49 protein-coding genes, 4 tRNA genes and 1 pseudogene are annotated in these 52,468 nt (G+C 51.8%); 12 read left to right on the top strand and 42 right to left on the bottom strand.

The genetic code is table 11. The features are described from left to right. Positions 1-66: 66 nt before the first annotated feature. Together FHC52_RS19300 and FHC52_RS19295 are read right to left on the bottom strand one after the other, a co-directional pair. A pseudogene (locus FHC52_RS19300) lies at positions 67-2,082 on the bottom strand (TerB N-terminal domain-containing protein); the annotation flags it as partial. A 490-nt stretch (positions 2,083-2,572) separates the two neighbouring features. Beyond that, positions 2,573-2,684, bottom strand: a tRNA-Ser gene (locus tag FHC52_RS19295). A gap of 25 nt (positions 2,685-2,709) precedes the next feature. On the opposite strand from FHC52_RS19295, the gene FHC52_RS19290 reads away from it, so the two are divergent. Together FHC52_RS19290 and FHC52_RS19285 are read left to right on the top strand one after the other, a co-directional pair. Further along, complete coding sequence (locus tag FHC52_RS19290) at positions 2,710-3,783, top strand: site-specific integrase (protein ID WP_024046444.1); 1,074 nt, start codon at positions 2,710-2,712, stop codon at positions 3,781-3,783. A gap of 18 nt (positions 3,784-3,801) precedes the next feature. Continuing rightward, entirely contained in the window at positions 3,802-5,199 is a 1,398-nt protein-coding gene (locus FHC52_RS19285) for a hypothetical protein (protein WP_220420211.1), read from the top strand. Positions 5,200-5,428: 229 nt separating this feature from the next. Here the strand turns inward: FHC52_RS19285 and FHC52_RS19280 are convergent, their stop codons facing one another. The 6 genes from FHC52_RS19280 to FHC52_RS19255 form a co-directional block, all read right to left on the bottom strand. Next, the gene (locus FHC52_RS19280; RefSeq protein WP_024046447.1) at positions 5,429-5,641 is read right to left on the bottom strand and encodes a hypothetical protein; all 213 of its coding nucleotides are present in this window, start codon (positions 5,639-5,641) and stop codon (positions 5,429-5,431) included. A 69-nt stretch (positions 5,642-5,710) separates the two neighbouring features. Next, complete coding sequence (gene trbL, locus FHC52_RS19275) at positions 5,711-7,105, bottom strand: P-type conjugative transfer protein TrbL (RefSeq protein ID WP_220420210.1); 1,395 nt, start codon at positions 7,103-7,105, stop codon at positions 5,711-5,713. Between the two features lie 2 nt (positions 7,106-7,107). Further along, positions 7,108-7,281, bottom strand: a complete 174-nt coding sequence (locus FHC52_RS19270) for a hypothetical protein (RefSeq protein ID WP_220420209.1) — start codon at positions 7,279-7,281, stop codon at positions 7,108-7,110. 11 nt (positions 7,282-7,292) lie between these two features. Further along, complete coding sequence (trbJ, locus tag FHC52_RS19265) at positions 7,293-8,087, bottom strand: P-type conjugative transfer protein TrbJ (RefSeq protein ID WP_086631479.1); 795 nt, start codon at positions 8,085-8,087, stop codon at positions 7,293-7,295. A gap of 81 nt (positions 8,088-8,168) precedes the next feature. After that, entirely contained in the window at positions 8,169-8,522 is a 354-nt protein-coding gene (traJ, locus tag FHC52_RS19260) for a conjugal transfer transcriptional regulator TraJ (protein ID WP_220420208.1), read from the bottom strand. A gap of 283 nt (positions 8,523-8,805) precedes the next feature. Next, positions 8,806-9,087 (bottom strand): hypothetical protein, encoded by a 282-nt coding sequence (locus FHC52_RS19255; RefSeq protein ID WP_227659675.1) that lies wholly within the window; start codon positions 9,085-9,087, stop codon positions 8,806-8,808. A 740-nt stretch (positions 9,088-9,827) separates the two neighbouring features. On the opposite strand from FHC52_RS19255, the gene FHC52_RS19250 reads away from it, so the two are divergent. Further along, a complete protein-coding gene (locus tag FHC52_RS19250; protein ID WP_097734174.1) occupies positions 9,828-10,079 on the top strand; it encodes a HigA family addiction module antitoxin in 252 nt (83 codons plus the stop codon). Between the two features lie 159 nt (positions 10,080-10,238). On the opposite strand, the gene FHC52_RS19245 is transcribed toward FHC52_RS19250, so the two are convergent. From FHC52_RS19245 to proB, 6 genes are all read right to left on the bottom strand, one after another. Further along, positions 10,239-10,919, bottom strand: a complete 681-nt coding sequence (locus tag FHC52_RS19245) for a hypothetical protein (protein WP_117062028.1) — start codon at positions 10,917-10,919, stop codon at positions 10,239-10,241. Then, positions 10,916-12,028 carry a hypothetical protein gene (locus FHC52_RS19240; protein WP_117062029.1) on the bottom strand — a complete coding sequence of 371 codons (1,113 nt, stop codon included), beginning with the start codon at positions 12,026-12,028 and terminating at the stop codon, positions 10,916-10,918. Before FHC52_RS19240 ends, FHC52_RS19245 begins: the two co-directional genes overlap by 4 nt. Next, a complete protein-coding gene (locus FHC52_RS19235; protein ID WP_097734178.1) occupies positions 12,025-13,143 on the bottom strand; it encodes a hypothetical protein in 1,119 nt (372 codons plus the stop codon). The genes FHC52_RS19240 and FHC52_RS19235 overlap by 4 nt, the downstream gene beginning before the upstream one ends. A 283-nt stretch (positions 13,144-13,426) precedes the next feature. Continuing rightward, positions 13,427-13,502 (bottom strand) — tRNA-Thr (locus FHC52_RS19230). Positions 13,503-13,613: 111 nt separating this feature from the next. Beyond that, positions 13,614-14,867, bottom strand: a complete 1,254-nt coding sequence (gene proA, locus FHC52_RS19225; protein WP_032646979.1) for a glutamate-5-semialdehyde dehydrogenase — start codon at positions 14,865-14,867, stop codon at positions 13,614-13,616. A gap of 11 nt (positions 14,868-14,878) precedes the next feature. Continuing rightward, a complete protein-coding gene (gene proB / locus FHC52_RS19220) occupies positions 14,879-15,982 on the bottom strand; it encodes a glutamate 5-kinase (RefSeq protein WP_021242883.1) in 1,104 nt (367 codons plus the stop codon). A gap of 304 nt (positions 15,983-16,286) precedes the next feature. Between proB and phoE the strand changes: the two genes are divergently transcribed. Continuing rightward, on the top strand, positions 16,287-17,339 hold the full coding sequence (gene phoE / locus FHC52_RS19215) for a phosphoporin PhoE (RefSeq protein ID WP_008501878.1): 1,053 nt from the start codon (positions 16,287-16,289) through the stop codon (positions 17,337-17,339). Positions 17,340-17,475: 136 nt separating this feature from the next. Here the strand turns inward: phoE and crl are convergent, their stop codons facing one another. The 3 genes from crl to gpt all read right to left on the bottom strand — a co-directional run bounded on the left by crl (position 17,476) and on the right by gpt (position 19,742). Then, positions 17,476-17,877, bottom strand: coding sequence for a sigma factor-binding protein Crl (gene crl / locus FHC52_RS19210; protein ID WP_008500249.1), 402 nt, complete (start codon positions 17,875-17,877; stop codon positions 17,476-17,478). 57 nt (positions 17,878-17,934) lie between these two features. Continuing rightward, positions 17,935-19,179 carry an esterase FrsA gene (gene frsA / locus FHC52_RS19205; protein ID WP_032674213.1) on the bottom strand — a complete coding sequence of 415 codons (1,245 nt, stop codon included), beginning with the start codon at positions 19,177-19,179 and terminating at the stop codon, positions 17,935-17,937. Positions 19,180-19,283: 104 nt separating this feature from the next. After that, positions 19,284-19,742 (bottom strand): xanthine phosphoribosyltransferase, encoded by a 459-nt coding sequence (gpt, locus tag FHC52_RS19200; protein ID WP_003863205.1) that lies wholly within the window; start codon positions 19,740-19,742, stop codon positions 19,284-19,286. Between the two features lie 260 nt (positions 19,743-20,002). Between gpt and pepD the strand changes: the two genes are divergently transcribed. Then, on the top strand, positions 20,003-21,460 hold the full coding sequence (gene pepD, locus FHC52_RS19195) for a cytosol nonspecific dipeptidase (protein WP_008500251.1): 1,458 nt from the start codon (positions 20,003-20,005) through the stop codon (positions 21,458-21,460). 76 nt (positions 21,461-21,536) lie between these two features. Here pepD and dinB read toward each other — a convergent pair whose 3' ends face one another. The 8 genes from dinB to FHC52_RS19155 form a co-directional block, all read right to left on the bottom strand. Next, positions 21,537-22,595, bottom strand: a complete 1,059-nt coding sequence (dinB, locus tag FHC52_RS19190; protein ID WP_023293207.1) for a DNA polymerase IV — start codon at positions 22,593-22,595, stop codon at positions 21,537-21,539. Between the two features lie 108 nt (positions 22,596-22,703). After that, the gene (gene nqrM, locus FHC52_RS19185) at positions 22,704-22,907 is read right to left on the bottom strand and encodes a (Na+)-NQR maturation NqrM (RefSeq protein WP_023615899.1); all 204 of its coding nucleotides are present in this window, start codon (positions 22,905-22,907) and stop codon (positions 22,704-22,706) included. Beyond that, positions 22,907-24,130 carry an NADH:ubiquinone reductase (Na(+)-transporting) subunit F gene (gene nqrF, locus FHC52_RS19180; protein ID WP_008500254.1) on the bottom strand — a complete coding sequence of 408 codons (1,224 nt, stop codon included), beginning with the start codon at positions 24,128-24,130 and terminating at the stop codon, positions 22,907-22,909. The genes nqrM and nqrF overlap by 1 nt, the downstream gene beginning before the upstream one ends. A 10-nt stretch (positions 24,131-24,140) precedes the next feature. After that, the gene (nqrE, locus tag FHC52_RS19175; protein WP_008500255.1) at positions 24,141-24,737 is read right to left on the bottom strand and encodes an NADH:ubiquinone reductase (Na(+)-transporting) subunit E; all 597 of its coding nucleotides are present in this window, start codon (positions 24,735-24,737) and stop codon (positions 24,141-24,143) included. Between the two features lie 6 nt (positions 24,738-24,743). Further along, positions 24,744-25,382, bottom strand: a complete 639-nt coding sequence (locus FHC52_RS19170; RefSeq protein WP_008500256.1) for an NADH:ubiquinone reductase (Na(+)-transporting) subunit D — start codon at positions 25,380-25,382, stop codon at positions 24,744-24,746. Beyond that, the gene (locus FHC52_RS19165; protein ID WP_023293210.1) at positions 25,375-26,169 is read right to left on the bottom strand and encodes a Na(+)-translocating NADH-quinone reductase subunit C; all 795 of its coding nucleotides are present in this window, start codon (positions 26,167-26,169) and stop codon (positions 25,375-25,377) included. Before FHC52_RS19165 ends, FHC52_RS19170 begins: the two co-directional genes overlap by 8 nt. After that, positions 26,162-27,397 (bottom strand): NADH:ubiquinone reductase (Na(+)-transporting) subunit B, encoded by a 1,236-nt coding sequence (locus FHC52_RS19160; protein ID WP_008500258.1) that lies wholly within the window; start codon positions 27,395-27,397, stop codon positions 26,162-26,164. Before FHC52_RS19160 ends, FHC52_RS19165 begins: the two co-directional genes overlap by 8 nt. Positions 27,398-27,400: 3 nt before the next feature. Next, on the bottom strand, positions 27,401-28,744 hold the full coding sequence (locus FHC52_RS19155; protein ID WP_220420207.1) for a Na(+)-translocating NADH-quinone reductase subunit A: 1,344 nt from the start codon (positions 28,742-28,744) through the stop codon (positions 27,401-27,403). A 298-nt stretch (positions 28,745-29,042) separates the two neighbouring features. On the opposite strand from FHC52_RS19155, the gene dpaA reads away from it, so the two are divergent. Then, positions 29,043-29,783, top strand: coding sequence for a peptidoglycan meso-diaminopimelic acid protein amidase (gene dpaA, locus FHC52_RS19150; protein ID WP_008500261.1), 741 nt, complete (start codon positions 29,043-29,045; stop codon positions 29,781-29,783). Here dpaA and FHC52_RS19145 read toward each other — a convergent pair. Together FHC52_RS19145 and lpcA are read right to left on the bottom strand one after the other, a co-directional pair. Then, the gene (locus FHC52_RS19145) at positions 29,754-30,521 is read right to left on the bottom strand and encodes a class II glutamine amidotransferase (RefSeq protein ID WP_008500262.1); all 768 of its coding nucleotides are present in this window, start codon (positions 30,519-30,521) and stop codon (positions 29,754-29,756) included. The genes dpaA and FHC52_RS19145 overlap by 30 nt on opposite strands. Before the next feature lie 48 nt (positions 30,522-30,569). Next, positions 30,570-31,148, bottom strand: a complete 579-nt coding sequence (gene lpcA, locus FHC52_RS19140) for a D-sedoheptulose 7-phosphate isomerase (protein ID WP_008500263.1) — start codon at positions 31,146-31,148, stop codon at positions 30,570-30,572. Between the two features lie 239 nt (positions 31,149-31,387). Here lpcA and fadE point away from each other — a divergent pair, with 239 nt between their 5' ends. Both fadE and FHC52_RS19130 read left to right on the top strand, forming a co-directional pair. Beyond that, positions 31,388-33,832 carry an acyl-CoA dehydrogenase FadE gene (fadE, locus tag FHC52_RS19135; RefSeq protein ID WP_220420206.1) on the top strand — a complete coding sequence of 815 codons (2,445 nt, stop codon included), beginning with the start codon at positions 31,388-31,390 and terminating at the stop codon, positions 33,830-33,832. A gap of 108 nt (positions 33,833-33,940) precedes the next feature. Then, a complete protein-coding gene (locus tag FHC52_RS19130; protein WP_008500265.1) occupies positions 33,941-34,711 on the top strand; it encodes an amidohydrolase in 771 nt (256 codons plus the stop codon). Positions 34,712-34,768: 57 nt separating this feature from the next. Here FHC52_RS19130 and FHC52_RS19125 read toward each other — a convergent pair whose 3' ends face one another. From FHC52_RS19125 to dnaQ, 9 genes are all read right to left on the bottom strand, one after another. Next, positions 34,769-36,370: a gamma-glutamyltransferase family protein gene (locus FHC52_RS19125; protein ID WP_126289663.1), complete on the bottom strand. Its 1,602-nt coding sequence runs from the start codon at positions 36,368-36,370 to the stop codon at positions 34,769-34,771. Positions 36,371-36,379: 9 nt separating this feature from the next. Beyond that, on the bottom strand, positions 36,380-37,255 hold the full coding sequence (locus FHC52_RS19120; RefSeq protein WP_126289653.1) for an ABC transporter permease: 876 nt from the start codon (positions 37,253-37,255) through the stop codon (positions 36,380-36,382). A 2-nt stretch (positions 37,256-37,257) separates the two neighbouring features. After that, entirely contained in the window at positions 37,258-38,199 is a 942-nt protein-coding gene (locus FHC52_RS19115) for an ABC transporter permease (protein ID WP_008500268.1), read from the bottom strand. A gap of 18 nt (positions 38,200-38,217) precedes the next feature. After that, the gene (locus FHC52_RS19110; RefSeq protein WP_023343412.1) at positions 38,218-39,732 is read right to left on the bottom strand and encodes an ABC transporter substrate-binding protein; all 1,515 of its coding nucleotides are present in this window, start codon (positions 39,730-39,732) and stop codon (positions 38,218-38,220) included. A gap of 2 nt (positions 39,733-39,734) precedes the next feature. Further along, positions 39,735-40,817: an ABC transporter ATP-binding protein gene (locus FHC52_RS19105; protein ID WP_126289655.1), complete on the bottom strand. Its 1,083-nt coding sequence runs from the start codon at positions 40,815-40,817 to the stop codon at positions 39,735-39,737. After that, positions 40,814-41,827, bottom strand: coding sequence for an ABC transporter ATP-binding protein (locus FHC52_RS19100; RefSeq protein ID WP_126289657.1), 1,014 nt, complete (start codon positions 41,825-41,827; stop codon positions 40,814-40,816). The genes FHC52_RS19105 and FHC52_RS19100 overlap by 4 nt, the downstream gene beginning before the upstream one ends. Beyond that, positions 41,824-42,543: a FadR/GntR family transcriptional regulator gene (locus FHC52_RS19095; RefSeq protein WP_021242871.1), complete on the bottom strand. Its 720-nt coding sequence runs from the start codon at positions 42,541-42,543 to the stop codon at positions 41,824-41,826. Before FHC52_RS19095 ends, FHC52_RS19100 begins: the two co-directional genes overlap by 4 nt. Positions 42,544-42,929: 386 nt before the next feature. Then, positions 42,930-43,006: transfer RNA gene (locus tag FHC52_RS19090), tRNA-Asp, on the bottom strand. A gap of 132 nt (positions 43,007-43,138) precedes the next feature. Further along, complete coding sequence (dnaQ, locus tag FHC52_RS19085) at positions 43,139-43,870, bottom strand: DNA polymerase III subunit epsilon (protein ID WP_206805703.1); 732 nt, start codon at positions 43,868-43,870, stop codon at positions 43,139-43,141. Positions 43,871-43,934: 64 nt separating this feature from the next. Here dnaQ and rnhA point away from each other — a divergent pair, with 64 nt between their 5' ends. After that, a complete protein-coding gene (gene rnhA, locus FHC52_RS19080; protein ID WP_008500276.1) occupies positions 43,935-44,402 on the top strand; it encodes a ribonuclease HI in 468 nt (155 codons plus the stop codon). On the opposite strand, the gene FHC52_RS19075 is transcribed toward rnhA, so the two are convergent. Next, positions 44,403-45,119 carry a class I SAM-dependent methyltransferase gene (locus tag FHC52_RS19075; RefSeq protein ID WP_220420205.1) on the bottom strand — a complete coding sequence of 239 codons (717 nt, stop codon included), beginning with the start codon at positions 45,117-45,119 and terminating at the stop codon, positions 44,403-44,405. 32 nt (positions 45,120-45,151) lie between these two features. Here FHC52_RS19075 and gloB point away from each other — a divergent pair, with 32 nt between their 5' ends. Together gloB and mltD are read left to right on the top strand one after the other, a co-directional pair. Beyond that, on the top strand, positions 45,152-45,910 hold the full coding sequence (gene gloB, locus FHC52_RS19070; protein ID WP_065101699.1) for a hydroxyacylglutathione hydrolase: 759 nt from the start codon (positions 45,152-45,154) through the stop codon (positions 45,908-45,910). 68 nt (positions 45,911-45,978) lie between these two features. Next, on the top strand, positions 45,979-47,343 hold the full coding sequence (gene mltD / locus FHC52_RS19065; RefSeq protein ID WP_023293221.1) for a murein transglycosylase D: 1,365 nt from the start codon (positions 45,979-45,981) through the stop codon (positions 47,341-47,343). A gap of 52 nt (positions 47,344-47,395) precedes the next feature. Here the strand turns inward: mltD and FHC52_RS19060 are convergent, their stop codons facing one another. The 3 genes from FHC52_RS19060 to FHC52_RS19050 form a co-directional block, all read right to left on the bottom strand. Next, positions 47,396-48,169, bottom strand: a complete 774-nt coding sequence (locus tag FHC52_RS19060; protein WP_219369322.1) for a class I SAM-dependent methyltransferase — start codon at positions 48,167-48,169, stop codon at positions 47,396-47,398. A gap of 76 nt (positions 48,170-48,245) precedes the next feature. Continuing rightward, positions 48,246-49,046 carry an endonuclease/exonuclease/phosphatase family protein gene (locus FHC52_RS19055; RefSeq protein ID WP_025912579.1) on the bottom strand — a complete coding sequence of 267 codons (801 nt, stop codon included), beginning with the start codon at positions 49,044-49,046 and terminating at the stop codon, positions 48,246-48,248. Positions 49,047-49,182: 136 nt separating this feature from the next. Further along, entirely contained in the window at positions 49,183-50,358 is a 1,176-nt protein-coding gene (locus FHC52_RS19050; protein ID WP_063618721.1) for an MFS transporter, read from the bottom strand. A gap of 104 nt (positions 50,359-50,462) precedes the next feature. Between FHC52_RS19050 and yafC the strand changes: the two genes are divergently transcribed. Next, positions 50,463-51,368, top strand: coding sequence for a DNA-binding transcriptional regulator YafC (yafC, locus tag FHC52_RS19045; RefSeq protein WP_021242864.1), 906 nt, complete (start codon positions 50,463-50,465; stop codon positions 51,366-51,368). A gap of 29 nt (positions 51,369-51,397) precedes the next feature. Here the strand turns inward: yafC and dkgB are convergent, their stop codons facing one another. Further along, a complete protein-coding gene (gene dkgB, locus FHC52_RS19040; RefSeq protein WP_219369321.1) occupies positions 51,398-52,201 on the bottom strand; it encodes a 2,5-didehydrogluconate reductase DkgB in 804 nt (267 codons plus the stop codon). A 160-nt stretch (positions 52,202-52,361) separates the two neighbouring features. Further along, a tRNA-Asp gene (locus FHC52_RS19035) sits at positions 52,362-52,438 on the bottom strand. Positions 52,439-52,468: the final 30 nt, after the last annotated feature.

Here is a 52,468-nt window from a genome sequence, read left to right as displayed (position 1 = left end):
AATAGCCTAAATAGGCTGATTCGATGTGTTTGCGGGAAAAAAATCGGCCCAGATCCGCGAAATTTTAATCAGCGAGTCAGCTTGGGAAGAAATGACCTGCTTATTCGCACCTTCCTTAGCATCCAGTGTGAACCCAGCTGCTGTCTGATCAGTTGGTACAGACGAGACGAGATCATGTTCAATTGCGGAATGCTGATGGATATTGCTCGAGACAGATGAGGTATCCAGCCCCAAACTTGAATAAATCTTCTCAAGCTGTTTGATTTCGGCAGGCGCTATTGTCCCATCCGAACAGGCAACACTAACGATAACCTTACCCACAGCAGCTTTTTCCGCGGCCCCCATCAACTCAATCCTGCTTTTCATTCCTGTCATATTGGCTGGGGTATGAAGTTGCCACGTTAAATACGCATGTAGAGAGCGTTTTTCATCATCGGTGAAGCCAGGATTGTTGTTGATGGTATTCTCAAGCACTTTCTGTTCAGCTTGATCAAGAGAATCGTCAATCAAGGCGACCATCGCCCCTAATCTGAGCGTCATTACGGCTGAGATAAATTCAGGAGAAGGTGAGAAGCGTCCACCTTCGGCGGCAGGGAATAGAACAAGTGTCCCATCAACATCCGCCTTCACATGGTGATAATACGGGTCAGGTGCCAGACCGTAACCCATCTTCAGAGCAAAGGCCTGCATCAAATCGGCCTCTTTTTTATTGATCTTATTGGGGCAACTGGCATTCATATGTGCCCAAAAGTCAGCAACTGAGACTAACCCCTCCTTGACGAGGATCGCCTCATCAGCCCAGCGTTTGAATGAGCTTAATATTTTTTCTGTGCTTTCATTAATGATCTCTGAAGGGAGCAACATAATTGCAGCCGTATCATTGACTGACGTACCTTTCCTACCAAGGTAGCGACTATAAGCATCAAGTTCATCCGTACATATGTCGGCAAGAGCCATAATTTTCTGGACAGGGCTCTTCAACGCTCTTGGATCAGGCAGGTCGGGAACAGGAAGTCGAACACCTCGCAAACTAGGACTTGCTGGTGTGTAATCTAACCTTAGGCGCGTTTTATTCGCCTTAACGACCATCCCTTCACCATATTTGAGGGTGTAACGCCGTTTGAAAAGCGCAGCAAACTCTTTAGCACAGCGGCGAGCCGGGGTACGCAGCGAATACTCGGTGTGGTTTATTACCCAGTTCAACGCCAGTTCAGCTGATACAGGAACTCCTTCATGTACAGTTTTTGCCAGAGCCAGCTTAAATTGCATGCTGTTGCTGAAACCTGAATTGCTATCGAGCTCAGTGGCTAAGCCCATGTTCGGGCGCAGAATAGACATGGCTTCGAGTAATTGGGTCGAATATCCACGGAAGGAGCGGTTCTCAATGAATACCGATCTTAACCGAGCGACTTCATTGAACAGATTACGGAACTCAGCATCAGGGAATTTTGGGTCAGTTGAATCTACGAGCGCTTTTCTTTCCAGGCCGTAGAGGTAGATAAAAACATAGCCGATAGGACACGATGGATCAGACCTATCGCTGGCAAGCCAACTGACATACGCACCGCGTGCTTCTGGGGAAAGAGAGGAAAAACTGGGCCAGTATCCTAATGAACTGTCCTCGTAAAGATAAGAAGTAGGTTTTATCTTACATGTGTCATCAATTAATGATGCCTCACTTCCATCGTCATAATAGCCGCCTGATTCCTGACCGGAGGGCTTCATACGTTGCCCCACGTAAATGTGGCCACCGCTAATTGCTACACCAGCTACAGTTATCATCTCACCCGGAAGTACCCATCGAGCTAGTGCACCTGCTGACTTTGAGGTATTCCTGTAATGATTGGTTGTCACCTGAAGTTCAAGACCCCGGCCACCGCTCAATGTAAAAGTTGCAAGGTTATCGTCTTCACTATCATCGTTTCGCACAACCGCCTCCTTTTTCTTGATGTCAGCAATCCATTCTTTAGGCGGTGCTTTGACGGTCCTTGAAACAAGAGACTCGGTGGATCTATGCTTTTTCTTTTTGAAAAACAACAAATAAACAACATAAATCGCCGCTAAAAATATCCATAACTCCATGAGAAGCAACCTTAAAATAACTTTTCACATATACCGGGCCGATGTTTATGAAAAATATGGCAAGAGGATTAGTCTTAAAATAATACATCTAAATCGCATGGGTTAAAAACAAAATGCGTCAAAAATTAAAGCATTGATTGAATTGAAAATAATTATCGATTAAGCATTTCTAACAAGAAATGAATCTTAAAGGGAGTGAAGTTGTGCTTGGCTCTTAGCCGTATTCACACCAGCAGGAGGCGAAGATTCAGGTTCCAAGACCTCAAATATATAGGGGATAGTTGGCTTTTCAGGTTGGGATAGCTTTTTCGTTATAACAAAATGGATGTTTGAGAGACTATCTAAATATTTCTTAGATCGGTCCATTTATCCCCATAACATCTGACCAAACATACACTGCAAATTGACTCGATTTCCAAATTTTCTGTCCTAAATTTGTTCCACAGAAAAGTAAAGAAGGTAGGAGTGGTGTGTAATTACTTGATATGACTGGTGCCGATAATAGGAGTCGAACCTACGACCTTCGCATTACGAATGCGTAAAGTGATCTAATAAAATCAATACTTATCGAATTTAAATGGATTTTTTGCCACAATATCGCCACAGTTCGTTAGGAATCAGGTTGAAATGGCGACTATACGCAAACGTGGTAACTACCAATGGGAAGCTCAGATCCGTAAACGTGGTTTTCCCTCCCAAACCAAAACCTTTAACACTAAAGTGGAAGCAGAGGCATGGGCCAAAATGATCGAGTCAGAAATGGCGAGAGGTGTTTGGCTCAGCCGGAGCGAAGCGGAATCTACAACACTGTATGAAACCCTAACGCGCTATGAAAAAGAGATTGTTCCCGGCAAAAAAGGAGCAGTGCAAGATCATTCCTTAGTGCGGATACTAAAAGGTACTCAGCTGGCGAAAAACTATATGGCCAGCATCAGGAGCGCTGATGTCGCCAAACTCAGGGATGAATGGTTGAAAATCTATGCTCCTGCAACCGTTTTAAGGCGTTTGGCGTTACTTTCTCACGTATTCAACGTTTCGCGTAAAGAATGGGGCATGGAAAGCCTGCTTAACCCTGTAGAAGCCATTCGCAAACCCCAACCCAAGAACGCCAGAACTAGGCGCCTGGAAACGCAGCCAGTACTTTCAGAGAAAACCGGTGTTACGTCAGGAAAGGAAATAGCTAACGAGATCGAACATATTATCGCCGCAACACATTCCGTAGTATTGCCAGCAATCATTCTTCTGGCGTTAGAGACAGCCATGCGCCGTAGCGAGATCGCAGAACTACGCTGGCGCTTTATCGACCTTGAGAAGCGAGTTGCACATTTACCAGATACTAAGAATGGGAATGCCCGCGATGTCCCCTTATCAACGAAAGCAATAAAAATGCTCTCCAATCTCAAGGAACACGCTAAACTTGGGACTGACAAGGTTTTCAATATGCGTGCGGACGCGATAACTCAAGCTTTTGACCGAGCTGTAAAGCGAGCCCGAGAAAGGTATGTAGAAACTAATCCACACTGTGATGACACTTTCCTAAAAGATCTGAGATTTCATGACCTGCGGCATGAAGCCACTTCTCGACTTGCGGTAATCTTCCCCATGCATGAGTTGACAAAAATAACGGGACATAAAGACCCCAGGATGCTTATGCGCTATTATCATCCAAAGGCTGAAGATTTGGCAAAAAAATTAGACTAACAACCTAAGAGAAAAAAAATGCAATTTTTGAAAGATTTAATCTCTAGTATGTATAAACACATTGACACCAGAATAAATAGTCCAATCTTAGGTACATTGAGTGCTATATTTGTAATTTTATACTGGGATAAATTCACATTGCTATTTTGGGGAACTGGAACAATCGACTCCAGAGTCACTCAATTTAAATTATTCTTAACTGGGATTACCACTTCAGAATATTTATTGATAGCATTTCTGATACTAGCATATTTATTTTTATTACCCTTAATAAATTATCTTACTGGGTTAATTCAAGGTGAGATAGAACACATAAGATATTGTTCTAGCATTAATCAAAAAGTAAAAAAAGAGAAAGAAAGAGCAAGGCTTATTAACTCAAAATATAAGGCTGAGCATGAGAGTGAAATTGCAGCTCAAGAAATCATCGAAGAAATAGCATTTAGCAATGAAAGAATCGAACAACAAAAAACACTAACTGAAGATATAAAGGAACGCTCTAAAGCATCCTCGGTAATTATTAAAGCGATGTACGAAAAATCTCAGAAAATGAAAATTGAACTGGAGACTTCTATCAAAGAAAAACAAGCAACAGAAATCAAACTCTCACGAGAGGCTATGAGCAGAGAGAGAGAAAAAATGAGCTATGACAAACTGAAATATCAAATCGAGGAAAAAAAGAAAATATCACAACTTTCCTCAGCCTTCTATTTAATTAATAAACTTGACTTAATACTTACTGCTGATTCAATTAAAATCTCGCTTTCGGGTTTAGGCGCAGTAATCGCTAGTGTTTTTGGATACACATCTTTTACAAAATTACTCGAAGATGAAAATTTCAACACAGATTCTTTAGAGGCGATTGATTATATAATTTACTCAGAAAGTTTAATAGCGGATATTAAATCAATAATCGAAGACGAAAATATTGATGAAGATATTGACAGCTACACTTTATTTGAACATTTACAGAATATATTCGAAGAGGATCTCAATATAAAAATCCTTACAAAAGATGAGGTCAGTGAAAAAATACGTGACAATCTTGAGGAAAATGGTATGTACGACTTGATTCATTGTGATGAAGTAAGTGGTAGCATAGCAGAAACTAACGCTTACTTTGACTATGTAGAAAACCTGCAAATTATAGACAGCGAACTCACTGATGAATCGTTTAAAGTCAAGTTCGAGTGCATCCTTTCAGGAACCACTCATGAAGACAAGCCTTATTGCGGTGAAGAAATTGATGTCTCCTTTACAAATAAAAGTAAAATCATACTAGGCAAGTTTGCTATAGGAGAAGCAGAAATTGAAGAGATTGGGAGTTCTGTGAAAGACTATCATGAAGAAGATGATTACGAACCTCAAGAAATCAGTAGTACAGTTAATGAAAAAAAACACGATAATGAGTTTTGAATAAATGAATTCAATATATGATAAGCGTACTAAAGCTTTCAAGAAAGCGGAGGCGAGTTTATATTTATCAAACAAAGATCCGCGAGGGTTACCATACTATGAACTAATAAAGAGCAAGGTCATTAATGGAGAATTGACTTATGAAGAAGCTAGACTTGAGGTATTTAACTATTACACTGGAAAATCAAAATAAAAGAAAGGCTAACCTTTGTTAGCCTCTTTCTAATTACTAATAATTAAACCTATAATCATTTATTGCTTTCTTTAGCTTTTCAATTTGTTTGGACGCATCTTCTGAATCATAAATTCCGGTAGCAAAATAATAGTCTTCAATGCACAGAATATTTATCAAGGGATCATAGAGTTTTTTTACAAATTCATTATTTTTGTCGGAAAAAAGGATTTTTAGCCCTTCCAAAACTAAGCTATTATAATCAACCATTATCCACCTCCTTACAGGTGTTTAGTGGAAGCGTCAGTTAACGTTACCGCGCTAACTGACGCGCCTAAATCAAGATTTTTTACTGCCAGTAAAACTATCACCCTCAAACTCATCCTGTTCGTGGTTACTCTGACGATCGGCTGTGTGTTTACGTATTTGATTCGCTATTTCCCCACCAACAGTCTGTTGTGTTCGGATAGAATTAGCACTTCCCTTCATCATCTGATACTCCGAAGCTCCGTTAGACAGCCCGCTCGCCATGTGAGAAGCCATGCGGCCAGCTCGTGAGAATGATGAAGCAAACCCCTGGCTTCCTCCGCTGACGCTACCTGTATTACTCCCTGCAGAAGAACCACCGGAACCGCCTGATGGTTGTCCTCCAGAAGTATCTACGGAACCGGTATCTTCCCCTCCGCCAAATCCTCCACCTGAACCACCTTTATCACCAGAACCAGATTCTTCGGCCATCGCCGCTTGTGCAGATTCAAATGCTGCTTTTAGAGCGGAAGCACCACCACTGACTTGAGCTGTAGCACTCATTGCCATTGTCCCAGCGCCACTGATTGCAGTAGTAGCAGCGCCAGTAATCATACCTGCTCCAAAACCACCGTTCCCTTGTAAGGACGCTCCTCCAACAACGCCTGATAACAACAACGGTAATTTATTCGTCAATACTAAAAGAATAATTGACGCCAGAAGTAAAACAATAAGACTATTAAGATCAGGAATATCATTTTTAATAATAGAAAAATACTGATCTATAAATGATTGCCCAATCCCAATGATTAATGTCATCGTAAATAACTGGATACCAATCGATAATACTGTGCGTAAGTAATTTATTGCTATATCAGAAGTCCATTTCGAGCCACCAAACCCAAGCAAAATAACTCCTGCATAACACAACACCCATGCAGAAACTAACATTATTAGCATATTTATCGCGATAAGCGCCATTACTACTAATACTATTATCGCGACGGTTATCATAATGGTCGAAATCATTGGAGACCAAATTGATGCTGCTGAACTGACCTTTGTTAATATCACAAAAGCCATATCAACTATGCTGGAGGGTGAAATACCAGTACTTGTTCCTAAAGCATTTGCTGCAAGTTGTCTCATTGAGTTAATTATAGATTGTGATATGGCTGGGCCGTTGATTAAAAGATAATAAAAAAAACCAATCACGGCAAAAAAACGAACTATTTCTGCAAGTGCACTGATTAAACCTTCCCCTTGCATCGCCAACATACCAAATGTCCAAACCATACTTATTAATACCAGCCCCCAGAAGAGCCAATTTGCATAATCACCAATTACTAATGACCATGTGCTGGCTACTTGCTGAAACTTATCTAATAACGTATCAAGTAATCCGCTACTATCTAATTGACCAGCATAAGCATTTACAGAAAACAAAAAAACCATTCCTAAAAAAGTGAGCTTGCTTACTATTCTCATAATTACCATTCTCGCTTAGGGCTAGGATTGTTATTGCCACGCAGGGCACATTTATCGTAGTTATGTTCGTTCAATTTATTCTCTAGCGTCGATAAACAATCTTCATCTTTTTTATCGCAAGAGCATAGAATTAATGAAATTATTAGAATAAAAATGACCAAAAGTTTATCTTTCATTCAGCTCTCCCTCACCAAATTCGCTTCGGGCTTAGTGTGTTCTCGCCAGCTAACGCTTTTTCATCAGCGACTATTTGTTGGGCTTCTTTATCAGCCTCAGCCTGTGCCAGTGTTGCTGCAGCGTTTTGCTGGGATACCAGAAGCGAGCGGATTTGCAGCAACTGGTTCGTTTGAGCACTGGCAAGCTGGTTAGCGGCCTGAATAGCTTCCATTTGCCCTTGTGCGCCGGTTGCCTGCGTTTGCAAATCTGCAAGGTTGTCAGCATCGCTTTGCAGTGTTTCCTGCTGTTCGTCAAGAGCCTTAAATACAGCGTCATTGGCCTTTTTACGTGCCTCAGAGCTGTTCTGTTCAGCTTTGCGCAGTGCGCTAATTTCATCCGCAGTACATTCAACATTACTGTTAAAGCACGGTGATGAGCGGTAGTAATTCACGTCCTGATAACGTTTCAGATATGAATCAAGACTCCCGGCCTGGTTTTTGTAGTAATTAAGGGTGTCCTGCGCCTGCAACAATTTGTTGATGGTCGAATTGGCCTGATCCCAGATATAGGCTGCAGGTGCGACTGTATTTTTGAGCATGTTTTCATACTGCTGCAGCTGCGTCTGGTACTGCTGGATCTGTTTTGCCACAGCCTGAACGTTATTGACTGCGCTGATTGTGGTCTGCACCACATTAGTACCATCAATTACAGGGATACCGGCTGTCGCCGGTAATGCCATGATGGACGCCAGGAAGGAAGCTGCTAATGATTTTTTAGCTGCTAAAATCTCTCTCAGTGATGAAAATACTCGGAGCATTAACTTCATTTGCCCACCTCAAATTTAACTGATTATTAATATTGAAAACTCGTACTTTTAACAAATACAGATATTTAGGAAACCATAAATTTATTTATCCAAGATTCTATCCATAATATTTCTTAGTTCTTGTCTGGTTGATTCTATTTTAGAAAGCAACGTTTTTATCAATGAGGGTGAAAAATCAACTGTGCGTGGATCGTCAGCTAACCACAGTTTAAGTAACCCACCAAGTCGACCAAGATCAGCATTTACTCGGCTAAGCTCTACAACCTGTTCAATATCTACCATAGATTCAACCTGATAACCCATTGCTACTTTACGAATGAAACTCGCTACACTTAAGCCAGATGCTTCTGCATTTTCCTGGATTTGCGCTTTTTCATCTGGCAAACAATAAACTTTAATTGGTGTACTATTTTTTCTAGTCTGAGAAACGGTCATATCATTCTCCATACAGGCGGTAGCCGATCAGCCTCGCAGAGCAGGACTCCGTTGAGCAGCTCAGCTGCGAATAAGGGAAGGTAAAGTAGAAGCACCGTTTACGGTGGGCCTACTTTACATGTCCTGCCCCACTGTTGCCGTTGTATATCTGTGTACCCATTGTGTATTTCGGTGTAAGCAGTGTGTTTTCTTGATGTATTACTGCAGGTTTATTCATATATTAAGTGTGTAATGCATGTGTTTTCTGAAAGGAAACTGATTTAAATACCAAACTTTAAGATAATTATTCTCTCGGTTTTATCTTCGGTGGCCTACCTCGTTTCTTTTGAACCATTTCAGCACGCTGCATTGAAACGCGGTTTTCCAACTCTGATTCAACAGAATTATCTATCCACTCTTTAACATCTTCTCTACGCCACAAAAGCCGCTTATTGCCAGGAAGACGGCATCTGGGAGGGAGGCATTTAGGATTCCGAGTTGCATCACTACGGATACTTTTTACTGTTTTCTTCAAAGCAAAAGCTAACTCTTCGACGGTTATAAGTTCAGGCATAACTGGTTTCATAGCAGAACCTATCTCTCAGAAAATATTTTCAGGATTTTAGCCGCTAAAATTTTAGCCGCTAAATTTTGCAACCCAACGTTAAGAATTGAGAATACCCAAAAATTATCACCTGAAATATTTCTGTCAACACCTCAACAGCCAGAGGAAATAAAAAACCACTGGACCAGCTCTATTTTTTTGTTCATTTTTTGCACAGCAATAAGGTTTTAATAAGTCTTTTAGTATTTTGGTTATATATATGGTTAAAGATCTGGTTAGAGAACAATAAAACAATAGCTAATCCGTTGTTTTGTAATTAATTTAAAAAAAATGCCCTACCTCATATGTCAATAGTTTGCCCCTCATATGTCATGAAATCGCCCCTTATATGTCATAAACACACAGAATTAAATACAGGTTATGAACATACTTACTAACAGAATTTGTGGATAAATACACAGGATATACGTAAGAAATAATAATTGTTTAGCTAAACAAAATAGCAACAAATAAAATGAAACAAATTGTAAATAGACTAAAAATAAACGCTATTCGACCGTTAAATATAGATCGCCCTCTTAAAGATTAATCATTTATCACAACGGATATATCGAAATTGTGACGTATAAACAGCTACTGAACTGTTCAGTAAAACTGTTCTAAAGGAATGTTTAGCTAAACAATCATGGCAGAGATTTCTGGACTGAACACATCTGAGTGATAGAATAAATAAGTGGTGAACAAACTAATGAGTAACCGGGATGAAGACAGAAACTGCGGAACCAACAACCGTGGGAGAAATGCTTTTAGAAGAGTTTTTGAAACCAATGGGTATGTCTTCACGTGAGTTGGCAGATTTGATGAAGATCACGGATAAAAGAATTGAAGATATTTTGATGGATTATAAAAAAATAAATAAACGCGAAGGACTATTACTCGCGAAGATTTTTCAGACAGATAATGACTTTTGGACCAGGTTACAAAGAGCACATTTTAAATGGCTGAGAGGATAACAACAAAAAATAAATGCTTATTCGTATCATTTCAGCAAATCCTTCAAAATATCACGAGCGAAACATTATCCTCAAACTAGTTTAAGTTAGATAAGTGGAGGAGTGATTTTTACACAGTAATAGCCCGCCAATTATTAAAGACAATTAAACAGCCCTATCTCACTCGTCGTTTCTTATTAATTTCCTTTCTAAAAATTCAATTGCATCCTCACTATCAGATAAAATACTTGTAGTTTTAATATCTAACGAACAGGGTGAGCCATTGAAAATAGCTTGTACTTTCGCATAATCAAATTTAAACTCTCGCTTACCAAACTCTGAAAGAAAATTTTCCAAAGCATTATGAGAAGAAACAACTTCAATGCTAGCAGAAGTTGTAATATTAATACTAATACCAGAAGCTTTTACTTTCTTTATCTTCACATTTCTAAATTCAGAATTTAGAATAGAAAATATTGTATTCATTACATCTATTTTGATTGGTTCTATATAAAAATTTTCATTGAAAATCTTTTTCCAAAAACTAAAGAATTCGTTTAAAGCCCGCGGTGCATTTTCCACTCGCATGAGATATGTATCATTATCAAAAATCTTCATCTTAAATGACGTATAGATAAAGCGTTCAATTTTAATGTCATCCTCTGTACCATCTGGTCTATTAATTTTTTCATGTTGAATTACTCGCTCCACAAAGGTGGCACTTAATGATTCATTATCAATATTATTAATGATATAACCTTTACTCTCTTTATTGCTAAATTTATGTTTGTGCAAAATTTCCACAACATCATCCAATCTAGATGGTGTGTTAACTAATAGCCATTTGTAACGAGAAATCATATAGCGCCCCCCTCATCATCCTTGCTGTTTTCATCTAATTTTGAAAACTCCTCCAAAAGATCTTTGGCAGTTTTTAATACGAGTTTATTGAACTTCATCTCTTCACTTTTACTGAGGTTTACTCGGTTTTTATGGTGCGTATCAGTGATGTCTGTACTATCAACTTTCACAGGATAATAACCTTTAACCAAAAATGCAAAATCTGAACAGGTTTCAGGTTCTGAAAATAAAGCTTCAATCTCATAGATATCTGAATCGAGATATCTATCATCTGTAACTGTCCAAACAATTCGCCAAATATAAAAACCTTTTTTATATAATGAACCCAATTCTTGTGATAACGTTACACCAGTTCCTGATAGAGATGCTTTTTTAATATGAGAACCTGTTCCATCATCCTTATCTGGATTATATACATAAACATCGGTCACACTTACCAGGCTGTACCCTTCCATTGATGTAGTTAGTTTATCAAATAATTTACTAACCAAGCTTTTATCTATTACATCTTCAAGGTTTATTTCATCACGTATTAATGACGAATGTTTTTCTGCAAGTGCATCAAATATCAATGATGTAACAACTTCCATTTTTTTATTGTGTGGCCCAATCAAGCTAAATCCTTGCGCATTTTTCTCTATAATAATTTCGGCGTCTTTATCAACGACTTGTCTAAACTCAGACTTCGTAAAATCAGGTTCACTATATTCAATTTTCAAAGTATAGCTTTTTCCAACTATGTTATAATCAACAATATCATTGCTGGTAACCGATAAATGTTCTTTAACTTTATCTAATGCCTCTTCTATATCTTCACTAGTAATATCAGTGCTAATTAAATCAACGGATTTAACTCGCTCTCGTTGCGTTGAAACGCCTAATATCTTTGAGAGAAACTCATAATCCTCATAGCCATGAATATATTTTGAAAAATTATCTGCCAAAATTTCTTTAGATGTTTTATTGGAAATAATAACACCTCTCGTAAAATACAGTTCTTTTATATCATCCCTTGTTACTTTATATTGCTGCAGCGCGTCAAACATGGCTTTATCTGTTGCACTATAGATAGCACCAGTTCTGTTCCCATAATCTCCTTTATTACTCATTTCGTTCTCCTTGCCACTTCTTTTGTTTTATAACAAGTTTGCATTAGGGTAATTTCTTTGATTGAAATTCTGTCAAGAATATTCTTTTTATTATCATCATACCCCCAACTTCTTATATAAATATCTTTTGCTTTTTCAAAATGACTGATCACATCTGGGTCGGGTTCATAATGTGCCAAACGAAGCCTTATATTATGTTCTCCATTTAAAATTTGATATCTGGATAATGTATCAAAGAGATAAACAAACTCATAAGGATCATTCCCAGGACGATTGTAATAAATAACGAATCCTGCCTGAGTTGTTTTTAGTTGACCACTTCTATCTTTAGTTTCCACCATATCATGTTCAATAATTAAATAAGGTGCTGTTATAGCCTCTATAGTCGCCGGCCTTGAATATTTATCACCACTTATTGTTTTATTTCTTATCAGCTCTGGATAGTAGAATGAATATTCTTCGCGTGGAAATGTTCCTTCTCGATGAAGCCTATCAATATCAGCAATAATTGTTGTCATGTAGCTAATCATCAAAGGCTCTACGATATGAATTTGTTGATTGCTTTTTAATCCTATAGAAGCCAAATTGATGCCTAACTTTCTTCTTTCATTAACTTTTTCTGTTTTGAAAACTTTGTAGAAATCTCTATGATATTTTCCATCATGATTATAAATGAAAAGCATCCCTCGTATTTCATACTTAATAGAGTCGATTCCATACCTATTTTTCCATTCGGGACTTATTGAAGCGCAGTCAATAGTTTTAGCTATTGACTTGAGCATATCTCTTACATCGCTTGGTCTAATGCTTTTAGCAGCATAGCTTTTTAAATCAGTATTAAAAAGCACATCTTTGCCACTATATGGATCATTGTATTTAAATACAATGTCTACCGGATGAGTACACTTTTTTTCACTCTCAACTTCATTGGCCTGTTCCGATTCTACTTCATTATCACTTTCACTGCTATTCGCTATTTTTTTGGGAAAATGCTCTTCAGATTTACGGCACGAAAAGTTTTCATCGTAGAGATTGATTTCCTTCCATTTAAACCACGAAAATATATCGTTGGACACTTCATGGGCCAACTCACTTATATTGATAGTCTCAGCCATGTAAAATCACCTTTACTTATAGTTTTCTTCCTAAAATAATCCACATAGAATAATTGCTTATGGAATTATTTTTGCATTCATTCAAAGCAAAAATGCACCACGGAAGGAATCAGATAACTCTGTTATCTATTATATTTATAATGTGCATTGTTTAACAGTTGGATGCAAAATTTTTAATCTCTTTTGCCACAATTTTGCCACACCTACAACGCGCAAAATTGCACATTAGTGTTGAATAAAGCAAAACACTGCAATAGTATCTTGATGATTTTACGAGAAAAGATGGTGCCGATAATAGGAGTCGAACCTACGACCTTCGCATTACGAATGCGCTGCTCTACCAACTGAGCTATATCGGCCCTGAGAGGCCGGTTACGAGTGTAACCACGGGGCAAAAGGTTAGATCTATCCGGGTGATGCGTCAATGCCCTTTTGAATCAAACGGCTATTTTTGCATCACCCGTGATTATTTACGCACGAATCGTATCGTCGCCGAAGCCGATCCACTTGTACGTGGTCAGCGCTTCCAGCCCCATCGGACCGCGGGCGTGCAGTTTCTGCGTGCTGACCGCTACCTCAGCGCCGAGGCCGAACTGGCCGCCGTCGGTGAAGCGGGTGGAAGCATTCACATACACCGCAGAGGAATCCACTTCGTTCACGAAACGATCGGCATTGCGCAGCGTACGCGTCAGGATGGCGTCAGAATGCTGCGTGCCATGCTCACGGATGTGCGCAATCGCGTCGTCAAGATCGCTCACGATTTTCACGTTCAGATCCAGTGACAGGAACTCGTCGTCGTACTGCTCCGCGTTGACGGGAACGACGTTAGCCGGGCCATCCTGCAGCAGCGCGAGCGCACTGGCGTCAGCATGCAGCGTCACGCCGCTCTCTGCCATCTGTTTGCTCAGGGCCGGCAGGAAGGTGTTCGCTATGTCCTGATGCACCAGCAGCGTTTCAACGGTGTTACAGGTGCTAGGACGCTGGGTCTTCGCGTTCACGATAATCTTCAGCGCAGGAGCAATCTCAGCGCTGTCGTCTACCACGATATGACACACGCCAATACCGCCGGTGATCACCGGGATCGTCGACTGCTCGCGGCACAGCTTGTGCAGGCCCGCGCCGCCGCGTGGGATCAGCATGTCGATGTATTTGTCCATGCGCAGCATTTCGTTGACCAGCGCGCGGTCCGGGCTCTCAATTGCCTGCACGGCACCCGCCGGTAAGCCACACTCTTCCAGCGCCTGCTGAATGACTTTCACCGTCGCGGCGTTGGTGCGCCAGGTCTCTTTCCCACCGCGCAGAATCGCGGCGTTGCCGGTTTTCAGGCACAGGGAGGCGACATCCACCGTCACGTTTGGTCGGGCTTCATAAATAACGCCGATAACGCCCAGCGGCACGCGACGGCGCTCCAGGCGTAAACCGCTGTCGAGCAGCCCACCGTCAATCACCTGCCCTACCGGATCAGCCAGATTGCAGACCTGACGAACATCGTCGGCGATGCCTTTCAGGCGAGCCGGGGTCAACGCCAGACGGTCGAGCATCGCTTCGCTCAGACCGTTGCGGCGCGCTTCCAGTAAATCCTGCTCGTTGGCGAGCAAAATCTCCTGGGACTGAGATTCCAGATAATCAGCGATTTTTTCCAGCACGCGGTTTTTCTCGCGGCTGGAAAGGAGCGCAAGTTTGTAAGAGGCGGCCTTCGCGGCGGCGCCCATTTGTTCCAGCATGTTCTGGCTCCTTAACGAATAATCATGTCATCGCGATGCACGGCAACCGGGCCATATTCATAGCCCAGAATGGCGTCGATCTGCTGCGAATGGTGACCCGCGATGCGGCGCAGGGCATCGCTGTTATAGCGGCTTACGCCGTGGGCGATGTCGCGGCCTTCGAGGTTACGGATGCGGATCACTTCACCACGGGAGAAGTTGCCTGTCACGCTTTTAATTCCTTTAGGAAGTAATGAACTTCCTCGTTCCAGAATCGCGGCGGTCGCCCCTTCATCAACGACGAGTTCGCCCGCAGGCGGCGCGCCAAATATCCAGCGTTTACGGTTTTCCAGCGGAGATTCCTGGGCGTGGAAGCGGGTGCCAACGGAGATGCCTTCCATCACGTCGCCAATCACGCCAGGGCGGCTGCCCGCGGCAATGATGGTGTCGATACCGGCGCGGCACGCCACGTCGGCGGCCTGCAGCTTGGTCCCCATGCCGCCCGTTCCGAGGCCGGACACGCTGTCACCGGCGATGGCGCGCAGCGCATCGTCGATACCGTGAACGTCGGTAATCAGCTCGGCTTCCGGGTTAGCGCGCGGATCGGCAGTGAACAACCCCTGCTGATCGGTCAGAAGCAGTAATTTATCGGCGCCAGCCAGAATGGCGGCCAGCGCAGAGAGGTTATCGTTATCACCCACTTTGATTTCAGCGGTAGCAACGGCATCGTTCTCATTAATGACCGGAACGATATTGTTGTCCAGCAGCGCGCGCAGGGTATCGCGGGCGTTCAGGAAGCGCTCTCTGTCTTCCATATCCGCACGCGTCAGCAGCATCTGCCCGACGTGGATGCCATAGATAGAGAACAGCTGTTCCCAGAGTTGAATGAGTCGGCTTTGTCCCACGGCGGCCAGCAGCTGTTTAGAGGCGATCGTCGCGGGGAGTTCGGGGTAACCCAGGTGTTCACGCCCGGCGGCAATCGCCCCGGAGGTCACAATTACAATACGATGCCCTGCGGCATGTAACTGAGCGCACTGACGTACAAGCTCAACTATGTGGGCGCGATTTAGGCGGCGCGATCCGCCTGTTAACACACTGGTACCGAGTTTTACCACCAGCGTCTGGCTGTCACTCATGATTCTCTGCCGTTCAACGATAAGGGAAAGTAATGTCGAACGAACGTTTTAGCAGGAGTCAGCCCCGTTGCCAACTGCCTTAGCACATCGCGAAACACTTTGTTGCGCGGGATCAGGAAGCGTAGCGGGAGAATTTGACACTTTTATTACCGAAATAATAAATCACAGTTTTTTAAAATTATTCTTAGTTTGTCATAAAAGTTTCATTCCAGAACGATAAAACCCTTCCTGTTTTTTCACGGGACTTAAGCATGAGCTTATCGTCCAGCGAATTTTTTAGCGCGTTTATAAGACAGGATCGAAAATGAAAAAGAGCACTCTGGCATTAATGGTTATGGGCGTAGTGGCTTCTGCATCCGTTCACGCAGCTGAAGTTTATAATAAAGATGGTAATAAGCTGGACGTGTACGGCAAAGTGAAAGCCATGCACTACATCAGCGATGATGCCACCAAAGATGGCGATCAGACTTACGTTCGTTTCGGTTTTAAAGGCGAAACCCAGATTAACGATCAGCTGACGGGCTATGGTCGTTGGGAATCTGAATTTGCGGGTAACAAAGCCGAGAGCGACTCCTCTCAGAAAACCCGTCTGGCGTTCGCGGGCCTGAAGCTGAAAAACTTTGGCTCTCTGGATTACGGTCGTAACCTGGGTGCGCTGTATGACGTCGAAGCATGGACCGACATGTTCCCTGAGTTCGGCGGCGACTCTTCCGCGCAGACCGATAACTTCATGACCAAGCGTGCGACCGGTCTTGCCACCTACCGCAACACCGACTTCTTCGGCGCGGTTGACGGCCTGGACATGACCCTGCAGTACCAGGGTAAAAACGAAAACCGTGACGCCAAGAAGCAGAACGGTGACGGTTTTGGTACCTCTCTGAGCTATGACTTCGGCGGCAGCGATTTTGCCGTCAGCGGTGCTTACACTAACTCTGACCGCACCAACGCGCAGAACCTGCTGGCGCGTGGTCAGGGGCAGAAAGCCGAAGCCTGGGCTACCGGTCTGAAATATGACGCGAACGATATTTATCTGGCAGCGATGTATTCAGAAACCCGCAATATGACGCCAATTTCTGGCGGATTTGCCAATAAGGCACAGAACTTTGAAGTCGTCGCACAATATCAGTTCGACTTCGGTCTGCGTCCGTCCCTGGGTTATGTCCAGTCTAAAGGCAAAGATATCGAAGGTATTGGTGACGAAGATCTGGTGAAATATATTGACGTTGGCGCGACCTATTACTTCAACAAAAATATGTCCGCGTTTGTTGATTATAAAATTAACCAGATTGACGACGATAATAAACTGGGCGTGAGCAGCGATGATATCGTTGCCCTGGGTATGACCTACCAGTTCTAAGATTATCCGAATAAGAAAATCCCGGCAGATAAGCCGGGATTTTTTTTGCCCGGTGGCGCTGCGCTTACCGGGCCTACGGGATAGTGCATTTTGTAGGCCGGGTAAGGCGAAGCCGCTACCCGGCGCTGTGACGCTATCAGGCAGTCAGCTTCACCGCTTCGCTGGAAAAGTCATCCGCTGGCTCGAACTTAAGGTCCAGGGTGGCCAGCAGTGCGCTCGCTTTGTCGTGAAACTCTTTCAGGGTATATTCCAGGCGATCGATCACTTCCTGATCTTTAATGGTGGTGGCCTGCCAGTTACCGTCTTTATTAAACAGGCCAAACTGGTAGCTATACGTAAAGCGTTTTTCCTCTGCTTCCATTTCCATCCACCAGCCCCAGAATTCACGTTTTTCGGGTGCAGGCTTCACGTTGACGCATACAGCCAGGCAGTCGAAAAAAAAGCGATTCTCTTCACACTGCTCTTCTCGAATATACGGGCCAAGAGCCATGAACTTCTTAATCAATCTACTTTTCGGGTGTCCACTCGGTAACGTCATTGCGATCTCCTTTTGTGAAGCCACTGTTTTACCAAACCAGCGAAATTTAGCAATCTATTAACACAATCTCTGAGCGATCCAGCGCGTAATCTCCTTCAGAGCTTTATCGAAATTCTGATAGACCGGGCTGAACGGCACCTCAAGCAGTTTGCCATCCGCAGATGACGACGTGATTAAGCGCGACTCTTCTTCCGGACTGAACGGATCGTTTTTCCAGAACCCCGACAGCATCGGCGTCGGGCAGCGACGTCCCAACAACCCTTGCGTTTTTAACGAGTAGCGATTGAGCTCAACGCGCAGCGCTTCGTCTGATGCATCATGCATGCCAAGACGGCTGGCCAGCACATCAAGGTACATTTCGGGCACGCTCCCCTGGCGTGCGGGATCGCTGAGCAGGGCGTGAACGACCGGTCCAAGGCAGGCGACAGCTTTCAGGCGGGAGGATTCAAGGTAAGCCAGACGCACCGCGACGTTTGCGCCAAAGCGGAAGCCGAATGCCGCCACGCGGGTGTGGTCAACCCACGGAATGTTTTCCAGCGCTTTTAGCGCATGCTGGTGCAGCAGGCTGGAATCCTGAGTCAGTTTCCATTTGGAGGAGAAGCCAATTGAGGGCATATCCAGCGTCAGCATCGCGATCCCTTTTGGTGCGAAGTAGCGCTCATACAGGCTGTAATAGTCAATTTGCAGAGAGTCCAGCCCGCCGCACATCAGCACGGTCGGGAACGGGCCTTCACCTTCAGGCATATGCAGGAACCCGGTAACGGGCGCCCCGCCCGGAACAGCGAACTCAAGCTCGCGCATCTGGCCCGGCAGGCGTTGAGCCGCCTCTTCGTAGGCGCGATTGGCCAGCGCCTGCGCCTGTTCAGCCAGCTCATCGCCTTTCAGATGTGGATACGCGGCAATGGCATAGAGGTTGGCCGCATGCAGCCAGTGTTTGCCGCTGCACGTGGCATCCTCTTCCTGGCTGGCTTTTTGCTGCCAGAGCATCGCCTGTTTAGACCACTCGTAGATCCAGTTTCCGCCACGGTAGCCCACCACCGTATCATAGAGTTCGCTGTCGGTACGCTCGGCTTCACTCATCACGATACGTGCCTGCACATCAAGGATTTCACGGGGGTCGATACCGCGCCAGATCCACATCAGGCGGTTAATCATACGATACCAATGGGGCACGTTTTTACCGTCTAACGCGGACTGGACGGCAGGCTGGGTCCCCGGATTAAAGCGACGCACCAGCGTCGACGTTTCAGGGTGTTTGAAACGGGGTTTGAAAAGTGTCTCGGTGAGATTCGCCTGCGTCATTGCGTTGCCTCCATGAATACGTCATATGAAGACTATTGTAACGCGTGGCAGGCCAAAAAGAACAACGCCCGGCATAGCCGGGCGTGTAAAGTTACGTACTGGTATTAACGGCCTGAAATCGGCGGTACGAAGACCACGCCCATATCCCATGGTTGTTCAATCCAGGTATCCTGCGGAATATCAATCACGTAATCGTCAACCAGCGGGCGGCCAGCAGGCTTCGCGAAGATAGTGACGAAATGTGCTTTCGGATACATTTCACGGATAGCCACCGCGGTACCGCCGGTATCCACCAGGTCATCAATAACGATGAAGCCTTCACCGTCGCCTTCCGCGCGTTTCAGCACTTTCAGCTCGCGCTGGTTGTCATGGTCATAGCTGGAGATGCAAACGGTATCGACATGACGAATACCCAGCTCACGTGCCAGCAGCGCCCCCGGTACCAGACCGCCACGGCTGACGGCAATAATGCCTTTCCACTGTTCGGAAGGCATCAGACGCGCAGCCAGTTTGCGTGCGTGAATCTGCAACATGTCCCAGGTGACGACGTATTTTTCGCTCATGTGAAGTGTCCCAGCCTGTTTTTATACGGCTTAAAAAGTGTTCGAGGGGGAAATAGGTTGCGCGAGATTATAGAGATCTGACGCACTAAAAACCAGTGTTTAGCGCCCTCTGCCTGAGTTTTTACATGCTTTATGCTACCAGCCAGCAGAGAAAGTGGTATTCTCAGTTTCATCTCGCAAGCCTGACTTGTGGTAACTATTAACCTGCTAACCCTGTGACCTGCAACCCTGTTTGCAGCGCCTCGACAAGGAGACTTATCGTGTCTGAACTGTCTCAACTATCTCCGCAGCCGCTGTGGGATATTTTTGCCAAAATCTGCTCCATTCCACACCCTTCCTACCATGAAGAACAGCTTGCCGAACATATTATGGGTTGGGCGAAGGAAAAAGGTCTGCATGCGGAACGTGACCAGGTTGGCAACATTCTGATCCGCAAACCCGCCACCGCAGGCATGGAAAACCGTAAACCGGTTGTGCTGCAGGCGCACCTGGACATGGTGCCACAGAAGAACAACGACACCGTTCACGACTTCACCAAAGACCCGATTCAGCCGTACATCGACGGCGACTGGGTGAAAGCGCGCGGCACCACCCTGGGTGCGGATAACGGCATCGGTATGGCCTCTGCGCTGGCCGTGCTGGCTGACGACAGCGTTGAGCACGGTCCACTGGAAGTGCTGCTGACCATGACCGAAGAAGCGGGCATGGACGGGGCGTTCGGTCTGCAGGCGAACTGGCTGCAGGCGGATATCCTGATCAACACCGACTCCGAAGAAGAAGGCGAGATCTACATGGGCTGCGCGGGCGGGATTGATTTCATCTCTACCCTGCCGCTGTCACGCGAAGCGATTCCTGCCGGTTTCCAGACCTTCAAGCTGACGCTGAAAGGGCTGAAAGGCGGCCACTCCGGCGGTGATATTCATCTGGGTCTGGGTAACGCCAACAAGTTGCTGGCACGCTTCCTGGCAGGCCATGCGGCCGAGCTGGATCTGCGTCTGGTAGACTTCAACGGCGGTACCCTGCGCAACGCGATCCCGCGCGAAGCCTTCGCCACCGTAGCGGTACCAGCGGCAAAAGCCGACGAGCTGAAAAAACTCTCCACCGTGTACCTGGATATCCTGAAAAACGAACTGTCGGCGAAAGAGAAGAACCTGACCGTGGTGCTGGAATCCGTCTCCACGGATAAAGCCGCGCTGACCGTGCAGTCTCGTGACACCTTCGTTCAGCTGCTGAACGCGACGCCAAACGGCGTAATCCGCAACTCTGACGTGGCGAAAGGCGTAGTGGAAACCTCACTGAACGTGGGCGTGGTGACCATGAGCGACGACAGCGCGGAGATCATCTGCCTGATCCGCTCCCTTATCGACAGCGGTAAAGAGTATGTGGTGAGCATGCTGGAATCTCTGGGCACGCTGGCGGGCGCAAAAACCTCCGCCAAAGGCAGCTACCCGGGCTGGCAGCCGGATGCGAGCTCTCCGGTGATGGCACTGGTGCGTGAAACCTACCAGCGTCTGTTCAACAGCACGCCGAATATTCAGGTGATCCACGCGGGTCTGGAATGCGGTCTGTTCAAGAAACCGTATCCGAATATGGACATGGTATCTATCGGGCCGACTATTACCGGTCCGCACTCGCCGGATGAGCAGGTTCATATCGAAAGCGTCGGTCACTACTGGACGCTGCTGACTGAGCTGCTTAAGGCGATCCCAGTTAAGTAATACCCTCATCCCAGCCCTCTCCCACAGCGAGAGGGTGAAAAACCCAGGCCCGGTAAGCGTAGCGCACCGGGCTTTTTTACAATCCTAATACCAGCTGTCGCTCTAACTGCGGATCCAGCAGCGTGACGTGCAATCCCACCAGCCTCACCCCTCGCCCTCCTCGTCGCTCTTCCCATGCCTTTTTTGCCGTCGCGATAAGATCGTCTTTATTCAGACGCGGCCAGACATGTTCCTGCGTGGTCTGCTGAAAATCGTTGAATTTGAGCTTGATGCCCTGACGGGCAATCAGCAGGTCCGGTTTTAGCTTGCTTAAGCGTCGTTCCAGCTCAGGATAAAGCTGTTCCGTGATAATGGTTTCGCATTCGGACCAGTCATGAATATCTTCAATGAGGGTTCGCTCGACGCCGACGGATTTCCGCAGCCGTTCGCTGTTCACATCGCGATCGTCAATCCCCTGGCTGCGCTCCCACAGCACGCGGCCAAACTTCCCGAAGCGCTTGAGCAGCATGGCGAGGTCGCTTCGCTGCACGTCTTCGCAGGTGCGTAACCCCATGCTTTCCAGCTTTGCGGCGGAGACTTTCCCGACGCCGGGGATTTTGCCGAGCGGCAGCGTTTTTAAAAATGCAGGCACCTCTTCCGGCGTAATGACGTACTGGCCGTTGGGCTTATTTAAATCCGAAGCGATTTTGGCAAGGAATTTAACGGGCGCAACCCCCGCAGATGCCGTCAGATTCAGCTCGTTGAAAATCGTCTGGCGGATCTCCTGCGCCATCAGCGTGGCGGAGCCGTGGCAATGCACACTGTCGGTCACATCCAGATAGGCTTCGTCCAGCGACAGCGGTTCTATCAAAGAGGTATAGCGGGAGAAGATTTCCCGAATATGAAGGGAAGCCTCTTTATAGGCGTCGAACCGCCCGGGCAGAAGCGTGAGATGAGGGCAAAGCTTTAAGGCCATCGCCGTCGGCATGGCGCTACGCACGCCAAATTTGCGCGCAGGGTAGTTGGCGGTGCTGATAACACCACGCTGAACGCGGCTGCCGCCAATGGCGATGGGAATATCCCGCAGCGCCGGGTTGTCTCGCATCTCCACTGCGGCAAAAAAGCAGTCCATATCAACATGGATTATTTTGCGCATAGTAAGCCCTCACTCATAACTGGATAAGTATACAGTAAATAAATGAGGGTTGAGAAGCAGATGTAAGAATGCCGGGTGGCGGCGTTGCCTTACCCGGCCGACAAAAACTTAAATAATGCGCTGCTGCTCGCGCGCCATGCGTTTTTTGCGGGCGTCGCACGGTTCCGGGCAGTCGCAGACCTTCTCCATGCCAATGGAGGAAATACCGCCGCAGCTGCCCTGAATGCTTTTCCGCTTAACGATCCAGCCTAAAGACATGCCAAAGATGACAAGTACAAAAACCACAAAGGTTGCCAGAAACGTCAGCATCATCAGCCTCCAAAGTCATCGAGCATGATGTTCTCATCTTCGACGCCGAGATCTTTCAGCATCTTAATCACGGCGGCGTTCATCATCGGCGGACCACACATATAGAACTCGCAGTCCTCGGGAGCCGGGTGCTGTTTAAGGTAGTTTTCATACAGCACGTTGTGGATGAACCCCGTATAGCCCGTCCAGTTATCTTCCGGCTGCGGATCGGAGAGCGCCACGTGGAAGGTAAAGTTCGGGTTTTCACGCGCCAGCTGTTCAAACTCATCATCGTAGAACATCTCACGCAGCGAACGCGCCCCGTACCAGAAGCTGATTTTACGCTTGCTGCCGAGCCGCTTGAGCTGGTCAAAGATGTGCGAGCGCATCGGGGCCATGCCGGCACCGCCGCCGATAAAGACCATTTCCGCGTCGGTATCTTTCGCGAAGAACTCCCCGAACGGGCCGGAGATGGTCACCTTATCGCCCGGCTTCAGGGACCAGATGTATGATGACATCACGCCCGGCGGCGCATCCGGCACATTCGGTGGCGGCGTGGCGATACGCACGTTGAGCATGATAATGCCCTTCTCTTCCGGGTAGTTGGCCATCGAGTAGGCGCGCAGCGTCGGCTCTTTCACCTCTGATACAAAGCGGAAGAGATTGAATTTGTCCCAGTCGGCGCGGTACGCCTGCGGAACGTCAAAGTCCGCATACGCCACGGTATGCTCAGGGCACTCAATCTGAATGTATCCTCCGGCGCGGAACGGGACATCTTCCCCTTCCGGCACCCGCAGCTTCAGCTCTTTGATAAAGGTAGCTTTGTTATCATTAGAGATAACCTCACATTCCCATTTTTTGACGCCAAAAATCTCTTCCGGCAGTTCAATCTTCATGTTCTGACGCACTGCGACCTGACAGGCCAGACGGCAGCCCTCTTTTGCCTCACGCTTTGTGATATGCGACAGCTCGGTGGGCAGAATATCGCCGCCACCCTCTTTTACCGTCACGCGGCACTGTCCGCAGGAGCCGCCGCCGCCGCAGGCCGAGGAGACAAAAATTCCGTTACCGGAGAGCGTGTTGAGCAGTTTATCTCCCGCAGGCGTGCGGATCTGATTCTGCGGATCGTCGTTAATATCAATCACCACGTCGCCGGAATTCACCAGCTTCGCCCGCGCCGCCAGAATGAGCCCTGACAGCACCAGTACAATCAGCGTGAACATCACCACGCCAAGAATAATTTCCATCTGTAAGCCCTTATAGCTGCACGCCGGAGAAGGACATAAAGCCCAGTGCCATCAACCCGGTGGTAATAAAGGTGATCCCTAAGCCACGCAGGCCTGCAGGCACGTTGGCATATTTCATTTTTTCGCGGATCCCCGCCATGGTGACAATCGCCAGCATCCACCCGATGCCGGAGCCGAAACCGTACACCACGGATTCACTGAAGTTGTAATCACGCTGAACCATAAACGAGACGCCGCCGAAGATGGCGCAGTTCACCGCGATCAGCGGCAGGAAGATCCCCAGCGCGTTGTAGAGCGACGGGAAGTACTTATCGAGGATCATCTCCAGGATTTGCACCAGCGCGGCAATCACGCCAATAAAGGTGATGAAGTTCAGGAAGCTGAGGTCAACCCCTTCCACCAGCGCGCCGTCCCGCAGCACAAAGTTGTAGACCAGATTGTTAATCGGTACAGATAAGCCAAGCACCACGGTGACCGCGATACCCAGCCCAAATGCCGTCGACACTTTTTTGGACACCGCAAGGAACGTACACATGCCGAGGAAAAACGCGAGCGCCATGTTTTCAACAAACACCGCGCGCACAAACAAACTCAGGTAATGAGCCATCGTCGGTTACTCCTTTTCCTGCTGTTCTGGTCTCAAGGTACGAATCAGCCAGATCAACAAACCGATAATGAAAAATGCGCTGGGAGCCAGCAGGAACAGGCCGTTTGGCAGATACCATCCACCGTTTTGCACCGTGTCCAGCACCGTGATGCCAAACAGCTTACCGCTGCCAATGAGCTCACGCAGGAAGCCAACGGTCAGCAGGATCACACCGTAGCCGAGGCCGTTACCGATACCGTCCATAAAACTCGCCAGCGGCGGCATTTTCATGGCGTAGGCTTCCGCACGCCCCATCACAATACAGTTGGTGATGATCAGCCCGACAAACACCGAGAGCTGTTTGGAGGTTTCATAGGCGAAGGCGCGCAGCAGCTGATCGACCACGATCACCAGCGAGGCGATGATCGCCATCTGCACGATGATCCTCACGCTGTTGGGAATGTGGTGGCGGATCATCGAGATAAACATGCTCGAAAATGCCGTGACCAGCGTGACCGCCAGCGTCATCACCACCGCCGTTTCCAGCTTGGTCGTCACCGCCAGGGCTGAACAGACGCCCAGCACCTGCAGCGTAATCGGGTTATTGGCCAGCAGTGGGCCAATGAGCACCTTTTTGACTTCTTTCAGTTCACCGGTATCAGCCATTGTTCAGCGCTCCTTCACGTACGTTTTTCAGGAAAGGACCAAAACCCAGCTCGCCCATCCAGAAATCAAAACTGTGCTGCACGCCTTTGGAGGTGAGCGTGGCGCCGGACAGCCCGTCGACGGCGTAGTCGTCACCGGGACGTGCCGCCCCTTTCATCACCTTCAGCGCAGGCAGACCGTTATCGTCGAGCACTTTCTTACCGATAAACTGTGCCCGCCAGTTCGGGTTTTCGACTTCGCCACCCAGCCCCGGCGTTTCGCCCTGGTCGTAATACGTAATGCCTTTTACGGTACGGCCATCCGTATCAAGCGCCACAAAGGCATACATCATTGACCACAGGCCGTTGCCGTAGACAGGAAGCACCACTTCCTGAATGCGTTTTTGGGGGTCACGCACCAGATAAATTTCGGCGAGATTGCTGCGGCGCTTAATCCCGGCGGGATCTTGCGATGCCTCGAGCGTCAGGCTCATCTGCGGATCTTTCAGCGCCAGCGCCTGGTTATACTTCGCCGGATCTTTATCCAACAGCTGGCCGGTTTTCAAATCCACCAGACGCGGTGAAATACGCTCCGCAAATACCGCCGAGACGTCGTCTGCACTCATCCCTTCCTGCATCAACCCGGCCACGGCCAGTATGTTGCGCTGTTTATCCAGCGCACGTTGCGCCTGCTGCAGGGGTTTTAACCCCACGGCAGAGCCGGCCACGACAATCGAACAGACCAGACAGAGCACCAGCACCACCAGCAGCGTTTTGCTGATACTGTCGTTATTTTTAACTTCAGCCACGCGCCTTCCTCCGCTTAATGTTGGCCCGCACCACCAGGTAATCGAAGAGTGGCGCAAACAGGTTGGCAAACAGAATGGCCAGCATCATTCCTTCCGGGTACGCCGGGTTGACCACGCGGATCAGGACACACATCGCGCCAATGAGCACGCCATAGCTCCATTTACCTTTGTCCGTAAACGAGGCAGAGACGGGGTCGGTTGCCATGAACATCATGCCAAACGCGAAGCCACCCAGTACCAGATGCCAGTACCAGGGCATGGAGAACATTGGGTTGGTGGTCGAACCGATAACGTTGAACATCGTGGCGGTCAGCACCATGCCGATCATCACGCCCGCCACAATTCGCCAGGAGGCCACGCGCCCAAACAGGATGATCGCCCCACCAATCAAAATCATCAGCGTTGAAACTTCACCAATGGAACCCGGAATGTTGCCAATAAAGGCATCAAACCAGGTCACAGGCTGACCCGTCGCGTTGTTCACCAGCGTTTCGCCGCCGTGTGCCGCCCACTGTGAAAGCGGCGTCGCGCCGGAAAAACCGTCAGCCGCCGTCCAGACCAGGTCGCCGGAGATTTGCGCCGGATAGGCAAAGAAGAGGAACGCACGCCCCGCCAGCGCCGGGTTAAGGAAGTTCCGCCCGGTGCCGCCGAAGATCTCTTTGGCAATGACCACGCCAAAGCTGATGCCCAGCGCTGCCTGCCAGAGCGGTAGCGTCGGGGGAACAATCAGGGCAAACAGAATAGAGGTCACGAAGAAGCCTTCGTTGATCTCATGTTTACGGATGATGGCAAACAGCACTTCCCAGAAGCCGCCCACGATAAAGACCGTGATGTAAATCGGCAGGAAGAATACCGCCCCCAGCGTCATCATGCTCACCCAGCCCGCGTCTGGCGCAAAGCTCACCCCTAACGACTGGGCCAGACGGTAGTGCCAGTCAGACTGAAGCACCTGCGCCAGCTGCTGTGCATCGTACATGTGGTGCAGCGCCGGAATGGTCTGCAGACCGACGTTGTACATCCCCCAGAACATCGCCGGGAAGACCGCAAACCACACCAGGATCATCATCCGCTTAAGGTCGATGGCGTCACGGACGTGCGCCGCTCCTTTCGTCACCAGCCCCGGCGTGTAGAAAATGGTCGCCGTGGCTTCATACAGCGGGTAGTACTTTTTGAGCTTCCCTTCGGTAAAGTGCGGCTCAATTTTTTCAAAGAGGTGTTTTAAGCCCATCGGTTATCCTTCCTGCTCAATGCGGGTTAACACCTCGCGCAATACCGGTCCATATTCGTATTTTCCCGGACAGACATAGGTACAGAGCGCCAGATCTTCTTCGTCCAGTTCCAGACAGCCCAGCGCCTGCGCGCTGTCGGTATCGCCAGCGAGCAGATCGCGCAACAGCATGGTCGGCAGAATATCCAGCGGCATGACGCGCTCGTAGTTGCCAATCGGGACCATAGCGCGCTCGCCGCCGTGCGTACTGGTCGAGAAGCTAAACAGCTTATTACGCAGGAAGTGCCCCAGCGTGGTACGGGTGACGGAGTATTTTTCCGCACCGGGCAGCACCCAGCCGAACAGCTCTTTCTCGCGGCCTTCCTGCACAATGCTGACCTGCAAATGGAAACGTCCCAGATAGGCGTGCGCCTGCACGGCATGGCGGCCACTGAGGACCGAACCGGAAATCAGCCGGTTTTCGCCTGCCTTGGTTTCTTCGTTCAGCAGTTCATTGATATCCGCGCCAATCAGCGTCTTCACCAGACGCGGGTTTGCAGCCTGCGGCCCACCGATGGCGATGATGCGTTCCGCGCACAGCTCTCCTGAGGTGAAGAGCGTACCGATGGCGATGACGTCCTGATAATTAAGATGCCAGACCTGTTTCGCCAGGCTCACCGGCTCAAGGAAATGGATGTGCGTCCCGACCAGACCCGCCGGATGCGGGCCAGCAAACTCATTAAACGTGACCTGCCCCTGAGGATGACCGCCAAGCTTGCCGCCACCGGCCTGGCAAACGTGGACTTTTCCCGACGTCAGACGGGTTAAAACGGTAAGCCCGGCATCAAAGGCTTTGCGCTGTGCCAGAATAACCGGCTGCGGATCCACGCTGAGCGGGTTGGTATCCATTGCGGTGACGAAAATCGCGGCCGGTTCCGTGCCGGGAACCGGGGATTTACTGAAGGGACGCGTGCGAAGCGCGGTCCATAAACCGGACGCCAGAAGCTGAGCCTGAACAGCCTCACGGCTCAGCGACGCGAGGTCTGCGGCATCGTAACGGGCGAATTCACGCTGTTCATCGCCTTCAATGCGGATCACCACCGACTGCAGAACGCGCCGTTCGCCACGGTTGATCGCCACAACGGTGCCGCTCGCGGGGGCTGTAAACACCACGCCGGGATTTTTTTTGTCCTCAAAGAGCGCCTGGCCTTTGATCACGCGATCGCCTTCCTGTACCAACATCGAAGGACGCATTCCCAGGTAGTCGTCGCCCACAATGGCGACATGACGGACACTTGCGCCTGTCGAAACGTGCTGCGCGGGCACGCCTGCAATCGGCAGATCAAGTCCTTTTTTGATTTTAAACATGTGGTTAGCAGGTTTCCATGAACAACAATCCAGTGGCCGCGAAGTGTAACATTTTCCCCTTCTCGCGGGCAGCGAATCCGCCGTCGCGCGCGCCAAATTGCGAGCTAATGCGCAAAGTTCCTGGAGCCATCGCGATTTTGATGGTTTATAAAGTAAAACTAATTTGTAAACTCACCGCCCGGCTCTTGCGAAAATCTATAGCGGTGCTAATGTGAGCGCTCCTAACAGAATAATCTGATTTCGGGTCTCTTTTGCCGTCCTGGCAAGTTGGTCATGGTTTTATCAAGGAACTAGTAGTATGCGTAAAATCGCATTGTTCATTGCGATGCTTCTGATTCCGTGCATGTCGTTTGCCGGACTGCTCAGCAGTAATAGCTCAACGACGCCGATCAGCAAAGAATATAAACAGCAGTTAATGGGATCGCCGGTTTATATTCAGATCTTCAAGGAAGAACGCACTCTCGATCTGTTTGTAAAAATGGGTGAGACGTATCAGCTGCTTGATAGCTACAAAATCTGTAACTACTCCGGTGGATTAGGGCCAAAACAGCGTCAGGGCGATTTCAAAAGTCCGGAAGGGTTCTACAACGTTCAGCGTAGCCAGCTCAAACCAGACAGCCGTTTCTATAAAGCCATCAATATCGGTTTCCCGAATGCCTATGACCGTGCACACGGTTATGAAGGTAAATACCTGATGATCCACGGTGCCTGCGTGTCTATCGGCTGCTACGCGATGACCGATTCCGGCATTGATGAGATTTTCCAGTTTGTCACCGGCGCGTTGGTCTTTGGTCAGCCAAACGTTCAGGTCAGCATCTATCCGTTCCGCATGACGGATGCCAACATGGCGCGTCACAAGTATTCGTACTACGCGGATTTCTGGAAACAGCTGAAACCCGGCTATGACTACTTCGAGCAGACTCACAAGCCGCCTGTTGTCTCGGTTGTGGATGGCCGTTACGTGGTCAGCAAGCCGCTGAGCCACGAAGTTGTCCATCCACAGCTGGCGTCAAATTACACGGTCCCCGAGACAAAATAGCACCCACTCGCCTGGCATAATCTTTTGCCAGGTTTCGTTGCCCGTCAGCGGCTGCGTTGCAATAACAGTGACCACATCGTTCGGTGTGGTCTCCTTCTGAAAGTCTATCTCCACATCCTGATCGAGCAGCGTTGCCACGCCAAACGGCGCACGGCGGGTGATCCAGAACAAATTCGTCGAGCAGAACGCCATCACATAGCGGCCGTCTGAGAGCAGCATGTTGAACACGCCTTTTTCGCGTAGCTCGGTCGCCAGCGTCGCGATGTATTTAAACACGGCAGCCATGTTGCCTGGCGTGCGGGGATAGCGCTCCGTCAGCTTGTGCAGCAGCCAGCAAAAGGCTTTTTCGCTGTCGGTTTCGCCTACCGGGCGGAAATTGCCCGTCTCCAGCGACTTATAGCCCGTGAGTTGCCCGTTGTGCGCGTAGGTCCAGTTACGCCCCCACAGCTCACGGGTAAACGGATGGGTATTTTCCAGCGCCACTTCGCCACGGTTGGCCTGGCGAATGTGGGCAATCACCGAGCGGGACTTGATGGGATAGTCCTGCACCAGTTTGGCAATCGGTGAGTTAAAGCTGGGCTGTGGATCTTTGAACGTGCGACACCCTTTGCCTTCGTAGAAGGTGATGCCCCAGCCGTCTTTATGCGGCCCGGTTCCCCCACCGCGCTGAACCAGCCCGGTGAAGCTAAAGCAGATATCGGTTGGCACATTGGCGCTCATCCCGAGCAGTTCGCACATACATCACCTCCACAACAGCGGGGGGCACCGGCGCCCCCCAGCGAAGTCTTACTTAGCCATCTCTTTTTCGATCAGCTGGATCAGGATGTGGATCACTTTGATGTGAATTTCCTGAATGCGGTCAGCATAACCGAAGTGCGGAACGCGAATTTCAACATCCGCCGTACCGTCCATCTTACCGCCATCTTTGCCCGTCAGGGTGATGACTTTCATCCCTTTTTCACGTGCAGCAGTAATCGCTTTGATCACGTTGCCGGAGTTGCCGGAGGTAGAGATCCCCAGCAGCACGTCGCCTTCACGGCCTACCGCTTCAACGTAGCGGGAGAAGATGTGGTCGTAACCGAAGTCGTTGCCTACGCAGGAGATGTGGCTCACGTCGGAAATCGCAATCGCCGGGTAGCCAGGACGGTTTTCGCGATAGCGTCCGGTCAGCTCTTCTGCGAAGTGCATCGCGTCACAGTGAGAGCCGCCGTTACCGCAGGAGAGCACTTTGCCACCCGCTTTGAAGCTGTCGGCCAGCAGGACCGCCGCGCGCTGAATAGCGTGAATATTGGCATCATCTTTCAGAAAGTTCGCCAGCGTTTCCGCCGCTTCGTTCAGTTCGTTACGAATAAGATCCTGGTACATGAGGATAATCCTTCAGTATTGATGAAATAACACAGTGGAGTGTACCGGATAGCGGGAAAAGCGAGAAGCTAAAGCCATGCGAAACGTCCGGCGTTTTGCTTTTTCGTGCCGGGTAAAACGCGAACAATGTGAACCAGGTTGTAATTATTTTGTAAACACATTGCTAAAGGAAATAACATCAACTACAACCATATCATCACAAGTGGTCAGACCTCCTACAAGCAAGGGAGCTTTTCTTTATGATGATTTTGAGCATTCTCGCAACCGTTGTTCTGCTCGGTGTGTTGTTCTATCACCGCGTCAGTTTATTCCTGAGCAGCCTGATTCTTCTGGCCTGGACGGCTGCGCTTGGCGTCGCAGGTCTCTGGACTATCTGGCTTTTAGTCCCTCTTGCCATCATCCTTCTGCCGTTTAACTTTGCCCCGATGCGTAAATCAATGATTTCTGCACCGGTGTTCAAAGGCTTCCGCAAGGTGATGCCGCCCATGTCGCGTACTGAAAAAGAAGCGATTGATGCGGGCACCACCTGGTGGGAAGGCGACCTGTTCCAGGGCAATCCGGACTGGAAAAAGCTGCATAACTACCCGCAGCCGCGTCTGACCGCGGAAGAGCAGGCGTTTATTGACGGCCCGGTAGAAGAAGCCTGCCGTATGGCGAACGACTTTGCCATCACCCATGAAATGGCCGACCTGCCGCCAGAGCTGTGGGCCTACCTGAAAGAGCATCGCTTCTTCGCGATGATCATTAAGAAAGAGTACGGCGGTCTGGAATTCTCCGCTTACGCTCAGGCTCGCGTGCTGCAAAAGCTGGCAGGCGTTTCCGGGATCCTGGCGATCACCGTTGGCGTACCGAACTCCTTAGGCCCAGGCGAACTGCTGCAGCATTACGGTACGGAAGAGCAGAAAGATCATTACCTGCCGCGTCTGGCTCGCGGTCAGGAAATTCCTTGCTTCGCGCTGACCAGCCCGGAAGCAGGCTCCGATGCGGGCGCGATTCCGGATACCGGCGTGGTCTGCATGGGCGAGTGGCAGGGCGAGCAGGTGCTGGGCATGCGCCTGACCTGGAACAAGCGTTATATCACGCTGGCCCCTATCGCCACCGTGCTGGGTCTGGCCTTTAAGCTCTCTGACCCGGAAAGACTGCTGGGCGGCGAAGAAGATCTGGGCATTACCTGTGCGCTGATCCCAACCTCCACCCCGGGCGTTGAGATTGGTCGTCGTCACTTCCCGCTGAACGTGCCGTTCCAGAACGGTCCAACCCGCGGCCAGGATATCTTTGTGCCGATTGATTACATCATCGGTGGTCCAAAAATGGCCGGTCAGGGCTGGCGTATGCTGGTGGAATGTCTGTCGGTGGGCCGCGGCATTACCCTGCCGTCGAACTCAACCGGCGGTCTGAAGTCGGTGGCGATGGGGATTGGTGCCTACGCGCACATCCGCCGTCAGTTCAAAATCTCCATCGGCAAGATGGAAGGTATCGAAGAGCCGCTGGCGCGTATCGCGGGCAACGCCTACGTAATGGACGCTGCCGCCACGCTGATTACCTACGGCATTATGCTGGGCGAAAAACCAGCCGTACTGTCGGCCATTGTGAAGTACCACTGTACCCACCGCGCGCAGCAGTCAATTATTGACGCGATGGATATCGCGGGCGGTAAAGGCATTATGCTCGGCGAAGGCAACTTCCTGGCGCGCGGCTATCAGGGCGCACCGATTGCCATCACCGTGGAAGGGGCAAACATCCTGACCCGCAGCATGATGATCTTCGGTCAGGGCGCAATTCGCTGCCATCCATACGTGCTGGAAGAGATGGCCGCGGCGCAGAACAACGACGTGGATGCCTTCGATAAGCTGCTGTTCAAACATATCGGTCACGTGGGCAGCAACAAGGTGCGCAGCTTCTGGCTGGGCCTGACGCGCGGCCTTACCAGCGCCACGCCGACCGGCGATGCAACTAAACGTTATTATCAGCATCTGAACCGTCTGAGCGCCAACCTGGCCCTGCTGTCTGACGTTTCCATGGCGGTGCTGGGCGGCAGCCTGAAGCGTCGCGAACGTATCTCTGCCCGTCTGGGCGATGTGCTGAGCCAGATCTTCCTGGCCTCTGCGGTCCTGAAACGTTACGACGACGAAGGCCGTCAGGAAGCGGATCTGCCGCTGGTGCACTGGGGCGTGCAGGATGCGTTGTATCAGGCTGAACAGGCGATTGACGATCTGCTGGCGAACTTCCCGAACCGCTTCGTGGCAGGCGCCCTGCGCGTGGTGATCTTCCCGACCGGTCGTCACCATCTGGCACCGTCCGACAAGCTGGACCACAAACTGGCGAAGATCCTGCAGGTTCCGAGCGCAACCCGTTCCCGCATCGGCCGCGGTCAGTACCTGGCACCGACGCCGCATAACCCGGTGGGTCTGCTGGAAGAGGCGCTGCTTGACGTGATGGCCGCCGATCCGATTCACCAGAAGATCTGTAAACAGCTGGGCAAAAACCTGCCGTTTACCCGTCTGGACGAACTGGCAAAACAGGCGCTGGCCGGTGGCATTATCAATAAAGATGAGGCCGCTCTGCTGGTGAAAGCCGAAGAGAGCCGTCTGCGCAGCATTAACGTGGATGATTTCGAACCGGACGAGCTGGCGACGCAGCCGGTAAAGCTGCCGGAGAAGCACCGTAAACCTGAAGCGGCATAACGCGTTTCGCTTACCTAAACCCCGCCTCGCGCGGGGTTTTTTATTGCCACATTTTCTCGTTATGTCGTGCTACAGTGTCAAAAAGTGGTCGTTTGAGGAGCCTGTATCGTGCCTGGTCTGAAGATTTCTATTTTGCAGCAACCTTTAGTGTGGATGGATGGCCCCGCCAACCTGCGCCACTTCGATCGTCAACTCGAAGACATTACCGGGCGTGATGTGATTGTCCTGCCGGAAATGTTCACCACCGGCTTCGCCATGGAAGCGGCAAAACAGTCAATGCCGCAGGAGGAGGTGGTCGCCTGGATGCATGCCAAAGCGCAGCAGACCAACGCGCTGATTGCCGGTAGCGCCGCGCTGCAAACGGAGCGCGGCCCGGTGAACCGCTTCCTGCTGGTCGAGCCGGAAGGAAAGGTGCATTTCTACGACAAGCGTCACCTGTTCCGTATGGCGGATGAGCACCATCACTATGAAGCCGGTAACGAACGCGTGGTGTTCGAGTGGCGCGGCTGGCGTATTCTGCCGCTGGTCTGCTACGACCTGCGCTTCCCGGTGTGGTCGCGCAACCGCAACGATTACGACCTGGCGCTATATGTGGCCAACTGGCCTGCACCGCGCTCCCTGCACTGGCAGTCGCTGCTCGTGGCGCGCGCGATTGAAAACCAGGCGTACGTGGTGGGCTGCAACCGCGTGGGGACGGACGGCAACGGGCATCACTATCGCGGCGACAGCCGGGTGGTGAATCCGCAGGGCGAGATTATCGCCACCGCCGAGCCGCATCAGGCGACGCGTATTGATGCGGAGCTGTCCTTGACGGCGCTGAAGGAGTACCGGGAGAAGTTTCCGGCGTGGCAGGATGCGGATCCTTTTAGCATTGAGTGAAAAAAAAGCCGGGTGGCGGCTACGCCTTACCCGGCCTACCAATGTTGCTCGCTTCTTTTAACTCACCAACGCCTGCCCGTCTTTGCGGCTTTCCGTCGCGGCCACGTAGTGTCCTTCCGGCAGGCGGTAAATCACCTGCGCACCACCGAAGTTGTAATCCTGAAGGGGATCTTCCACCACAATCTGATGCCCGCGCTCGCGCAGCGCGGCAATCGTGTTGCGATCGAACGTCGATTCAACGATCACCTCCCTGCCCTGCACCACGCGCCAGCGCGGCGCATCGATTGCCGCCTGCGGGTTTTGCCCGTGCAGCATGATGCGCAGCGCCATCTGCATGTGCCCCTGCGCCTGCATCGGGCCGCCCATCACGCCGAAGGACATCAGCGGCTGGCCGTTGCCGTCCATCGCAAAGCCCGGAATGATGGTGTGGAACGGGCGCTTGCTGCCCGCCAGCGCGTTCGGGTGCTTCGGATCCAGCACAAAGCCGCAGCCCCGGTTTTGCAGGCTGATCCCGGTATCCGGCACCACAATGCCTGAACCGAAGCCCATATAGTTGGACTGAATAAACGAGACCATCATCCCGCTGGCGTCCGCGGTGCTGATGTAGACCGTGCCGCTCTGCGTCGGGGAACCGTAGACAAAATCAGAGGCATAGTCGTGGTTGATCAGCGCCGCGCGCGACTTCAGATAATGGTCGCTCAGCAGCTCTTTTGCCGCGAAGGCCATGTGTTCTTCGTCCGCCACGTAGCGGTCGAGATCCGCCAGCGCCAGCTTCATCGCCTCGATGGACAGATGCAGAGACTGCACGGAATCCGGATGATGCTTCTCAATGCCGCACTGCTCAAGGATGCCGAGCGCAATCAGCGTGGCGATCCCCTGACCGTTAGGCGGGAGCTCCTGCACCGAACCGCCCGCGAAGTCGCGCGACAGCAGCTTTACCCAGTCCACGCGATGGTTGGCCAGATCCTCAGCCGTCAGGTGCGCGCCATGTTCTTTGGCGAAAGCGGCAATTTTCTGCGCCAGCTCGCCGCGGTAAAAGGCGTCGCCGTTAGTTTTCGCAATCAGCTCCAGCGAGTTCGCCTGCGCCGGGTTACGGAAGATCTCCCCCACGCGCGGGGCGCGGCCTTCCGGCGCGAAGCAGGCGCTGAAGCCCGGCTGATCTTTCAGCTTGTGATAGCCGCGCTGCCAGAGATGCCCAATCAGTGGGGAGACCGGGAAGCCGTTGCGCGCGTAGTCAATGGCGGGCTGCGCCAGGGTGGTCAGCGGCAGCGTGCCGAAGCGTTCCGCCAGGGCGACCCAGCCGGATACCGCCCCCGGCACGGTCACCGCGTCCCAGCCGATTTCGGGCACCGCGGTTTTTCCGGCAAACAGATCCGCGTGCCAGCTCGCAGGCGAACGACCGGAGGCGTTCAGGCCGTGCAGCTTTTCACCGTCCCAGACGATAGCAAAGGCGTCGCTGCCGATGCCGTTGCCGGTCGGCTCGACCACCGTCAGCGCCATGGCGGCGGCTATGGCCGCATCCACGGCATTCCCGCCCAGCTGCAGCATCTTCATTCCCGCCTGCGCCGCCAGCGGCTGCGAAGTGGCAACAGCGTTATGGCCCAGCATCGGCGGACGGCGTGAAGCGTAACCGGACGTAAAATCTAGCGCTTTGGTCATCATGACTCCTTAGTCGTGGCGCGGATCGAGCGCATCGCGCAGCCCGTCGCCGAGTAAATTGAAGCCCTGCACGGCAAGGAAAATCGCCACGCCGGGGAAAATGGACATCCACGGAGCCTGTTCAAGAAAACCTTTGGCGGTGTTGAGCATGGAGCCCCAGGACGGATTGGGCGGCTGCTGTCCCAGCCCCAAAAACGACAGGCTGGCTTCAGCGATTATCGCCGAGGCAATCGCCAGCGTGGCCTGCACCAGAATCGGCGACATCACGTTGGGCAGAACGTATTTGATGATGATCCAGCGATCCGGCAGGCCAATTGCCCGCGCGCCGTCGATGTACTCTTCGTTGCGAATGGCGATCACCTGGCCGCGCGTCAGGCGGGCGAAGATCGGCATCGCGGAAAGGCCGATGGCGATCATCGCGTTCGTCAGGCTCGGGCCCAAAAACGCCCCCAGCGCGATCGCCATGATCAGGAACGGGCAGGCCAGCAGCGCCTCGATCACGCGCGAGATGACGCCGTCCCACATCTTCTGGAAGTAACCCGCCACCAGCCCCAGCGGTACGCCGATAACCACGGCAATCACCACAGACATACAGCCCGCCATCAGCGAGGTGCGTGCCCCCCAGATAATGCGGGATAGGATGTCTCGCCCCAGCTCGTCGGTGCCGAACCAGTACATCGCCGACGGCGCTTTGCGCACCGCCAGGAAGTTGGCTTTGACCGGGTCGAACGGGGCGATCCACGGCGCCAGCAGCGCCACCAGCACAAACAACCCCACCACTGCCGCGCCAATGAGCGCGCTTTTATTGGCGAGGAATTTTTTCAATACCCGGTTTTGCGCCCGCGGCAGTGCGGGCACAACGGTTTGGGTCGTCATTTCCGCCATCGTTAGCCTCGCATTTTCGGGTTGATAAGGACGTAAAGCACGTCGGCCAGCAGGTTGAGCATCAGGAAGCCGATGGCGACGATCAGCACCACGCCCTGCACCACCGCGTAATCACGGTTAAATACCGAATCGACGATCATCTTGCCGAAGCCCGGAATGGTGAACACCTGCTCGGTCAGCACCGCGCCGCCCAGCAGTTCGCCAAACAGCAGCGTGGTGAGGGTAATCACCGGCACCAGCGCGTTGCGAAAGGCGTGCTTTAAGATCACCGCCTTCGGCAGCAGCCCTTTCGCCCGCGCGGTACGGATGTAATCCGCTTTCAGCACGGCAATCATCGAGGCGCGGGTGTGGCGCATCAGCGTTGCCGCCAGGCCAGTTCCGAGCACGGACGCGGGCAGCAGCAGCGTGCGCAGGTTCTGGAGCGGGTCTTCACTGAACGGCACGTAGCCGGACGCGGGTAGCCACTGCAGGTTTACCGAAAAGACCAGAATCAGCAGGATCCCCAGCCAGAAGTGCGGGATCGAGATCCCCGAGATCGCCACGAAGTTCGCCCCGTGATCGACCCAGCTGTTTTTGTTCACCGCCGCGAGGATCCCCATGCTGATGCCAAACACCAGTGCGATAATCATCGCCAGCAGCGACAGCTCAAGCGTCACCGGTAGCTTGCTGGCAATCAGCTGCGTCACCGGTTCGTGCGTGCGTAAGGAGACGCCCAGATCGCCCTGCAGCGCCCGCGTCAGCCAGTGGAAATACTGCACCGGGATCGGCGCATCGAGGTTCAGCTCCGCGCGCAGCTGGGCGATGACCGCCGGGTCGCGCTCCTCCCCGGCCATGGCGATCAGCGGGTCGCCGGGCAGCAGCTTTTGCAGCCCAAACACCATCATGCTCACCAGCAACAGCGTCGGGACGGCCAGCAGCAGACGTTTGCAAATCAGTTCCAGCATGGGCTCTCCTCAGGACACTTATTTCGCAAGCGTTAAGCCAGCCAGACGCACGATGCCGTCCGGGTACGGCTTAAAGCCCTGCACGCTTTTGTTCAGGCCAAAAATACGCGGCTCGAAGTAGAGGTAGGCAATCGGCATGTCGGTTTGCAGCTGCTTCACCACCTTGTCGTACAGCGGCTGGCGCGCGGCCTGGTCGGTACTCTGGCGCGCCTGGGTCAGCCACTCATCGACCTGCGCGTTGCTGTAGCGGCCGTCGTTCAGGGTGCCTTTGCTGTTGATAAAGCCGTAGATGCTGCCGTCCGGATCCGGGCGCCCCGACCAGCCGGAGAAGCTCAGCTGATAGTCCCCGCTCTGCTGGCGGTCCAGCAGCGTGGCGAATTCGGTCATCTGCAGGTTCAGGTTAAAGCCCGCCTCGGCGACCATCGCCTGCAGCACCTGCCCCACCTGCTGCGAGGTTGGGTTGTTCGGCACCAGCAGGTTGACGGTCAGCGGCGCGGTGACGCCTGCCGCTTTGAGCAGGGCTTTGGCTTTATCGACGTCACGCGGCGGGACCGGCAGGTTGACGTGATACGGACTCACCGTGGAAAACGCCTGGTTGGCTGGCGTATACAACCCTTCAAAGACCACCTGATTTAGCGCATCGCGGTCGATGGCCTGAGAAAACGCTTCGCGTACTCGAGCGTCCTTGAACGGATCGTTGGCGGGCACCTTGCCGTTATTGATGTTGAAAGTGATGCCCTGATAGCCCAGACCGGTCACCTTCGCCAGCGCCAGCTTGCTGTCGGCTTCGACGGTTTTAACGTCGCTGGCGGCGATGCCTTCGGTCAGATCAAGATCGCCCGCGCGCAGGTTCGCGAGGCGCACGGAGGCATCCGGGATCGGCAGATAGATGATTTTGTCGAAGTGGTAGGCGTCTTTGTTCCAGTAGTTGTCGAAGCGGGTCAGAACGATGCGGTCCTGGGAGACGCGGCTGTCGAATTTATACGGGCCGGAACAGACCGGATGGGCGGCAAAGTCAGGCTTTTTTGCCGCTTCAGGGGCCATCATGGCGCCCGCACGGTCGGTGAGCTGCATCAGCAGTGCCGCATCCGGCGTTTTCAGGTGCAGGGCAATCTGCATCGGACCGGTGACCTCGACCGATTCAACGGAGGAGATCTCGCTTTTACGCAGGGAGCCTTTTAAGGTCAGGGCGCGGTCGAGGTTGTATTTTGCCGCGGCGGCATCGAATTTCTCACCGTCGTGGAAGGTCACGCCTTCGCGCAGGTTGAGCGTCAGGGTTTTACCGTCGTCACTCCACGCCCAGTCTTTGGCCAGACCGGGGACGACCTTCAGGTTTTCATCCACATCCACCAGCCTGTCGCACAGGGAGGCAAAGACGAAGCGGCCATAGTAGGTGCGCGCCAGATGCGGGTCGAGCATGTCCGGGTCAGCCCCCAGGCCAATACGCAGCACGCTTTCAGAATGGGCGGGCAGCGCCGCGCCAAGCAACATAACACTTCCCAGTACGGTCAAAAGAGAATTACGCATTGTCATTATCATGAGTTCCTTGAAGGAAGGGACGGGTGGGTGGCCGCGTGTTCAAACAGCGCGCGGCGGCGCAGAAAAGCAGCGGATGGCGGTGCGATCTGGATAACGCTGCGATCGCGGTTGATCTCCTGCCAGCGATGACAGGCAACCTGACGCCCGCCGTCGAGCACCTGACTAATCGGCTCGACCTGACGGCATTCGTCGGTGACGTACGGGCAGCGGGTGTGGAAACGGCAGCCGGACGGCGGACTGGCCGGGTTCGGTAAGTCCCCCTGCAGCAGCGGCGCGTCGCGTTCAGCGCCCGGCTGCATCTGCGGTGCCGAGGCGATCAGCGCCTGGGTATAGGGGTGCAGCGGTGCGTCAAAGATCTCATCGACGCTGGCAAGCTCAACGATTTGCCCGAGGTACATGACCGCCACACGGTCGCTCATATGGCGAATAACAGCCAGACCGTGGGCGACAATCACCATCGTCAGCCCCAACTGGTGCTTCAGGCTTTCCAGTAAATTGACCACCTGCGCCTGCACCGACACATCCAGCGCGGATACCGGCTCATCGCCCAGCAGCAGCTTTGGTCCTGAGGCCAGCGCGCGCGCAATGCCGATACGCTGGCGCTGCCCGCCGGAAAACTCGTGCGGGTAGCGCCCGGCCCAGGCGGCGGGCAGGCCCACGGTCTTAAGCAGTTCGGCAACGCGGTACTGCCGGTCCCCTTTCTTCATGTTCTGGTGCAGCCACAGCGGCTCACCGACGATCTGCTCCACCGTCATGCGCGGGTTCAGGGAGGCGAAGGGATCCTGAAAGATGATCTGCAGCTCGCGGCGGAGCTGATTGAGGCGCGCGCCCGAGGCGTGGGTGATCTCTTCCCCCTGATAAAACACGCGCCCTTCGCTGGCGGCCAGCAGGCGCAGCAGCAGGCGGCCAAGCGTGGATTTTCCGGAACCGGACTCGCCGACAATCGCCAGCGTTTCGCCCGGCATCACGGCAAGCGACACGCGATCGACCGCCGTGACGAACCGGGCCGGGGTAAAGAGTTTTTTCGGGCCGGGGAACAGCTTGCTGAGGTCCCGAGCTTCCAGAATGGGCGTGGTCATGCGGTCTCTCCCAGGGCGATGTGGTGTTCGAGCGGCACGCGGAAGCAGGCAACCCGATGGCCCGCGCCGAGCGTGGTGAGCGGCGGTTTTTCATCATGGCAGCGCGACTGCGCAAACGGGCAGCGCGTTGCGAAACGGCAGCCTTGCGGCATGGATTCCGGCAGCGGGACCGATCCGGGAATAGTGGAAAGCGGGCCCTTGCGTGCGCCAAGGGAGGGGATCGAGCCCATCAGGCCGATGGTGTACGGGTGCTGCGGGTCGGCAAATATCGCCTCGACGCTCCCCTGCTCTACCACCTGTCCGGCATACATCACCGCCACCTGCTGCGCCACTTCGGCCACCACGCCTAAATCGTGGGTGATCATCAGCACCGCCGTGCCGGTTTCCTCTTTCAAGGTGTTGAGCAAGGTGAGGATTTGCGCCTGGATAGTGACGTCGAGCGCGGTGGTCGGCTCGTCGGCAATCAATAATTTAGGATGATTGATCAGCGCCATGGCAATCATCACGCGCTGGCGCATGCCGCCGGAAAGCTGGTGGGGATAGGCCTTCAATCGCATCTCTGCTGCCGGAATCTGCACTTTCTCGAGGATCTGCAGCGCGATCTTCATCGCCTCTGCGCGCGAGACGTCCTGATGACGCATAACCGCCTCGCTCAGCTGATCGCCCAGCGTAAACGCCGGATTGAGCGAGGTCATCGGCTCCTGGAAAATCATCGCCAGCTCGCTACCGCGCAGATCGGCATATTCCCGCGGCGAGAGCTTGCGCAGATCGTGGCGACGAAACTGCATCTCCCCGCTGACGATCCGTGCGCTGGCGGGCAGTAACCCCATCAGCGCCAGGGAGGTGATACTTTTCCCACAGCCGGATTCTCCCACCAGCACCAGCGTTTCGCCCGCCCTGACGGTCAACGAGATACCGTCAAGCACGCTTACCGGCGAGCCCGCGAACGTAACGTTGAGGTTTTTTACTTGCAATACGGGCGTGGCGTCCTTGAAGGGGATTGTCGTCATGGCGTGAAGTCGTCCTCGAGGTGGATCGCCTGAATCAGGGCGGTTTGCAGGCTGAGCAGGTGTTCGCGCATCGCGGTCGCGGCCTCGTTAGGCTGGCGATGGATAATGGCAGCCATGATCTTGTGATGGTGGTCGTTATAGCTATCGACACGCTCGGGGGTGCGTGCCAGCTCGCGCAGATGCTGCCAGCCCGGTTCACGCCGCACGGCATCAATGGCATCAAACAGGCCGAGCATCAGGCGGTTGCCAGCCGCTTCCGCAATGGCGCGGTGAAAGGCGCTATCCCACAGTTCGTTGAGATCGCGGTCATCCGGGCTGACCTTGTCGATGCGTTCCAGCATGCGCTGCATGAGCGCAAGGTTTTCCCTGGTGGCACGCAGTGCCGCAAGCCGGGCTAAGCCGGGTTCCAGCTGCAGACGAGCTTCCATCACTTCCAGAAGGTTGGTTTGCTGAACCAATCCCTGAAGGGCCAGCGGTTCAACGGGTGCAGCCGGGCCGATAAAGGTCCCTTTGCCCTGCTTACGCCAGATGCGCCCCTCTTCTTCCAGCACGTCCAGCGCGCGACGCACTTCACGTCGTCCTACGCCGAGTGTGTCCGACAGCTCACGTTCCGTGGGCAGCGGAGTGCCTGGTGTTGACTCGTGCTGGTTGATTAGCCCGCGCAGCTGTTCAAGCGCGGTGCTGGAATTTGCCAGAAACCGTGACGGTTTTTCCATATTGGTTCGCTCGCTTTCATCATTGCTTTATTTTTATTAACGATAAGTTATTGATATGGAATGACGCTTATCGTGCTAATGATTAAGCAATAACCAAACCAATCTGCAATTGGTTCAGTAATTTTTTGCATAGCGGGTTATAAGCAGATGATTCTGTATGAATTCTTTTTTACAGAGAGACACAATCTGACTCGAGCCTGAATAGCTGACGGTGGAAAAATGCACAACAACAGTGCAAAGAATGCACTAATGATGTGCAATTGTTAATTAATTGCACTATTGATATTAACTTTTTGTTAACTACAAGTCAGAAGAGAGGGAATGGAATCACAGCTGGCTGAAACGACGAAGGCCTGAATCATTTCTGATTCAGGCCTTCTGAATAGTGGCGGAACGGACGGGACTCGAACCCGCGACCCCCTGCGTGACAGGCAGGTATTCTAACCGACTGAACTACCGCTCCACTGTTCCCGTTTGGGGAACGAGGCGCATATTACGGTGCGCCTCCGATCTCGTCAACGCTTTTTCTCGCGTTTTGAATCGTTTGCTGCAAAAATCGCCCAAACGATGTTTTTACAGGCATTCCGGCGTTTTTTCAGGCACGCCAGAGACAGCTGCCGCCCTTCTTCTGCACCAGATCAAGACGGGATTCGTGATTAAGCAGCTCTTCATCACTGGCTAAAACAACCCGCAGCCGGCTTGCCTGACGGACGACACGCTGAATACCCGCTTCGCCCTGCGTTTGCTGCGACTCATTTTCCATACTGAACTTCATAGACGTCTGCCCACCGGTCATCGTCAGATAGACATCGGCGAGGATCTGGGCATCGAGCAACGCCCCGTGGAGCGTTCGTTTGGTATTATCTATCTCGTAGCGCGAACACAGTGCATCCAGGCTGTTACGCTTGCCGGGGAACATTTTCCTCGCCAGCGCCAGACTGTCTGTCACCTTACAGAAGGTATTCGTCTTCGGGATACCACGGTTAAGCTTGCTGAATTCATAATCCATAAAGCCGATATCGAACGAGGCGTTATGGATAACAAGCTCAGCGCCCCTGATGTATTCCAGGAATTCGTCAGCCACGTCCGCAAACGTCGGCTTATCCAGCAAGAACTCATCGGCAATACCGTGAACGCCGAACGCTTCGGGATCCACCAGCCGATCGGGCTTGAGATAGACGTGGAAGTTGTTCCCCGTAAGACGACGGTTCACCACTTCAACGGCGCCGATCTCAATGATCTTATGCCCTTCGTAGTGCGCGCCGATCTGGTTCATACCGGTGGTTTCGGTATCGAGGACGATCTGGCGAGTAATTGCAGTGCTCATAGCGGTCATTTATGTCAGACTTATCGTTTAACTGAACGTTTCAAATACAGGAAGTCTACCAGAGATGCGTAAACAGGTAGAAATTTTCACCGATGGATCTTGTCTCGGCAACCCGGGTCCCGGCGGCTACGGCGCGATTATGCGTTATCGCCAGCATGAAAAAACTTTTAGCGAAGGCTATTTTCTGACCACCAACAACCGGATGGAGCTCATGGCGGCCATCGTGGCGCTGGAGGCATTAAAAGAACATTGTGACGTGGTGTTAAGTACCGACAGCCAGTACGTTCGTCAGGGAATTACCCAGTGGATCCATAACTGGAAAAAACGCGGCTGGAAGACTGCCGATAAGAAACCGGTCAAGAACGTCGATCTCTGGAAACGGCTTGATGCCGCCCTGGGCCAGCACCAGATCAAGTGGGAGTGGGTTAAAGGGCACGCCGGTCATCCGGAAAACGAACGCTGTGACGAACTGGCGCGTGCGGCAGCCGCTAACCCTGCGCATGAGGACGCGGGCTATCAGCCTGAATCCTGATCAGGGCTTTCTGTACTGCCGCGTGGCGCCAACGGTCTGGCGGATCGGCGTTTTCGATTTGCTCTGCTTCATGGGATTAAGCGTAAGGGGAATGGTTCGCTTACGCGCGACGATAAACTGCATGCAGCCTAAGGCAGGCAAATGCGTGCTCAACAAGACGCCCCCCTGCCGTGCCCAGGGCAGCACCTGAAAGCCGCAGTAGCAGAGCACTTCGAAGTTAAGCAGTGACAGCCAGTCGAGCTGGCGCATCATGGTGAACATCCGGCTGTTGTAAGGCGGCGTCCGGCGCAGCACCGGTACCAGCTTTCGCAGGCCCATCAGGCTCAGCGGGTTGAATCCGCTCAGCACCAGCCAGCCGTCATCAATCAGCACGCGATCGGCTTCGCGAAGCAGACGGTGCGGATCGCTGCACCAGGGTAACGTATGTGCGAGCAAACACGCATCAACGGATTTTTCCGCAAACGGCAGATGTAACGGGTCTGCTTTCACCTGAACCGGCGATCCGCCGAGAGAGACGTTCACCTGATGCGAGATAGCGCAGCTTTCGGTATTGATTTCCGCGCTGAGATTGCCAATCTTAAGCAGGTGAAAGCCATACATTTTCGCGAGCCAGGGCTTCAGCTGTTGCTCTAACGCCTCGCGATAGTATTCACCCCAGGGCAGTTCCGCCCAACGTTCCGGTGCTGCGACAGTCTGAGGTATCCTTGCCGGTTTCATCAACACACCCGCCACGCTATAAGAGGTAATGTATGAATCTTATCAGTATTTCTGCTTTTGAGGACAATTACATCTGGGTTTTGGTTGACGATGAACGTCGATGCGTCATTGTCGATCCCGGAGAATCCGCCCCCGTACTGCGCGCAATAGAAGAGAACGGCTGGCAGCCGGAAGCCATTCTGTTGACGCATCACCATAACGATCATACGGGCGGTGTACCTGAACTGCGTACCCATTTTCCGCATGTTGTGGTTTACGGACCGTCAGAGGCACAAGATAAGGGTGTCACGCAAGTAGTCGAAGAAGGCGAAAAAATCCTCATACGCGAGTGGGAGTTTTCCGTATTTGCCACACCGGGTCACACTTTGGGACATCTGTGTTTCTACAGTAAGCCTTATCTTTTTTGCGGTGACACGCTGTTCTCAGGGGGCTGCGGAAGGCTGTTTGAAGGAACACCAGCGCAAATGTATCAGTCTTTACAGAAGATTAACGCATTACCCGATGACACCGTTATTTGTTGCGCGCATGAGTATACATTAGGGAATATGAAGTTTGCCGTCAGCCTGTTGCCTGAGGATCGGGCGATTCAGGATTATTATCACAAAGTGAAGGAGTTACGTGCAAAAAACCAAAACACACTCCCCGTAATTCTGAAAAACGAGCGCCAAATTAATTTATTTTTGCGAACATATGATATTGATTTAATTAGCAAAATTAACCAAGAAACAAATTTGCAACAACCAGAACAGCGATTTGCATGGTTAAGGTCAAAGAAAGATAACTTCAGATAATTGCTGGTTGCCTTTTCAAAAATTCGCCGTTATCATCGCTCGTCTTTTAAGCAACTATTGACACACACATGAAGGCAAAAGCGATATTACTCGCCTCTGTCCTGCTTGTAGGTTGCCAGTCGCAGAACGGCAGCAACGTACAACAGCACGCACAGAGCCTTTCTGCAGCTGGTCAAGGGGAAGCAGGGAAGTTTACAAGTTCGGCGCGCTGGATGGACGATGGGACATCTTTCGCGCAGGAGCAAGACTTGTGGACCTCTATTGGCGACGAGCTAAAGATGGGAATTCCGGAAAACAGCCGGATTCGCGAACAGAAACAGAAGTATTTAAGTAATAAGAGCTATCTCCACGATGTAACGTTACGGGCAGAGCCGTATATGTACTGGATAGCCGGGCAAGTTAAGAAACGTAACATGCCTATGGAGCTGGTACTCCTACCCATAGTGGAGAGCGCTTTTGACCCACACGCGACGTCTGGCGCCAATGCCGCAGGCATTTGGCAGATCATTCCGAGCACCGGGCGAAACTATGGTCTGAAACAGACCCGCAACTATGATGCGCGTCGCGATGTTGTCGCTTCAACGACAGCCGCTCTCGACATGATGCAACGTCTGAACAAGATGTTTGACGGCGACTGGCTGTTAACGGTCGCAGCGTACAATAGCGGCGAAGGTCGTGTACTGAAGGCAATGAAAGCGAATAAAGCACGGGGTAAATCCACCGATTTTTGGTCGCTCTCACTGCCACAGGAAACAAAGATTTACGTACCGAAAATGCTGGCTTTGAGCGATATTCTCAAGAACAGCAAGCGTTACGGTGTACAACTGCCAACACCAGACGAAAGTCGTGCACTGGCGCGCGTTCGCCTCAGCAATCCGGTTGATATTCAACAGGTTGCTGATATGACGGGTATGTCGGTAAGTAAATTGAAAACCTTTAATGCTGGCGTTAAAGGCTCAACGCTGGGGGCGAGTGGCCCGCAGTATGTAATGGTTCCGCAGAAACATGCTGAGCAGTTACGTGAGTCTTTAGCTTCGGGTGAAATCGCCGCCGTTCAGTCAACGCTGATCGCGGATGCATCATCAGTTAACAGCCGCAGCTATAAGGTTCGTTCAGGTGATACGCTTTCGGGCATTGCGTCACGTCTTGGCGTGAATGCGAAAGATCTGCAGCAGTGGAATAACCTGCGCAGTTCAGGCCTGAAAGTGGGTCAAACTCTGACGGTGGGTGCAGGTAGCAGCGCACAGCGTCTCGCCAGCAACAGCGATAGCATTACCTATCGCGTGCGTAAGGGTGATTCGCTGTCCAGTATCGCAAAACGTCACGGCGTGAACATCAAAGATGTGATGCGCTGGAACAATGATACTGACAATCTGAAACCGGGCGACCAGCTGACGCTGTTTGTGAAGAACAGCGCAACGCCAGACTCCTGATAACACGACCGAAAGATAAAAAGGCACCGATTCCCCTCGGTGCCTTTTTTGTTTATCCCGCTTTTTGCGCTTCCGCCATGATGGTATCGCTGGTAAATGAACCATCGTCCTGCAGTTCAAAGTACGCCTTCACCTCTGCCGACGCACTCTCCTGATACAGCCTGATAGCCTGGCTTAATGCTTCCGGGGTGCGCATACGCGCAATCCACGAGCTAAACTCCAGCGGTAAACGGTCTGTGATTAACGATCGCGCGATCAGCCCCGCTTCCGTGATAAGCGATAACCACTCTCCGCTGGCGTAGTTTTGCACATGGGAGGTGTCGCGCAGCGCTTCCACCGTCTGCAGCCAGATATTACGTACCGGATGCCCAGGTGACATGACATCCATAATAATGAAGATGCCACCCGGCTTCAGAACGCGTTTGGCTTCGCGTAATGCCTGGCCAACATCATGCCAGTGGTGCGCGGAATAACGGCTGATCACCACCTCAAACGAGGCATCATCAAAAGGTAAGGATTCGGCATAGCCCTGGCGCGTATCGATGTTGCCCAGTCCCTTCGCTTTCGCCGCTTCAGCAACCACCTCCAGCATCTGGCTGGATAAGTCATATGCGGTTACGTGCGCCACCTGCTGCGCAGCCGTGAAGCTGGCATGCCCTGCCCCACAGCCTAAATCCAGCACGTGCGCCTGCGGGAATGCCGACAGGCGCTCACCGAGGCGTACCAGATCGCGACCTGAAGCGTGCACGGCGCTGCTCAGATAGGCATTTGCCTGAGAACCAAACTGTTTTTCTACGTTGGCATGATGGGAGTGTGTTGTTGTCATCGTACTGTCCTTTGTGGGTTAAAAATAGAAGGGCAGCACCCGCGCAGGTCTGCCCCACGGCAGACCTGACACACCATTATTTATCAGGTTTGCCGGGACTGAATTCGACTAGTAGAGGGTTATGATCGGAGGCGCGCGTCACCAGCACAGAGGCGTCGTGCACGCTTAAACCACGGTAGAAGACAAAATCGAGAGGACGACCAAAGGCTTTTTTGCGCTGGTCATCGCTAAAACGGACTTCACGCAGCGACATTTCGCGCGCAAAGCGGTACAGCGCATTCATGCGCGGGCGACTCCAGGCATTGAAATCACCGGCCATAATGATCGGCCCACTGTGATGCGCAATCTGATCGCCGATCGGAAGTAACTGCTTGCTATAAACATCCACGCCCAGGCTGAAGTTTACCGCGTGGATATTCACGACCATCAGCATACGGGTATCCGGCAGTGGATAGACCGTCACCAGTGCCGATTTCGCCAGACGCAGGATAGGCTCGCGTTCGCGCAGTGGACAACAATAGACCGGATGTGCTGCTGAAAGCGTCATCACCCCCGAGGGGTGCTGAGGCAGAACAAAGGCCGGTACCTGGTCGGCGGCAAGATAGTGAGTGGTGGCAAACCGGACCAGCTCAGGGGTGGTTTGCGCCTCCTGGAGCAGAACCAGATGGGCATCTTTGCCAAAATTCTTGAGTACCGATAACCACTCCGCACGCTGCTGCTTAAAGATATTCCACACCAGTACGCGGATTTTTTCATCGCTGCTTAACGGTGTGCCGGCGGGTAATGCCTGACTGATGCTCGCAAACGACCCCGGAGGCAAGATCCTCTCCGCGGGCATTCCGGCAACATAACGCATGGCATAGGTATTTTTTCGCACTTTTGGAAACAGCCTCTGTAACATGAACCAGTCCGGAAAACGGACTGGTTCTAATGTTATAGGGACTTTAGGTCACACTTTCAACGCAATTTCTGAGAAACCGCTTTCCAGTTTTGTAAGCCAGCGCTTACTGATGTTACCCCAGCGCAACGCGGGCTGGCTTATCCAGACGTCCGCTCATGCCAATCAGCAGGAAGGCGATCAGGACAATCACCGCGCCAATCCACGGGGTCTGGGTCAATCCGAAGTGCTCGACGGTTTGTCCGCCAATAATTGAACCCAGCGCAATACCAATATTAAATGCGGCAATGTTCAGCCCCGATGCCACGTCCACCGCATTTGGCGTATAAAGCTCGGCTTTCTGTACAACGTAGACCTGAAGCCCTGGCACATTACCAAAAGCGAAGATCCCCATGACCAGTACCGTAACCAGCGCGGCGTACTGTATCGAGGCGGTGAACTGGAAAATCATCAGCAGAACAACCAGCGCGGCGAAGATGAATTTCAGCGCCGGCACCGCACCATGCTTATCCGCAAGCTTGCCGCCCCAGATATTGCCAATCGCAACGGAAATACCGTACCCCAGCAAGATCCAGCTCACGGCGTTGGGAGAGAAGCCCGCCAGGTCCTGCATCATCGGTGCCAGGAAGGTAAAAGCAGTGAATACGCCACCATAGCCCAGTGCCGTAACCGCGTAGATGATCAGCAAACGCGGATGCGTAAGTACCTTCAGCTGATCGCTCAAGCTAGCGCTGGCCCGGCCTGGAATATTCGACGGCACCAGCAGCAGGCTGGTCACCAGGGCAATGACGCCCAGTAGGGAGACGGCCAGGAACGTTTCACGCCAGCCGAAGTGTTGTCCGATAAACGTGCCCAACGGTACGCCCGTAACGAGTGCAACGGTCAACCCACCGAACATGATCGCAATGGCGGATGCCGCTTTCTCTTTGGGTACCAGGCTGGTTGCAATAGTAGAACCAATCGAGAAGAACACCCCGTGAGCAAGGCCGGTCAACAGCCGAGCGATGACCAGCGTGGTGTAGTCCGGCGCCTGCCAGGCCAGAATGTTGCCGGCGGTGAACAGCACCATCAGTGCAACTAACAGCTGCTTACGCGGAAAGCGTCCGGTCAGGGCCGTCAGGACTGGCGCACCGACAGCAACGCCCAGGGCGTAGATGGACACCAGCAATCCGGCGGAGGGCAGCGAGATCGCAAGCTGGTTAGCAATGGTGGGAACCAGTCCCACGATAACAAATTCGGTCGTGCCAATTGCGAAGGCACTGATCGTCAGGGCAAGTAGCGCCAGTGGCATAAAATACTCCGTATCATCAGGATTAAGATGACAGGCAGTATGCGCCAGTGCTTAAATAACAAAAATGGTCAAAATCTCAATAGAATTTTGCGGGTGGTGCAACAATGAAAGCAACGTCAGAAGAGCTGACAATCTTTGTCGCCGTGGTTGAAAGCGGCAGCTTTAGCCGCGCGGCCGAACAGCTGGGACAGGCTAACTCAGCCATCAGCCGCTCGGTAAAAAAGCTGGAGATGAAGCTTGGGGTGAGTCTGCTCAACCGAACGACGCGGCAGCTGAGCCTGACGGAGGAAGGTGAGCGTTATTTTCGCCGCGTGCAGTCGGTACTGCAGGAGATGGCCGCAGCAGAGACCGAGATTATGGAGACCCGCAGCACGCCGCGTGGGTTACTGCGCATTGATGCAGCCACGCCGGTTGTGCTGCACTTTCTGATGCCGCTAATCAAACCTTTCCGTGAACGCTATCCGGAGATGACGCTCTCTCTGGTCTCGTCCGAGACGTTTATTAACCTCATCGAGCGAAAGGTAGATGTGGCGATCCGGGCCGGAACGCTGACCGATTCCAGCCTGCGCGCCCGCCCGCTGTTTGCCAGCTACCGTAAAATTATCGCGTCGCCACAGTATATTGCTGAACATGGCAAACCGGAGACGGTTGAGGAGTTGAAACAGCATTTGTGCCTGGGCTTCACGGAACCCGTTTCGCTAAATACCTGGCCCGTCGCCTGCCCTGACGGTCAGTTGCATGAGATCACCTGCGGGTTGTCGTCCAACAGCGGGGAGACGCTGAAGCAATTGTGTCTTGAAGGCAACGGTATCGCCTGTTTGTCTGACTATATGATTGATAAGGAGATTGCGCGGGGTGAACTGGTGGAATTGATGGCCGATAAACGCCTGCCAGTGGAAATGCCTTTTAGCGCGGTGTATTACAGCGACAGAGCGGTGAGTACGCGCATTCGTGCCTTTATCGATTTTCTGAGTGAACATATAAAAACAGCTCCCGGAGGAGCTGTGTGAGGGTTCAGGTTACAGAGGGTGGGTCAAACTTAATCCCAGTTTGGCGCTAAGCCTTCCGGGCTGACCAGGCGATCGTTGCACTCCAGGGCTGCGATCGCTTTTTTATCGTCAGCATCCAGATGAAGATCCGTTGCTAACAGGTTGCTCGCCAGGTTTTCACGCTTAGTGGATGATGGGATCACGGCATACCCTTCACCCATTGCCCAAGCCAGTATTACCTGCGCAGCCGTCGCATTATGCTTCTCGGCGATACGGATAATCACCTCATCTTTCAGCGCCTTACCGTAGGCCAGCGTCATGTATGAGGAGATGTGGATCCCATGCTGTTTTGCCCAGTCCACCACTTTGCGGTTTTGCAGATATGGAGAGAGCTCAATCTGGTTGGTTGCAATATTTTCTGCGCCAACAGCAGCAATGGCTTTTTCCATCAGCGGGATCGTGAAGTTGGAGATCCCAATTTCGCGGGTTAAGCCCTGCTTTTTCGCTTCCAGCAGCGCCTGCATGAATTCTTCCACAGAGACGGCATCGTTCGGTGATGGCCAGTGGACCAGCGTCAGATCCACGTAGTCAGTACGCAGTTTTTTCAGGCTTTCTTTCAGGCTTGGGATCAGCTTGTCTTTGCTGAGATTCTCAATCCAGATTTTCGTGGTAATAAATAGCTCATTACGCGGCACATCGCTCTCTTCGAGAGCTTGTCCAACGGCAGCTTCGTTTTCATAGATCTGCGCCGTATCAACAGCACGGTAGCCCAGTTCGAGTGCGGTTTTAACTGATGCGATAACTACGTCGTCTTTCAGGCGGAAAGTGCCCAAACCAAATGCAGGGAGAGTCATACTATTCCTCAATCATTATGTTCGTAAACTGAGGACGATTATCGCTGGCGGTGTTATAGAGAAAAAGATCGCAAAATGCAGAGGATTTTTGCTGATTTCGCAATAATTAAACGTCAGATAAGAAAAAAGCCCTGAGCGTTAGCTCAGGGCTTTTAATAAGTGGCGGAACGGACGGGACTCGAACCCGCGACCCCCTGCGTGACAGGCAGGTATTCTAACCGACTGAACTACCGCTCCACCGAAGACTGCTTGTAACCACCGGATTAA

Origin of the sequence: Enterobacter sp. EC_64, assembly GCF_019584165.1 — a bacterium.
Classification (GTDB): Bacteria; Pseudomonadota; Gammaproteobacteria; order Enterobacterales; family Enterobacteriaceae; genus Enterobacter; species Enterobacter roggenkampii.
The sequence above is the reverse complement of the archived record's forward strand: the minus strand, read 5'-3'. Positions and strand labels throughout refer to the sequence as shown.

What these genes read in the sequence shown, in the direction of transcription:
- FHC52_RS19290 (WP_024046444.1), top strand. Translation starts at nt 2,710, where the DNA reads ATGGCGACTATACGCAAACGTGGTAACTACCAATGGGAAGCTCAGATC.
- FHC52_RS19285 (WP_220420211.1), top strand. Translation starts at nt 3,802, where the DNA reads ATGCAATTTTTGAAAGATTTAATCTCTAGTATGTATAAACACATTGAC.
- FHC52_RS19280 (WP_024046447.1), bottom strand. Translation starts at nt 5,641, where the DNA reads ATGGTTGATTATAATAGCTTAGTTTTGGAAGGGCTAAAAATCCTTTTT.
- trbL (WP_220420210.1), bottom strand. Translation starts at nt 7,105, where the DNA reads ATGAGAATAGTAAGCAAGCTCACTTTTTTAGGAATGGTTTTTTTGTTT.
- FHC52_RS19270 (WP_220420209.1), bottom strand. Translation starts at nt 7,281, where the DNA reads ATGAAAGATAAACTTTTGGTCATTTTTATTCTAATAATTTCATTAATT.
- trbJ (WP_086631479.1), bottom strand. Translation starts at nt 8,087, where the DNA reads ATGAAGTTAATGCTCCGAGTATTTTCATCACTGAGAGAGATTTTAGCA.
- traJ (WP_220420208.1), bottom strand. Translation starts at nt 8,522, where the DNA reads ATGACCGTTTCTCAGACTAGAAAAAATAGTACACCAATTAAAGTTTAT.
- FHC52_RS19255 (WP_227659675.1), bottom strand. Translation starts at nt 9,087, where the DNA reads ATGAAACCAGTTATGCCTGAACTTATAACCGTCGAAGAGTTAGCTTTT.
- FHC52_RS19250 (WP_097734174.1), top strand. Translation starts at nt 9,828, where the DNA reads ATGAAGACAGAAACTGCGGAACCAACAACCGTGGGAGAAATGCTTTTA.
- FHC52_RS19245 (WP_117062028.1), bottom strand. Translation starts at nt 10,919, where the DNA reads ATGATTTCTCGTTACAAATGGCTATTAGTTAACACACCATCTAGATTG.
- FHC52_RS19240 (WP_117062029.1), bottom strand. Translation starts at nt 12,028, where the DNA reads ATGAGTAATAAAGGAGATTATGGGAACAGAACTGGTGCTATCTATAGT.
- FHC52_RS19235 (WP_097734178.1), bottom strand. Translation starts at nt 13,143, where the DNA reads ATGGCTGAGACTATCAATATAAGTGAGTTGGCCCATGAAGTGTCCAAC.
- proA (WP_032646979.1), bottom strand. Translation starts at nt 14,867, where the DNA reads ATGCTGGAACAAATGGGCGCCGCCGCGAAGGCCGCCTCTTACAAACTT.
- proB (WP_021242883.1), bottom strand. Translation starts at nt 15,982, where the DNA reads ATGAGTGACAGCCAGACGCTGGTGGTAAAACTCGGTACCAGTGTGTTA.
- phoE (WP_008501878.1), top strand. Translation starts at nt 16,287, where the DNA reads ATGAAAAAGAGCACTCTGGCATTAATGGTTATGGGCGTAGTGGCTTCT.
- crl (WP_008500249.1), bottom strand. Translation starts at nt 17,877, where the DNA reads ATGACGTTACCGAGTGGACACCCGAAAAGTAGATTGATTAAGAAGTTC.
- frsA (WP_032674213.1), bottom strand. Translation starts at nt 19,179, where the DNA reads ATGACGCAGGCGAATCTCACCGAGACACTTTTCAAACCCCGTTTCAAA.
- gpt (WP_003863205.1), bottom strand. Translation starts at nt 19,742, where the DNA reads ATGAGCGAAAAATACGTCGTCACCTGGGACATGTTGCAGATTCACGCA.
- dinB (WP_023293207.1), bottom strand. Translation starts at nt 22,595, where the DNA reads ATGCGCAAAATAATCCATGTTGATATGGACTGCTTTTTTGCCGCAGTG.
- nqrM (WP_023615899.1), bottom strand. Translation starts at nt 22,907, where the DNA reads ATGATGCTGACGTTTCTGGCAACCTTTGTGGTTTTTGTACTTGTCATC.
- nqrF (WP_008500254.1), bottom strand. Translation starts at nt 24,130, where the DNA reads ATGGAAATTATTCTTGGCGTGGTGATGTTCACGCTGATTGTACTGGTG.
- nqrE (WP_008500255.1), bottom strand. Translation starts at nt 24,737, where the DNA reads ATGGCTCATTACCTGAGTTTGTTTGTGCGCGCGGTGTTTGTTGAAAAC.
- FHC52_RS19170 (WP_008500256.1), bottom strand. Translation starts at nt 25,382, where the DNA reads ATGGCTGATACCGGTGAACTGAAAGAAGTCAAAAAGGTGCTCATTGGC.
- FHC52_RS19160 (WP_008500258.1), bottom strand. Translation starts at nt 27,397, where the DNA reads ATGGGCTTAAAACACCTCTTTGAAAAAATTGAGCCGCACTTTACCGAA.
- FHC52_RS19155 (WP_220420207.1), bottom strand. Translation starts at nt 28,744, where the DNA reads ATGTTTAAAATCAAAAAAGGACTTGATCTGCCGATTGCAGGCGTGCCC.
- dpaA (WP_008500261.1), top strand. Translation starts at nt 29,043, where the DNA reads ATGCGTAAAATCGCATTGTTCATTGCGATGCTTCTGATTCCGTGCATG.
- FHC52_RS19145 (WP_008500262.1), bottom strand. Translation starts at nt 30,521, where the DNA reads ATGTGCGAACTGCTCGGGATGAGCGCCAATGTGCCAACCGATATCTGC.
- lpcA (WP_008500263.1), bottom strand. Translation starts at nt 31,148, where the DNA reads ATGTACCAGGATCTTATTCGTAACGAACTGAACGAAGCGGCGGAAACG.
- fadE (WP_220420206.1), top strand. Translation starts at nt 31,388, where the DNA reads ATGATGATTTTGAGCATTCTCGCAACCGTTGTTCTGCTCGGTGTGTTG.
- FHC52_RS19125 (WP_126289663.1), bottom strand. Translation starts at nt 36,370, where the DNA reads ATGACCAAAGCGCTAGATTTTACGTCCGGTTACGCTTCACGCCGTCCG.
- FHC52_RS19120 (WP_126289653.1), bottom strand. Translation starts at nt 37,255, where the DNA reads ATGGCGGAAATGACGACCCAAACCGTTGTGCCCGCACTGCCGCGGGCG.
- FHC52_RS19115 (WP_008500268.1), bottom strand. Translation starts at nt 38,199, where the DNA reads ATGCTGGAACTGATTTGCAAACGTCTGCTGCTGGCCGTCCCGACGCTG.
- FHC52_RS19110 (WP_023343412.1), bottom strand. Translation starts at nt 39,732, where the DNA reads ATGACAATGCGTAATTCTCTTTTGACCGTACTGGGAAGTGTTATGTTG.
- FHC52_RS19105 (WP_126289655.1), bottom strand. Translation starts at nt 40,817, where the DNA reads ATGACCACGCCCATTCTGGAAGCTCGGGACCTCAGCAAGCTGTTCCCC.
- FHC52_RS19100 (WP_126289657.1), bottom strand. Translation starts at nt 41,827, where the DNA reads ATGACGACAATCCCCTTCAAGGACGCCACGCCCGTATTGCAAGTAAAA.
- FHC52_RS19095 (WP_021242871.1), bottom strand. Translation starts at nt 42,543, where the DNA reads ATGGAAAAACCGTCACGGTTTCTGGCAAATTCCAGCACCGCGCTTGAA.
- dnaQ (WP_206805703.1), bottom strand. Translation starts at nt 43,870, where the DNA reads ATGAGCACTGCAATTACTCGCCAGATCGTCCTCGATACCGAAACCACC.
- rnhA (WP_008500276.1), top strand. Translation starts at nt 43,935, where the DNA reads ATGCGTAAACAGGTAGAAATTTTCACCGATGGATCTTGTCTCGGCAAC.
- FHC52_RS19075 (WP_220420205.1), bottom strand. Translation starts at nt 45,119, where the DNA reads ATGAAACCGGCAAGGATACCTCAGACTGTCGCAGCACCGGAACGTTGG.
- gloB (WP_065101699.1), top strand. Translation starts at nt 45,152, where the DNA reads ATGAATCTTATCAGTATTTCTGCTTTTGAGGACAATTACATCTGGGTT.
- mltD (WP_023293221.1), top strand. Translation starts at nt 45,979, where the DNA reads ATGAAGGCAAAAGCGATATTACTCGCCTCTGTCCTGCTTGTAGGTTGC.
- FHC52_RS19060 (WP_219369322.1), bottom strand. Translation starts at nt 48,169, where the DNA reads ATGACAACAACACACTCCCATCATGCCAACGTAGAAAAACAGTTTGGT.
- FHC52_RS19050 (WP_063618721.1), bottom strand. Translation starts at nt 50,358, where the DNA reads ATGCCACTGGCGCTACTTGCCCTGACGATCAGTGCCTTCGCAATTGGC.
- yafC (WP_021242864.1), top strand. Translation starts at nt 50,463, where the DNA reads ATGAAAGCAACGTCAGAAGAGCTGACAATCTTTGTCGCCGTGGTTGAA.
- dkgB (WP_219369321.1), bottom strand. Translation starts at nt 52,201, where the DNA reads ATGACTCTCCCTGCATTTGGTTTGGGCACTTTCCGCCTGAAAGACGAC.